The sequence below is a fragment of the Pseudomonas putida genome (assembly GCF_028682175.1).
Taxonomy (GTDB): Bacteria; Pseudomonadota; Gammaproteobacteria; order Pseudomonadales; family Pseudomonadaceae; genus Aquipseudomonas; species Aquipseudomonas putida_AD.
Map to the genome: position 1 here is coordinate 113327 of NZ_JANHKS010000005.1, position 57671 is coordinate 170997.

Annotated in this window: 52 protein-coding genes (2 of these 52 running past the window's edge); 27 read left to right on the forward strand and 25 right to left on the reverse strand. The window is 62.8% G+C overall.

Annotated elements, in window-relative coordinates; all coding sequences use genetic code 11:
- The 9 genes from NPS29_RS05800 to NPS29_RS05840 form a co-directional block, all read right to left on the reverse strand.
- On the reverse strand, positions 1-452 hold the beginning of the coding sequence (locus tag NPS29_RS05800) for an NAD(P)/FAD-dependent oxidoreductase (RefSeq protein WP_274131300.1). 895 nt of this gene lie to the left of the window's left edge; the window shows 452 of its 1347 coding nt (coding positions 1-452); it begins with the start codon at positions 450-452; its stop codon lies beyond the left edge, outside the window.
- Positions 449-1966 (reverse strand): aldehyde dehydrogenase, encoded by a 1518-nt coding sequence (locus NPS29_RS05805; protein ID WP_274131301.1) that lies wholly within the window; start codon positions 1964-1966, stop codon positions 449-451. The genes NPS29_RS05800 and NPS29_RS05805 overlap by 4 nt, the downstream gene beginning before the upstream one ends.
- Entirely contained in the window at positions 1959-2870 is a 912-nt protein-coding gene (locus NPS29_RS05810; RefSeq protein ID WP_274131302.1) for a dihydrodipicolinate synthase family protein, read from the reverse strand. The genes NPS29_RS05805 and NPS29_RS05810 overlap by 8 nt, the downstream gene beginning before the upstream one ends.
- A gap of 541 nt (positions 2871-3411) precedes the next feature.
- On the reverse strand, positions 3412-4401 hold the full coding sequence (locus tag NPS29_RS05815) for a LysR family transcriptional regulator (RefSeq protein WP_274131303.1): 990 nt from the start codon (positions 4399-4401) through the stop codon (positions 3412-3414).
- A gap of 121 nt (positions 4402-4522) precedes the next feature.
- The gene (locus NPS29_RS05820; RefSeq protein ID WP_274131304.1) at positions 4523-5002 is read right to left on the reverse strand and encodes a VOC family protein; all 480 of its coding nucleotides are present in this window, start codon (positions 5000-5002) and stop codon (positions 4523-4525) included.
- A 423-nt stretch (positions 5003-5425) separates the two neighbouring features.
- Positions 5426-6181 (reverse strand): GGDEF domain-containing protein, encoded by a 756-nt coding sequence (locus NPS29_RS05825; protein WP_274131305.1) that lies wholly within the window; start codon positions 6179-6181, stop codon positions 5426-5428.
- Between the two features lie 14 nt (positions 6182-6195).
- Positions 6196-6582 (reverse strand): DUF1987 domain-containing protein, encoded by a 387-nt coding sequence (locus NPS29_RS05830; RefSeq protein ID WP_274131306.1) that lies wholly within the window; start codon positions 6580-6582, stop codon positions 6196-6198.
- Positions 6583-6600: 18 nt separating this feature from the next.
- Complete coding sequence (locus NPS29_RS05835; RefSeq protein ID WP_274131307.1) at positions 6601-7170, reverse strand: SiaB family protein kinase; 570 nt, start codon at positions 7168-7170, stop codon at positions 6601-6603.
- 2 nt (positions 7171-7172) lie between these two features.
- On the reverse strand, positions 7173-8387 hold the full coding sequence (locus NPS29_RS05840) for a SpoIIE family protein phosphatase (protein ID WP_274131424.1): 1215 nt from the start codon (positions 8385-8387) through the stop codon (positions 7173-7175).
- Between the two features lie 228 nt (positions 8388-8615).
- On the opposite strand from NPS29_RS05840, the gene NPS29_RS05845 reads away from it, so the two are divergent.
- Positions 8616-10325, forward strand: a complete 1710-nt coding sequence (locus tag NPS29_RS05845) for an amidase (RefSeq protein WP_274131308.1) — start codon at positions 8616-8618, stop codon at positions 10323-10325.
- 121 nt (positions 10326-10446) lie between these two features.
- The gene (locus tag NPS29_RS05850) at positions 10447-11196 is read left to right on the forward strand and encodes a creatininase family protein (RefSeq protein WP_274131309.1); all 750 of its coding nucleotides are present in this window, start codon (positions 10447-10449) and stop codon (positions 11194-11196) included.
- A gap of 39 nt (positions 11197-11235) precedes the next feature.
- Here the strand turns inward: NPS29_RS05850 and NPS29_RS05855 are convergent, their stop codons facing one another.
- The 4 genes from NPS29_RS05855 to NPS29_RS05870 all read right to left on the reverse strand — a co-directional run bounded on the left by NPS29_RS05855 (position 11236) and on the right by NPS29_RS05870 (position 15672).
- A complete protein-coding gene (locus NPS29_RS05855; protein WP_274131310.1) occupies positions 11236-12000 on the reverse strand; it encodes an IclR family transcriptional regulator in 765 nt (254 codons plus the stop codon).
- Positions 12001-12129: 129 nt separating this feature from the next.
- Positions 12130-13449, reverse strand: a complete 1320-nt coding sequence (locus NPS29_RS05860; RefSeq protein WP_274131311.1) for an MFS transporter — start codon at positions 13447-13449, stop codon at positions 12130-12132.
- An 85-nt stretch (positions 13450-13534) separates the two neighbouring features.
- Positions 13535-14734 carry a CaiB/BaiF CoA transferase family protein gene (locus NPS29_RS05865; RefSeq protein WP_274131312.1) on the reverse strand — a complete coding sequence of 400 codons (1200 nt, stop codon included), beginning with the start codon at positions 14732-14734 and terminating at the stop codon, positions 13535-13537.
- Complete coding sequence (locus NPS29_RS05870; protein ID WP_274131313.1) at positions 14731-15672, reverse strand: hydroxymethylglutaryl-CoA lyase; 942 nt, start codon at positions 15670-15672, stop codon at positions 14731-14733. The genes NPS29_RS05865 and NPS29_RS05870 overlap by 4 nt, the downstream gene beginning before the upstream one ends.
- Before the next feature lie 316 nt (positions 15673-15988).
- On the opposite strand from NPS29_RS05870, the gene NPS29_RS05875 reads away from it, so the two are divergent.
- Both NPS29_RS05875 and NPS29_RS05880 read left to right on the forward strand, forming a co-directional pair.
- Positions 15989-16915 carry an SMP-30/gluconolactonase/LRE family protein gene (locus NPS29_RS05875; RefSeq protein ID WP_274131314.1) on the forward strand — a complete coding sequence of 309 codons (927 nt, stop codon included), beginning with the start codon at positions 15989-15991 and terminating at the stop codon, positions 16913-16915.
- Between the two features lie 107 nt (positions 16916-17022).
- A complete protein-coding gene (locus NPS29_RS05880) occupies positions 17023-18309 on the forward strand; it encodes a CitMHS family transporter (protein ID WP_274131316.1) in 1287 nt (428 codons plus the stop codon).
- A 30-nt stretch (positions 18310-18339) separates the two neighbouring features.
- On the opposite strand, the gene NPS29_RS05885 is transcribed toward NPS29_RS05880, so the two are convergent.
- A complete protein-coding gene (locus NPS29_RS05885; RefSeq protein ID WP_274131317.1) occupies positions 18340-19206 on the reverse strand; it encodes an aldo/keto reductase family oxidoreductase in 867 nt (288 codons plus the stop codon).
- Positions 19207-19317: 111 nt separating this feature from the next.
- Here NPS29_RS05885 and NPS29_RS05890 point away from each other — a divergent pair, with 111 nt between their 5' ends.
- The 4 genes from NPS29_RS05890 (at position 19318) to NPS29_RS05905 (ending at position 22738) form a co-directional block, all read left to right on the forward strand.
- Positions 19318-20223 (forward strand): LysR family transcriptional regulator, encoded by a 906-nt coding sequence (locus NPS29_RS05890; RefSeq protein ID WP_274131318.1) that lies wholly within the window; start codon positions 19318-19320, stop codon positions 20221-20223.
- Positions 20224-20334: 111 nt separating this feature from the next.
- Entirely contained in the window at positions 20335-21045 is a 711-nt protein-coding gene (locus NPS29_RS05895; protein WP_274131319.1) for an ABC transporter ATP-binding protein, read from the forward strand.
- Complete coding sequence (locus tag NPS29_RS05900) at positions 21042-21833, forward strand: ABC transporter permease (RefSeq protein ID WP_274131320.1); 792 nt, start codon at positions 21042-21044, stop codon at positions 21831-21833. Before NPS29_RS05895 ends, NPS29_RS05900 begins: the two co-directional genes overlap by 4 nt.
- Complete coding sequence (locus NPS29_RS05905) at positions 21830-22738, forward strand: LysR family transcriptional regulator (RefSeq protein ID WP_274131321.1); 909 nt, start codon at positions 21830-21832, stop codon at positions 22736-22738. Before NPS29_RS05900 ends, NPS29_RS05905 begins: the two co-directional genes overlap by 4 nt.
- Here NPS29_RS05905 and NPS29_RS05910 read toward each other — a convergent pair.
- Positions 22724-23500 (reverse strand): substrate-binding domain-containing protein, encoded by a 777-nt coding sequence (locus tag NPS29_RS05910; RefSeq protein ID WP_274131322.1) that lies wholly within the window; start codon positions 23498-23500, stop codon positions 22724-22726. The genes NPS29_RS05905 and NPS29_RS05910 overlap by 15 nt on opposite strands.
- Positions 23501-23531: 31 nt before the next feature.
- Positions 23532-24833, reverse strand: a complete 1302-nt coding sequence (locus NPS29_RS05915; RefSeq protein ID WP_274131323.1) for an MFS transporter — start codon at positions 24831-24833, stop codon at positions 23532-23534.
- A gap of 308 nt (positions 24834-25141) precedes the next feature.
- Between NPS29_RS05915 and NPS29_RS05920 the strand changes: the two genes are divergently transcribed.
- A complete protein-coding gene (locus tag NPS29_RS05920) occupies positions 25142-27499 on the forward strand; it encodes a bifunctional diguanylate cyclase/phosphodiesterase (protein WP_274131324.1) in 2358 nt (785 codons plus the stop codon).
- Positions 27487-28377 carry a phosphate/phosphite/phosphonate ABC transporter substrate-binding protein gene (locus tag NPS29_RS05925; protein WP_274131325.1) on the forward strand — a complete coding sequence of 297 codons (891 nt, stop codon included), beginning with the start codon at positions 27487-27489 and terminating at the stop codon, positions 28375-28377. The genes NPS29_RS05920 and NPS29_RS05925 overlap by 13 nt, the downstream gene beginning before the upstream one ends.
- On the opposite strand, the gene mug is transcribed toward NPS29_RS05925, so the two are convergent.
- Together mug and NPS29_RS05935 are read right to left on the reverse strand one after the other, a co-directional pair.
- On the reverse strand, positions 28371-28898 hold the full coding sequence (gene mug, locus NPS29_RS05930; RefSeq protein WP_274131426.1) for a G/U mismatch-specific DNA glycosylase: 528 nt from the start codon (positions 28896-28898) through the stop codon (positions 28371-28373). The two genes, NPS29_RS05925 and mug, sit on opposite strands and share 7 nt — an antisense overlap.
- Positions 28891-29514, reverse strand: coding sequence for a TetR/AcrR family transcriptional regulator (locus NPS29_RS05935; protein WP_274131428.1), 624 nt, complete (start codon positions 29512-29514; stop codon positions 28891-28893). The genes mug and NPS29_RS05935 overlap by 8 nt, the downstream gene beginning before the upstream one ends.
- Before the next feature lie 308 nt (positions 29515-29822).
- On the opposite strand from NPS29_RS05935, the gene NPS29_RS05940 reads away from it, so the two are divergent.
- The 4 genes from NPS29_RS05940 (at position 29823) to NPS29_RS05955 (ending at position 35062) form a co-directional block, all read left to right on the forward strand.
- The gene (locus NPS29_RS05940) at positions 29823-30968 is read left to right on the forward strand and encodes an HlyD family secretion protein (RefSeq protein ID WP_274131326.1); all 1146 of its coding nucleotides are present in this window, start codon (positions 29823-29825) and stop codon (positions 30966-30968) included.
- Positions 30965-32464 (forward strand): DHA2 family efflux MFS transporter permease subunit, encoded by a 1500-nt coding sequence (locus NPS29_RS05945; RefSeq protein ID WP_274131327.1) that lies wholly within the window; start codon positions 30965-30967, stop codon positions 32462-32464. The genes NPS29_RS05940 and NPS29_RS05945 overlap by 4 nt, the downstream gene beginning before the upstream one ends.
- Positions 32465-32483: 19 nt before the next feature.
- A complete protein-coding gene (locus NPS29_RS05950; protein ID WP_274131328.1) occupies positions 32484-33938 on the forward strand; it encodes an efflux transporter outer membrane subunit in 1455 nt (484 codons plus the stop codon).
- A gap of 185 nt (positions 33939-34123) precedes the next feature.
- The gene (locus NPS29_RS05955; protein WP_274131329.1) at positions 34124-35062 is read left to right on the forward strand and encodes a LysR family transcriptional regulator; all 939 of its coding nucleotides are present in this window, start codon (positions 34124-34126) and stop codon (positions 35060-35062) included.
- Positions 35063-35124: 62 nt separating this feature from the next.
- Here the strand turns inward: NPS29_RS05955 and NPS29_RS05960 are convergent, their stop codons facing one another.
- Complete coding sequence (locus NPS29_RS05960; RefSeq protein ID WP_274131330.1) at positions 35125-35400, reverse strand: DUF2790 domain-containing protein; 276 nt, start codon at positions 35398-35400, stop codon at positions 35125-35127.
- Positions 35401-35649: 249 nt separating this feature from the next.
- Between NPS29_RS05960 and NPS29_RS05965 the strand changes: the two genes are divergently transcribed.
- Entirely contained in the window at positions 35650-36420 is a 771-nt protein-coding gene (locus NPS29_RS05965) for a class I SAM-dependent methyltransferase (protein WP_274131331.1), read from the forward strand.
- A 122-nt stretch (positions 36421-36542) separates the two neighbouring features.
- On the opposite strand, the gene NPS29_RS05970 is transcribed toward NPS29_RS05965, so the two are convergent.
- On the reverse strand, positions 36543-37568 hold the full coding sequence (locus NPS29_RS05970; RefSeq protein ID WP_274131332.1) for a GlxA family transcriptional regulator: 1026 nt from the start codon (positions 37566-37568) through the stop codon (positions 36543-36545).
- 115 nt (positions 37569-37683) lie between these two features.
- Here NPS29_RS05970 and NPS29_RS05975 point away from each other — a divergent pair, with 115 nt between their 5' ends.
- Complete coding sequence (locus tag NPS29_RS05975; protein ID WP_274131333.1) at positions 37684-38325, forward strand: HD domain-containing protein; 642 nt, start codon at positions 37684-37686, stop codon at positions 38323-38325.
- Positions 38326-38370: 45 nt separating this feature from the next.
- A complete protein-coding gene (locus NPS29_RS05980) occupies positions 38371-39255 on the forward strand; it encodes an NmrA family NAD(P)-binding protein (RefSeq protein ID WP_274131334.1) in 885 nt (294 codons plus the stop codon).
- A gap of 48 nt (positions 39256-39303) precedes the next feature.
- On the opposite strand, the gene NPS29_RS05985 is transcribed toward NPS29_RS05980, so the two are convergent.
- The gene (locus tag NPS29_RS05985; RefSeq protein ID WP_274131335.1) at positions 39304-41496 is read right to left on the reverse strand and encodes a TonB-dependent receptor; all 2193 of its coding nucleotides are present in this window, start codon (positions 41494-41496) and stop codon (positions 39304-39306) included.
- 184 nt (positions 41497-41680) lie between these two features.
- Positions 41681-42604, reverse strand: a complete 924-nt coding sequence (locus NPS29_RS05990) for a LysR family transcriptional regulator (protein WP_274131336.1) — start codon at positions 42602-42604, stop codon at positions 41681-41683.
- A 148-nt stretch (positions 42605-42752) separates the two neighbouring features.
- Here NPS29_RS05990 and NPS29_RS05995 point away from each other — a divergent pair, with 148 nt between their 5' ends.
- On the forward strand, positions 42753-43157 hold the full coding sequence (locus NPS29_RS05995) for a RidA family protein (protein WP_274131337.1): 405 nt from the start codon (positions 42753-42755) through the stop codon (positions 43155-43157).
- Between the two features lie 242 nt (positions 43158-43399).
- On the opposite strand, the gene NPS29_RS06000 is transcribed toward NPS29_RS05995, so the two are convergent.
- Positions 43400-43912 carry a GNAT family N-acetyltransferase gene (locus tag NPS29_RS06000; RefSeq protein WP_274131338.1) on the reverse strand — a complete coding sequence of 171 codons (513 nt, stop codon included), beginning with the start codon at positions 43910-43912 and terminating at the stop codon, positions 43400-43402.
- Between the two features lie 131 nt (positions 43913-44043).
- On the opposite strand from NPS29_RS06000, the gene NPS29_RS06005 reads away from it, so the two are divergent.
- From NPS29_RS06005 to NPS29_RS06015, 3 genes are all read left to right on the forward strand, one after another.
- Positions 44044-44574 carry a sigma-70 family RNA polymerase sigma factor gene (locus tag NPS29_RS06005; protein WP_274131339.1) on the forward strand — a complete coding sequence of 177 codons (531 nt, stop codon included), beginning with the start codon at positions 44044-44046 and terminating at the stop codon, positions 44572-44574.
- The gene (locus NPS29_RS06010; protein WP_274131340.1) at positions 44571-45545 is read left to right on the forward strand and encodes a FecR domain-containing protein; all 975 of its coding nucleotides are present in this window, start codon (positions 44571-44573) and stop codon (positions 45543-45545) included. Before NPS29_RS06005 ends, NPS29_RS06010 begins: the two co-directional genes overlap by 4 nt.
- 87 nt (positions 45546-45632) lie before the next feature.
- Complete coding sequence (locus tag NPS29_RS06015) at positions 45633-48104, forward strand: TonB-dependent siderophore receptor (RefSeq protein WP_425312450.1); 2472 nt, start codon at positions 45633-45635, stop codon at positions 48102-48104.
- 128 nt (positions 48105-48232) lie between these two features.
- Here the strand turns inward: NPS29_RS06015 and uvrB are convergent, their stop codons facing one another.
- On the reverse strand, positions 48233-50248 hold the full coding sequence (uvrB, locus tag NPS29_RS06020; RefSeq protein ID WP_274131341.1) for an excinuclease ABC subunit UvrB: 2016 nt from the start codon (positions 50246-50248) through the stop codon (positions 48233-48235).
- A gap of 338 nt (positions 50249-50586) precedes the next feature.
- Here uvrB and NPS29_RS06025 point away from each other — a divergent pair, with 338 nt between their 5' ends.
- Positions 50587-51783, forward strand: a complete 1197-nt coding sequence (locus NPS29_RS06025; RefSeq protein ID WP_274131342.1) for an amino acid aminotransferase — start codon at positions 50587-50589, stop codon at positions 51781-51783.
- An 86-nt stretch (positions 51784-51869) separates the two neighbouring features.
- On the opposite strand, the gene NPS29_RS06030 is transcribed toward NPS29_RS06025, so the two are convergent.
- Positions 51870-52835 carry an isopenicillin N synthase family dioxygenase gene (locus NPS29_RS06030; RefSeq protein ID WP_274131343.1) on the reverse strand — a complete coding sequence of 322 codons (966 nt, stop codon included), beginning with the start codon at positions 52833-52835 and terminating at the stop codon, positions 51870-51872.
- A gap of 356 nt (positions 52836-53191) precedes the next feature.
- On the opposite strand from NPS29_RS06030, the gene NPS29_RS06035 reads away from it, so the two are divergent.
- The 5 genes from NPS29_RS06035 to NPS29_RS06055 form a co-directional block, all read left to right on the forward strand.
- Positions 53192-54379, forward strand: coding sequence for an alpha-hydroxy acid oxidase (locus tag NPS29_RS06035; RefSeq protein ID WP_274131344.1), 1188 nt, complete (start codon positions 53192-53194; stop codon positions 54377-54379).
- 4 nt (positions 54380-54383) lie between these two features.
- Entirely contained in the window at positions 54384-55760 is a 1377-nt protein-coding gene (locus NPS29_RS06040; RefSeq protein ID WP_274131345.1) for an FAD-binding oxidoreductase, read from the forward strand.
- A 23-nt stretch (positions 55761-55783) separates the two neighbouring features.
- Positions 55784-56620, forward strand: a complete 837-nt coding sequence (locus NPS29_RS06045; RefSeq protein WP_274131346.1) for a transporter substrate-binding domain-containing protein — start codon at positions 55784-55786, stop codon at positions 56618-56620.
- Positions 56621-56793: 173 nt separating this feature from the next.
- Positions 56794-57453: an amino acid ABC transporter permease gene (locus NPS29_RS06050; RefSeq protein ID WP_274131347.1), complete on the forward strand. Its 660-nt coding sequence runs from the start codon at positions 56794-56796 to the stop codon at positions 57451-57453.
- Positions 57450-57671 carry the 5' portion of an amino acid ABC transporter permease gene (locus tag NPS29_RS06055; RefSeq protein WP_274131348.1) on the forward strand. Its footprint extends 450 nt past the window's final position, so the window shows 222 of its 672 coding nt (coding positions 1-222); the start codon lies at positions 57450-57452; its stop codon lies beyond the right edge, outside the window. The genes NPS29_RS06050 and NPS29_RS06055 overlap by 4 nt, the downstream gene beginning before the upstream one ends.

Here is a 57671-nt window from a genome sequence, read left to right on the forward strand (position 1 = left end):
AGGTTGAGCTTCAACCCACGCTCGGTGGCGGCGGCGTTGATCTTCCCGGACGGATCGAAGGTCTGCGCCGACATCCCGTATTCGGCGGCCGCCTGGGCCGCGAAATCGATGGCGAAACGGTTCTGCTCGATCTCCAGCGCCGTGGCCGACTCCCCGCCCACCGAATATTCGCCGCTGGACAGGCTGTGGGGCACATCGATCATGAAGCCCGAGTTGCGCCCCGCAGGCCCCTTGGCGATTTCATGGGCGTCGACCACCACGATGCGGTCCTGTGGGCGCAGTTGGGACAGCCTGCGGGCAGCCGACAGACCGGCAAAACCTGCGCCGATAATCAGCCAGTCCGCCGACACGCTCCCATCAAGCATGCGCACCGGGACAGAACGCGTGGAGATCGCCTCCCAGCCTGATACGCCGGTGTCTACCGGAAGGCGCTTGATGGAATGGCCGCTCATTTTACGGTCTCGTCTACAGAACGATCGGAGACATCGATCCAGATGGTCTTGATCTCGGTGTACTGGTCGTGGGCGAACACCGACTTGTCACGGCCGCCGAAGCCCGACTCCTTGTAGCCGCCAAACGGGGTGGAAGCGTCGCCTTCGCCGAAGCAGTTGACGGTGACGATCCCGGCCCGGATTTCCCGGGACAGCTTGATCGCACGGCGCAGGTTGCCGGTGTACACCGACGCGGCCAGCCCGTAGGCGGTATCGTTGGCCAGGGCGATGGCTTCGTTGATGGAGTTGAAGGTGGTGACCGACAGCACCGGGCCGAAGATTTCTTCCTGGAACAGGCGGCTGTCGCGGTCCACGCCGTCGATGACGGTGGGCTGGATGAACGCGCCATCCTGGGTGTCGCCGCCGTACACGGCTTCAAGCTTGCCGGCGCTGGCGTAGTCCAGGTACGACTTCACTTTCTGGAAGTGATCGCTGCTGACCAGCGCGCCGACGCGGTTTTGCGGGTCCAGCGGATCGCCCATCTTCCATTCGCGGATGTAGGCGCCCATGCGTTCGAGCAATTCATCCTTTACAGACGCATGCACCAGCAGACGCGAAGTAGCGGAGCAGTTTTCGCCCATGTTCCAGAACGCGCCGTTGACCACTTGCTCGGCGACCAGGTCCAGGTCCTCGGCGTCGTCCATCACCACGGCCGGGTTCTTGCCGCCGCACTCGAGCACCACGCGCTTGAGGTTCGAATCGGCTGCGTAATGCAGGAAGCGACGGCCCGTGGCGGTGGAGCCGGTGAAGCTCACCATGTCCACGTCCTTGTGCAGGCCGATGGGCTCACCCACGTCCTTGCCGGTGCCGGTGACGATGTTCAGCACCCCTGCCGGTACACCGGCTTCAAAGGCCAGCTCCGCAACACGCAGCGTGGTCAGGGTGGTCTGTTCGGCGGGCTTGACGATGACCGAGCAACCGGCAGCCAGCGCCGGGCCGATCTTCCAGGCCAGCATCAGCAGCGGGAAGTTCCACGGCAGCACGCATCCCACGACACCGATGGGCTCGCGCACCACCATGGTCAGCGCACCGTTACCCACCGGGGCGGTGTGGTCGTACAGCTTGTCGATGACTTCGGCGTGCCAGCGCAGGGTGTGAATGGTGTCCGGCACATCGACCAGTTGGCATTCACTGACCGGTTTACCGCTGTCCAGGCTTTCCAGCACGGCCAGCTCGTGGCGATTGCGCTCCAGCAGTTTGGCGAACTTGAGCAACACCGCCTTGCGCTCACCCGGTGGCAGCAGCCGCCAGCGACCGTCGTCGAACGCCGCCTTGGCCTTGCTGACGGCATAGTCCACGTCCTCGCTGTTGCAGGCCGCGATGTCTGTCAGGTGCTCGCCCGTGGCCGGGTTGCTGGTAGCGAAGGTATTGCCGGACATTGCTGGCTTGAATGCGCCGTTGATAAACGCATTGGTCGGATACGAGATGGAAGCGGCGATGGCGGCGTATTCGGCCTTGGTCAGAAGATCACGCATGGCTGGCTCCGGAAGTGATGTGGGCGACGCTGCGTTTCACGTTGGTGATGACGGTCTGCAGGCTGAGTTTGTCGTCGCTGTTGAGCGGGCGAAGTGGCGAGCGCACATCACCGACTTTCAGACCATTGAGTTCGCAACCAAACTTGATGCATTGCACGAACTTGCCACCGTCCAGGGCGTTCATCAGCGGCATCATGGCCGACATGATCTGGCGGCCCTTATCGAAGTTCTTTTCCAGCACACAGGCTTCATATAAGGCCACGTGTTCTTTAGGCAGGAAGTTCGAACCGGCACAGACCCAACTTCTGGCGCCCCAGGCAAAGAACTCAAGTGCCTGATCGTCCCAGCCGCAAGACAACGCAATGTGCGGGAATTCACGGGCCAGTAGATGCACGCGGCCCATATCCCCGGAACTTTCCTTGATGGCTTTGACATTCTTGGACTTGCCGACCCGCGCCAGGTATTCCTCGTTCATCTGTACGCACATCCGGCCTGGATAGTTGTACAACATGATCGGCAAGTTGGCGGCGCGGTCGATGGTCAACGCATGAATGGCGTTTTCCTGATCGGTGGGCAGCGCATAAGGCGGCGTAGTGACCAGAATGGCGTCGGCCTTGATCGCCCTGGCGTCTTCGGCGAACAGCACGGCGTCTTCGGTGCGGATGGCGCCGGTGCCGATGATCAGTTGAACCTGCGAGCCGATAATGTCCTTGGCCCGTGCCGCAAGTCGCAAACGCTCTTGCGCGGTCTGGGCGTAATATTCGCCGGTGGAGCCGCCAATAATGATGCCGTGCACTTTCGCCTCGATCAGAGACTCCAGCACTTGCGAAAATACATCCCAGTCAATTTCACCCTCAGGTGTATGGGGCGTTACTGCCGGTGTATATATGCCTTCGAATTTCAAGACGCTTCTCCGATTATCAATGGCTGTAACTTTCTGTCAGCATCACGCGCACGGCCGGGCCCTGGCGCAGCAATAAAGTGGCTCTGGCTGCACGGAAAACATGTCCGTCAAATAACAAATCGGGCAATACGCAGGTGCGACGGCGCCCCGGACGCAACCTCAAGTTGCATCAATCGTTCACTCGGTCAGCGGTGCGTATTACATTGTTCTTCCAGACGAATCCTGGTATCAGGTACGTGCTGGAAAAATCCGGATCTTCAGAATAAACAGCATCGGCGCGACGCCTGAATGAAGCTCAGGGACGAATCGATACAGGGCAGAGGTGTAGCAGCAGTTTTTTGCATAGTCAGACCGTATCTATCCCAATTGGCAGTGACGACGGTTTCTTGTTTTAAAGTCATCCGGGGAGGCCCCGCCGACTTTTTTACCGCTTCTCAAGCCCCGGTGTGTGCCGGGGTTCATGTGCGGCTTGTGTGAAGATTACGTGTCGTTGGAACCTTGGGACAATCAACTTTTACGCTGGGCAATGCATAAAAAAATGTTATCGATGCAGCTGCGTCGCGGCGGGGAACGGGTAGCCGTCGAACTGACCCAGCAGCCAGTCACGCACCCGACAACAGGCCTCGTCGGCCTCGCGATCCTCGCGGATGGTCAGGTAATGCAGGCTCTCGGTGAGGACCATCTCTTCCGCCATCGGGCGCACCAGCCGCCCCTGCTCGATCAGCGCGGTCACCAGATGATTCCAGCCCAGGGCCACGCCCTGATCGTTAAGCGCCATGCTGACCACCAGGTTGTAGTCGTTGGCGTTGAGCACGTGGGGGCTGTCGTGGGCGCGCTCGCCGATATCGATATTGTGATACGCCAGCCACACGCCCCAGTCCACGTGCTCGGCGACCTGGGAGCGGCCATAGGGGCTCAGGTTCAACAGCCCGCCGTCACGCAATCCCTTGAGGGTCGCAAGCTCTGGGTGAGCCTCTTGGTAGGCCAGCGTGCACACCGGGTAGATCACGTCGTGAAACAGTGGGAAGCTGCGATAGCCATCCTGAATCTTCGCCATCTTGGTGATGTAGATGTCCGGGCGCACGCCAGGCTCCATCGACAGGAAGTTCTGGGTGGTGATCAGGTTCAGGTCGATGTCGGGGTTCTGGCTGAACAGCGCCGGCAACCGGGCTGACAGCCACAGCGCGGAAAACGCATGGGAGCAGCACAGCGTCAGCATGCGTTTGCCGGCGTTGCGACTGCGGATTCGCTCGGCGGCCTGGGAGATATTGACGAAGGACATCTGCGCGGCGTCGAAGAAAATCGCCCCGGCCTCGGTCAGCTCTACCGCGCGCCCTACCCGCTTGAACAGCGCGACACCGAGGTAGGTCTCCAGCTCGCGAATCTGTCGGCTGATGGCCGCCTGGGTGACGCACAACGCCTCCGCCGCGCGGGTGAAACTCTGATATTTGGCCGCTGCCACGAATGACTTCACCGCTTTGAGCGAAGGCATTTTCAGCAAGGTCATGTCCGGATCGGTGTGCTTGACCATCGTAGGGTTCTGATTTCCGTTTCCAAGCCTGTTGCAGGGGAGCGGGAAAGCTGGCTGCACAGCCCCTTCCCGGCGCACGCCGCAGAGTATCCGAAACTTGCCAGCGGCGACAGCGACCGGCTCAGCCCTTGACGGCGGCCTCGATGGCGGCGATGTCGATTTTGGTCATGCCCATCATCGCGGCGAACGCGCGCTTGGCCACGGCCTTGTCCGGGTGGGCGACTGCCGAGGTGAGCGCCCGGGGCGAAATCTGCCAGTTCAGCCCCCATTTGTCCTTGCACCAGCCACAGGCACTTTCCTGACCACCGTTGCCGACGATGGCGTTCCACAGCCGGTCGGTTTCTTCCTGGTCGTCGGTTGCGACCTGAAACGAGAAAGCCTCGGTGTGGGGGAAGATCGGCCCGCCGTTCAGGCCGATGCAGGGAATGCCCATGACCGTGAACTCGACCGTCAGCACGTCGTCTTCCTTGCCCATGGGGTAATCGCTGGGGGCGCGGTGAATGGCGGTTACCTTGCTGTCGGGAAAGGTCGCGGCGTAGAACTCGGCGGCTTGCTGGGCATCGCCGTCGAACCAGAGGCAAATCGTGTTTTTCGCGAGCATGGCGGCTCTCCTCGGTTTGGGGAATGGAAAGGAGAGTCTAGTCGCCGCACGGCTTGGTGGCGTTTGCGCCCTCGAAATCGCCCCCGCGGGCAAGCCCGGCTGCTACGGTTCGGGGTTGAACAGGATGTCGCGTACACCCGCAACCCCGTAGCAGCACGGCTTGCCGGCGGGGGCGGCCTTGAGATCGCTGACGCCGGCAAGCCGGACTGCTACGGTTCGGGGTTGAATCGGGATGTCGCGTACACCAGTAATCACGTAGCAGTCCGGCTTGCCGGCGAGGCGGCCTCACGGGCCTGCGCGCAGCCTTCGCGGGTGAGCCCGCTCCCACAGGGTCGGCGGGGGTGGTTCGCGGTACGTCTCACGACACACAACCTGTGGGAGTGGGCTTGCCCACGAAGACGTCCGGACGGCTACGGGAGAATGTCAGATCGGCTCGTCCGCCACTTCCACCCGATCCCGCCCCGTGCGTTTGGCGTGGTACAAGGCGGTGTCGGCCAGGCCGTAGGCGGTGTCGAAGCGGGTGCCTACGGGGTTGGCGCTGACACCGAAGCTCGCGGTGATGCTGCGGTTCACCGGATGAGGGAACACATGCCCGGCAATCGCCTGGCGCATGGCTTCGGCCATCTGCACGCCCTCCTCCAGTTGCCCGCCCGGAATCAGCACCGTGAACTCTTCACCGCCCACCCGGCCGACCGCCGCCTTGTCGCCAACGATCTTGCGCAGGCAGCCGACGATCCCCTGAATCACCGCATCGCCCGCCGGGTGGCCGAACTCATCGTTCACCTGCTTGAAGTGGTCGATGTCGAGCACGATCATCACCGCCCCCGTGCTCAACAGCGCCTGGGTGGTCATCTCGATGATCGCCCCCCGGTTCAACACACCGGTCAGCGCGTCATGGGTGGCGCGGTACTCAAGTTGGCGGGCCAGGGTCTGCAACTGCATGTTGAGGGCGTTCATTTCGCGCTCGGCCCGGTCGCTGCGACCGATCAGCCGACGAGTCTCGCGCATCAAACGCTCATAATGCGTTGCCAGCTCCGACAGCGACTGCCGGTAGGTCGCGGCATCGGCGTCAGGCTGCGCCAGAACCGAGCGCACATGCTCAAGGGCCTGGGCTTCGCTGGTGAACAGGTCCGGTGCCGGTTCGCTGGATACACCGCGCGATGCGACTGAAGCGGCCATGTGTCTCTCCCTGCTCAAGTGGCGATAGGGCAATCGTTGAAGACAATGGAGGTGAAGTCGGCCTTGAGCTCTTCACCGAATTCGAAAATCGTCTCGTCTTCTTCTTCGTGGTACCAGTTCACCTCGATGGTGTTGCCGGCTTCGGCGGCCTGGTCCAGCGCATCGAAAATGCTGAACAGCATCTTGGTGCTGGAGCTGTTGAAGTACGCCAGTGCGATGTTCGCCGTGATGGTCTGCCCGTCGCGGCTACCCAGGTAATCACGCAACTGCTGCACGACCGGCGAATAGAAAGCCGCGGCATTCTCAGGGTACGACTCGCCTTTCATCGACAGCAGATTCTGGTCGAAACGGAAGTCGATTTCCGGAGAGGTGGCCGTTGCTTCGATGTAGAAGTTGTCCATGGCTAAGCGTCGCTCGTTTCAAATAGTGGCTTTAAGGCAAAAAAGAGTGGTGTCGGGATCGTCTGCGCGAGGGTGGAAATCGAATTCCAGCGGCGCAGAGGCGTCCCGTGCCATCGTCAGGAAACCAAGGCCGGCGCCCTTGCTGTCTTCCGGGGTTTCGGCGCGCAGGCTGGTCTTGTAGGCCTGCTTGATCTCTTCGATCGACATGTTGCGCAGCGGCTCAAGCTTGGCGCGCAGGCGTTCAGTGTCGGCGGTGGCGATCGGGTTGGCACACAGCATCAGGTGGCGTTCGCCATCGGTGCTGATGCACACAGCGCCCTGGCGCAGGCCGGACTCCTCGGTAACCGATGCACTGAGGGCGTCGGACGAGTAATGGATGATGTTCTGCGACAGCTCCACGAACGACGAAAACAGCTTGCGTCGCGTCGGGCCGCTGACCCCGGAAATCTCCAGTTGCAGCTTCACCACCTCAGCCATCGCCGAGATGATGTGATGGGAGAAATAGCCCATGTGATAGAAAATCACGTTGCGCTGTTGGGCCAGATCGAAAAAGGTGCAGTCCTGCTGAGCAGCCGGTGAGTTGAACATCATCATTCCTGAATACGGGCACAGAATAGGGTCAAATCGTCACGGCGGCTCTGTTCGGCCTGCCAGTCTGCCAGCGCGCGTTGCAAGGCCTCGCAGATCGCGGCGGATGGCTGGTGACGGTGTTGCAACAGGGTGTCGAACGCCTTGCGCTTGCCAAAGGCGATACGTTTCGGGCCGCCGATCTGGTCGGTCAGGCCGTCGGTGGTGATGAACATCAGGCTGCCATGTTGCATCGGCACCGGGGTCACACCCCATTGATAATCGAATTCGCTGGCCACGTAGCCCACGCCCATGCGCTGGCCGGCGATGGTCAGCAGTTGATCGGCGTCAGGGTGCAGCACATGCAGGGCCATGCGCGCGCCGGCGAAGTGCAGAATGCGGGTCGAGTTGTCGAACCAGAAGAACGAGGCGTCCAGCCCGTCGTCGGACTCCGGCGTGCCGTCCAGGCCGTTGACCTGCCCCAACTGTTCCTTGACGCTGCGGTTGACTGCCGACAGCAACTGGCCGGGGTCACGGGGCCCCAGTTGAGCCAGCGCCTGAGTCAGGGACGACGATGCGATCAGGGTCATGAAGGCGCCCGGCACACCATGGCCGGTGCAGTCCGCGATGGCGCCAAACCAGCCATCGGGGTAGGCGCAGAAGTGATAAAAGTCGCCACCCACTACATCACGGGGCTCCCACAACAGCGAGGCGTCGCCCAGGGTCGAGCTCAAGGCATCGCGGGACGCACGCAGCATGGCGCGCTGGATGACGCTGGCGTACTCGATGCTCTGCATCATCTGGCGATTTTTCTCGGCCTGCATCGCCGCCACCACCGCCATTAGCTCAAGCCCACTGCCAAGCCCGGCAAAGCGCCCGTTGCGGGTGACGATGAAACCGTCTGCCAGGGCCTTCTCGCCGGACTCGACGGTCTTGAACGTCAGCTCCTCGATGCTCATCTGCGCATCGACGACCAAAGGTTCCTTGTCCATGAAGGCGATGCAGCTTTTCTTGTCGTACAGTTCGCGATGAAACGGCTTACTCATCTGCGACAGGAAAATGTTGCGATTGATCAGGCCGATGGGGCGGTCGCCCTCGATTACCGCAAGGCACGCCATGTCACGCTGGGCGCTGAAGATTTCCATGACCCGGGTGTTGGTGCTGTCGGAGTCGATAGCCGGCACCTCGTTGCACAAATCGCCGGCACAACGATGATCCCTCGGCAACTTGGGCCGCATGAATGTGAAATGTTCTGCCTGCATGCTCGTACTACCGCGCCAGACGAAAGCGAGCACGTTAACAGGGTGATATTAAAGTGATGTTACAGAACAAAGCTGATAAACCCGATAAAAATCGAACTTCTAGCCTCCATCAGGCACTTGGTGTTAAATACGGCATCCGGGTCGACAGCGCTGACCCTTCACACATTCGCGACATCCTCAAGACCAGCAAATGGCGGTGGCCCCATGATTGAAGTGACCGAAGTTTCCATAGCCCGACTGCGCGAAGCGCTGGAGTCCGGCCAGACCACGGCGGTTGAACTGGTGCAGGCCTACCTCGCCCGGATCGACGCCTACGACGGCCCCCAGACCGCCACCGCCCTCAACGCCGTGGTGGTGCGCAACCCAGAGGCGCTCGAGGAAGCCCGGGCCTCGGACGCACGCCGCGCCAGGGGCCAGTTGCTCAGCCCGCTCGACGGCATTCCCTACACCGCCAAGGACAGCTATCTGGTCAAGGGCCTGACCGCCGCTTCCGGCAGCCCGGCCTTCGCCGATCTGGTTGCCCACCGCGACGCCTTCACCATCGAGCGCCTGCGCGCCGCCGGGGCGATCTGCCTGGGCAAGACCAACATGCCGCCCATGGCTAACGGCGGCATGCAGCGCGGTGTCTATGGCCGGGCGGAAAGCCCTTACAACGGCGAGTTTCTCACCGCACCCTTTGCCTCCGGCTCCTCCAATGGCGCTGGCACGGCAACGGCTGCAAGCTTTGCCGCGTTCGGCCTGGCCGAGGAAACCTGGTCGAGCGGCCGTGGCCCGGCGTCCAACAACGGCCTGTGCGCCTATACCCCGTCGCGCGGCGTGATCTCCGTGCGCGGCAACTGGCCGCTGACGCCGACCATGGACGTGGTCGTGCCGTTCGCGCGGACCATGGCCGACCTGCTGGAAGTGCTCGACGTGATCGTCGCCGAAGACCCGGACACCCGCGGCGACCTCTGGCGCCTGCAACCCTGGGTGCCGATTCCACCGGTTTCACAGGTGCGCCCCGCTTCCTACGCCGAACTGGCTGCGCAACCTGGCGCCCTCACAGGCAAACGCCTGGGCGTGCCGCGCATGTACATCAATGCCGACCTTGAAGCGGGCACCAGCGAAGCACCGGGCATTGGCGGCCCGACCGGGCAACGCATCAACACCCGCCCGAGCGTGATCGGCTTGTGGGAACAGGCCCGCAAGGCCCTGCAAGCCTCTGGCGCAGAAGTGGTCGAGGTGGATTTCCCGCTGGTGTCCAATTGCGAAGGCGATCGCCCCGGCGCCCCGACCGTGTTCAACCGCGGCATCGTCTCCAAGGAATTCCTGCACCATGAGCTGTGGGACCTGACCGCCTGGGCGTTCGACGATTTCCTGCAGGCCAACGGCGACCCGAAACTCTACCGCCTGGTGGACGTCGACGGCCCGAAAATCTTCCCCCACGACCCCGGTACCCTGCCCAATCGCGAGGGCGACCTGGCCGCCGGCATGGACGAATACGTGCGCATGGCCGAACGCGGCATCACCCCCTGGAACGAGATCGATACCCTGGCCGACGGCCTGCGCGGCCTTGAAAAAACCCGGCGCATGGACCTGGAAGAATGGATGGACCGGCTGGGACTCGACGCCGTGCTGTTCCCCACCGTGGCTGACGTAGCCCCCGCCAATGCCGATATTGATCCGCAATCCGCCGATATCGCCTGGAGCAACGGTGTTTGGGTGGCCAACGGCAACCTCGCCATTCGTCACCTGGGTGTGCCCACGGTCACCGTGCCGATGGGCGTGATGCCTGACATCGGCATGCCAGTGGGCCTGACGTTCGCTGGCCGCGCCTATGACGACTCCAGCCTGCTGCGCCTGGCGTCGGCATTCGAAGCCACCGGCAGCAAGCGCCAGGTGCCGCCGCTCACTCCGCCGCTGTCCGCGAAGTAACTGTCCAATCTGAAAGCGGGCATGCACCTAGGTGCTATTGCCCGCTGCCTCTGCACATGTGACATTCCCCGCACTTCCCCACCGTCATCAAGAACGGACCTGCCTGAAAGAGGACCTGCATATGCTTCTGCACCTGTCGACCTGGCGCGAGATCGAGCAATACCTGACCCGCAGCCGCACCATCGTCGTGCCCATCGGCTCGAACGAGCAACATGGCCCCACCGGCCTGCTCGGCACCGACTGGATGTGCCCGCAGATCATCGCTGAAGAAGCAGCAAAAAACGCCGACATCCTGGTTGCGCCGACCTTCAACATCGGCATGGCCCAGCACCACCTGGGTTTCCCTGGCACCATCTCCCTGCGCCCCTCGACCTTCATCGCCGCCATCGGTGACTGGGTACGCTCCCTGGCCGGACATGGCTTCGAAAAGATCCTGTTCCTCAACGGCCACGGCGGCAACATTGCCTCGATTGAAGCGGCATTCTCGGAACTGTACGCCGAAGCCAGCTTCGCCCGTCGTCCCGCAGGTTTCGCCCTGAAGCTCTGCAACTGGTGGGACCTGGAAGGCGTGACCCGCCTGGCCAACGAGCAATTCCCCACCGGCCACGGCAGTCACGCCACGCCATCGGAAATCGCCGTGACCCAGTGGGCGTATCCGGAGTCGATCAAGTCGGCGCCCTACTCCCCACAAATCGCCCCCACAGGCCCGATCCGCGAAGCGAAGGATTTCCGCGCACGCTTCCCTGACGGCCGCATGGGCTCGGACCCGGCTCTGGCGACCCCGGAAAAAGGTGGTGAACTGGTAAGCCTTGCCGCCCAAGGCCTGGTCAAGGCGCTGGATGCGTTCAGCCGGGAAGAAATGCCGGGCTAGTGTGCATGTCTGCCACTGACGGCCGGGAACGTCCGACCGTCAGGGGTTGAGGCGCTTGAGTGCGTCACGCAGTTCCGAATCGTTGCCACCCAGCGCGCTGGTGGCAATGGCCGCGTTGCGCAGCAGGATCGAGGCGGCGTGTTCGATATGCTCTTTGAGCAATCGATCGGATGGCCCGGACAAGGTCAACGCCCCTTTCAATTCAAAGCCCATCGCGAATACCGGCACAGACACCGCGCTGGTTTCCGGATCACGCTCGCCGAACGAGCAGGCCCAGAAACGCTCGCGAACTTCGGCCAGGGCCGGGTCGGCGTTGCGCGAGAACGCCCGAAGAATCTTGCCCGATGCTCCGGCCTGCAACGGAAAACGCGCGCCTTCAAGCACCGACACCCGCACCGCACGTTTGGGCTCGACGCGAAACAGCACCACGCGGCTGCCATTTTCCTGCACATAGAACGAAGAGGTTTCGCCGCTTTCCTCGGCGATGGATTCCAGCAACGGATGAATGACGTCACGCAAGCGAAATGACGTCTGGTACAGCTGCGACAGGCGCAACGGCTCGGGCCCCACCGAATAGCGACCGTCGCTGAGTCGGCGAACGAAACCGGCCTTTTCCAGTGAAGCGATGAGCCTGAGGATGGTGCTTTTATACAGCCCGGTGCGCCTGGAAATTTCCGCCAGGGTCAGGCAATCCTGCTCGATGTTGAAGGCCGCCAGGATGGCGAATGCACGGTCGACGGCCGCCACACCGCCTTCTGCTTGAGCGGCCTGCTCGGAAGGGTTTTTCTCGGATTCGGTATTCATAGACACTCATTGTCGATTCATCGCTCGCCGGCGACAGCTGCCTTGGGCCTTGCTGTCGCCTGCAAGACAATATCAGAGGCGCAGGATACCTTCCGCAAAAAGTACAGGTGCAAAAAACGCGACCCGCCCTCACGCCTCTTTCAGGAAGAACCGCAGCGAGAGCACCATCGCCGCCGCCACGAACATGATGCAGCCCATTGCCATCAGGCCCGCGGTGAAAGAGCCGGTGTAGTCCTTGAGGAAGCCCATCAGGTACGGCCCGACAAATCCGCCAAAGGCGCCAATCGAGTTGATCAGCGCGATCCCGCCTGCGGCGGCCTGGCCACGCAGGAACTTGCCCGGCAATGTGTAGAAAATGGTTTTACCGGCAATGGTGCCGACCAGCGCCATCGTGATACCGGCCAGCGCCGGAACCAGCGCGTTCATCTGCAGCGCCAGAATCAACGCCACGCCTGCCAGCAGCATGGCCAGGGTCAGGTTCAAAATGCCTTTGCCGGTACGGTCCACATGTTTGGCCCAGACCAGCAACGCCACCGTGGCGAAGAAATAAGGAATCGCCGCCACCCAGCCGATCATGCTGACTTCGACGCCATGGGCCTTGAGCATCTGCGGCAACCAGATGCCGATGCCGTAGGAGCCCAAGGTAAAGCTGAAGGTGATCGAACTGAGAATCCACACCCGTGGATCTTTCAAGGCCGCCTTGAAGCCATGACTGTGCTGCCCTTTGCTCTGTTCATCCGCCAGCATGCCGGTCAACACCTGACGTTCGTCGGCGGTGAGCCACTTGGCCTCTGCCGGATGGTTGGTCAGCACCTTCAGGGTAATCAACCCGAGAATACAGGCTGGCACACCCTCGATCAGAAACATCCATTGCCAGCCGGCCAGGCCCAGCATGCCGTGCATCTGCAGCAGCCAGATGGACAGCGGCCCGCCTACCAGAAACGAAATGGGCGTCGCCACGGTGAACCAGGCCAGTACTCGGGTACGGTACTGCGCCGGAAACCACAGGGTCAGGAAGAAGATCACCCCGGGGAAAAAGCCGGCCTCGGCGATGCCCAGAATCAACCTCACTGCATAAAAGCTGTAAGGCCCGACGATCATCGCCGTCGCCGCTGCAGCCAGGCCCCAGGTAATCATGATCCGCGCCATCCACAGCCGCGCGCCGAAGCGATACATCGCAAGGTTGCTCGGCACCTCGCACAGGCAATAGCCGAAGAACATGATGCCCGCACCAAGGCCGAACTGGGTGGCGGTCAAACCAAGCTGCTCGGTCATCTGCAGGGCGGCGTAGCCAACGCTGGTACGGTCCAGATAGTTGAAAAAGTAAGCCAGTGCCAACAACGGAATCAGTCGCCAGGCAGCCTTGTGCAGTACGCGGGTCTGCTCGCTGTCGAGTGGTCGCACAGCGCTGGCGTCGTTGCCGTGCGGGGTAGTCGTGACAATCGCCATGACCGCTTTCCTCTGTATTTATTGTTGTAGGACTGACGGCACATGGCCGTCAGCGAATGGAATCTGGCGTCCGTTCCGGGGTGGCTCAGCGAACGATGCCTCGCTCGCGCAACGCGTCGATATCCCCCGACGCATAGCCCATCTGTTCAAGCAACTCGGCAGAGTGGCTGCCCAGCTGTGGCACATTCAGGCGCGTGTCGAACCTGCGGCCATTCATTTCGAACGGCAACATAGGCACCTTGACCGCTTCGCCGTTTTCCAGCTTCAGATGCGCCAGCCCACCGGACTCATTCAGGTGTCGGTCATCGAACAGATCCTGGGGGCGCTGGATCGGAGAAAACGGCAGCCCGGCCTGTTCACACATCGCCATGACTTCCTGTTTGCCCAGCGTCGCAAGGCGCGCCCGGACCTGCGGCAGAATCTTGCTTCGGGCCTGCACCCGCTGGGTGTTCTTGGCCAATTGCGGATCGCTCCCCAACTCCTGGAAGCCGAAGCTCTGGCAGAAACTCAACCATTGGCTGTCGCTGACCACCCCCATGAATACCTGCTCGTCGCCCAGGGTGTCGAACACGTCATAGATGGCCCATGCCGACAAGCGACTGGGCATCGGCGCTGCGGGTTTGCCTGTGGTCGCCATCTGCATCATGTGCTGGCCGACCAGGAACGCGGAGTTCTCGAACAATCCGGTCTGCACGAACTGTCCTTGCGCCGTATCCTTGCGTTGCAGCAGTGCGGCCAGGATGGAGATGGCACTGAACATCCCGCCCATCACATCGTTGACCGAGGCGCCGGCCCGCAGCGGACGCCCTTCGGGCCCGGTCATGTAGGCCAGGCCAGTCATCATCTGCACCACTTCGTCCAGTGCCGTGCGTTGCTCATAGGGCCCCGGCAGGAAGCCCTTCATCGAGCTGTAGATGATGTCGGGCTTGATGGCCTTGACTTGCTCGTACCCCAGGCCGAGTTTCTCCATGGCACCCGGACGGAAATTCTCGGTTACCACGTCGGCGCTTTCGATGAGTTTGCGCACCGCCGCCATGCCTTCTTCGGTCTTGATGTCGACGGCGAAGCTTTTCTTGTTGCGGTTATAGGTCATCCAGTAGCCCGCTCCGGAGCCAGTCAGGCGCCGGGTGTTGTCGCCTTCGGGCACCGGCTCGACCTTGATCACTTCCGCGCCCAGGTCCGCGAGAACCAGGCCACAGGTGGGGCCCATGACCATGTGCACGAACTCCACGACACGCACGCCGGCCAGCGGCAGTGCCTGGAGCTGTTCATTGAGCAGGGTCATTGCGCACCTCCTGCGTAGTGAAAGTTCTTGCCCACCCCGGCGTCGGGAATGAAGCCGTACAACGGCTCGCCAGGCAGCCCCTCGATCAGCCACTGGCGGGCGGCGACCAGCCGGTCGATATCAACGCCCGTGCGCAGGCCCATGGATTCGAGCAGGTACACCAGATCCTCGGTCACGATATTGCCCGACGCCCCCGGCGCGTAAGGACAACCCCCGATCCCACCCTGGGAGGCATCGATGGTGGTGACGCCGACATCCAGGGCCGCCACCACGTTCGCGAGGCCCTGCCCGCGGGTGTTGTGAAAATGCGCACTGCCGGCCTTGGCGCCGATTTCGTTGCGCAGCCGGGTGAACACGCGGCGCACCTGAGCCGGATTGGCGTAGCCGACGGTGTCAGCCAGCCCTACCTCATCAACCCCCAACTCGACCATGGTCAGGGCCATGCGCAGCACATCATCTTCCGGCACTTCGCCCTGGATGGTGCAGCCGAACACCGTGGACAGGCCGGACTCGACTTCAACGCGGGGAAAGCGCTCGTTGCGCAGCGCCAGCACCGCGCGCACTTCGTCATACACCTGTTGGTGAGTCTTGCGAATGTTCGCCAGCGAATGCGGCTCACTGACGGAAATGGGCATGGTGATCTTCTGCACGCCCGCATTGAAGGCGGCTTCGGCGCCCTTCAGGTTCGGCACCAGGGCCGTGACGAATACGTCAGGCCGCTGGCGCAGGTGGGCGACCAGCTCGGCGGCATCGGCCATTTGCGGCAGCAGCTTGGGCGATACGAAGGAGCCGACCTCGATTTCCCGCAGGCCGGCATCTGCCAGCGCGGTCAGCCACTTGAGCTTGAGGGCCGTGGGCATCGTTGCACTGACGCTCTGCAATCCGTCTCGGGGACCCACCTCGCTGATGAGGATGTCCAGGTTGTTTTTATGGTTCATCGCCGGTCTCCGGGTGTAGAAATACAGTCGTTCTATCTGACAGAACATCGTTCTAAATAAAGAATGGACCGGTCTTTTGCTGATGTCAACGACACTGATCGGAAGCCCGGAGGTTAGCGCGGGGCGTGCCCTTATGAATTCTCTCCGGGGAACATTACTCAGATGCGGACGGGTTGACAGTCCGAGAAAATCAGTCGACATTTGTTCTATCAGTAAACACAACGTTCTATTAGACAGAACAATAACAACATAGCGAAAAGGCTTCTTCCGCTCCAAGATGGGGAGATTGCCTGTTCGTCCTGTAGGAGCTGATCCTGTGAGTTTGTATGCCCCGCCTCGTGATTTGCCGACGCGCGTGTTCACCACGCTCCCGGACCATCTTTGCAAAGACGGCGACTCGGACTGGGTTCGAGCCAACAAGCCCGGGCAAAAGGTCAAAAGCTTTCTGGAGGGCCCGTCCTTCGATCGGCAGGGCAATCTCTACGTCACCGACATTCCCTACGGCCGCATCCTGCGTATCGATCCCCAGGGCAACTGGACGCTGGTGGCGCAGTACGATGGCTGGCCCAATGGCCTGAAGATCCATCGCGACGGTCGCATCTTCATCGCCGACTACAAGCTGGGCATCCTCATCCTGGACCCTGACACAGGCCAGGTTTCGCCGTTTCTGACCCATAGCCGCAGCGAAGGCTTCAAAGGCGTCAACGATCTGTTCTTCGACGCCGCAGGCAAGCTCTACTTCACCGATCAGGGCCAGACCGGCCAGCAGGATCCGACTGGCCGTGTGTACGCCTATGACCTTGAAAGGCAAATCCTCACCCGCCTTATCGACAACGGTCCAAGCCCCAACGGCCTGGTGATGGACCTGGCGCAGAATGCGCTGTTCGTGGCGATGACCCGTGGCAATGCAGTCTGGCGCCTGCCGATTCAGTCCGACGGCGGCACCAGCAAGGTAGGCATTTTTACCGCCATGGCCGGTGGTGTCAGCGGTGCCGACGGCATGGCCCTGGACTCTCAGGGCAACCTCTATGTCTGCGACGCCGGCAACGGCTGCGTGTGGGTGTTCGACCCACATGCCGTGCCTCTGTATCGCATTCGCTCCTGCACCCAGGGCCGCACCCTGACCAACCTGGCCTTCGGTGGCGAGGGCAATCGACAATTGTTCATCACCGACTCCTCGACCGGCTCGATCCTGGTCGCCGACCTTGAACACAGCGGCCAGCCGATGTTCTCCCACAGCTAGCGACCTGATCTGCCGAACCCTGTGTGCGCCGCGCACGGGCTTCGCTCGCCTTTGACAAAGCGGGCCACCAGCGCCCGCCCCTTACAAAATCAATAAAAGGGACACCCATGTTGATCTTTCTGAGCTACGCCATGATCGCCTGCTTCATGTACCTGATCATGAGCAAACGCCTTTCGCCGCTGGTCGCGCTGCTCCTGGTGCCCATCGTCTTCGGTTGTCTGGGCGGTTTCGCCACGCAACTGGGCGCGATGATGTACGACGGCGTGAAGATGCTCGCTCCCACGGGCATCATGCTGACGTTCGCGATCCTGTACTTCTGCATGATGACCGACGCGGGCCTGTTCAACCCGTTGATCAAAGTGCTGCTGCGGCTGGTCAAGGGCGATCCACGCAAGATTGTCACAGGCACCGCCGTGCTCGGCCTGTGCGTAGGCCTGGACGGTGACGGCGCGACCACCTACATCATCGCCACCGCAGCTTTCCTGCCCCTCTACCGCCTGACAGGCATCCGGTTGCAGGTCATGGCTACAGTGTTGCTGCTGTCGATCGGGGTGATGAATATCCTGCCCTGGGCCGGACCGTTTTCCCGGGCCGCCAGCGCCATGCACGTCGACATCACCGAGCTGTTTCTGCAGATGGTCCCTATCATGATCGCCGGTGGCGTCTGGGTGATTTTTGCCGCGTGGTGGCTGGGTCGCATGGAATATCGACGCCTGGGCATCGTCAGCGTCAGCGAGCAACAGCTGCTGGAAGGTTATGCACACATTCGCCTGAGCGACCCGAAATTCCTGTTCAACGTCGTGCTGACCCTCGCGCTCATCACCAGCATGATGCTCAACCTGATGCCGCTGCCGATTCTGTTCATGGTCGCATTCGGCCTGGCGTGCCTGATCAATTACCCGACGCTCAAACAACAGAAGGAAGTCATCGGTCGCCATGCCGACAACGTCATGGCCGTGACGTTACTGATCTTCGCCGCAGGCATTTTCGTCGGCATCATGGGCGGCACCGGGATGACCAAGGCGATCTCCGACAACCTCATCACCCTGCTGCCGCAGCAGGCAGGGCACTGCATGTCGGTGATTACCGCATTGCTGAGCATGCCCTTCACCTACGTGCTGACCAACGATGCCTTCTACTTCGGCGTGCTGCCGATCCTGGCGCAGACCGCCGCGCATTACGGCATCGGCCCCAATGAAATGGCCATCGCCTCGCTGATCGGCCAGCCGGTGCACCTGCTCAGCCCACTGGTGGCCTCGACTTATCTTCTGTGTGGCCTGCTGGACATCGACTACGGCGACAACCAGCGGGTGTCACTGAAATGGACCTTCGGCACGGTGCTGGTGATGCTGGCTGCAGCGATCGGCGTCGGCGCAATTACCGTGTTCAATTGAATCGGGGCCGGGGCTATGACAGCGGTCCCGTCACCCGGCCACGCCGTCCAGCTCCGCCAGCAGCCCGGGCGGAATCTCCAACCCGGCAGCGCTTGAGTTCTCACGCAGGTGCGCCACCGATGACGTGCCCGGAATCAGCAGGATGTTGGGTGAGCGTTGCAGCAGCCAGGCCAGTGCCACGCACAGCTGCGACGCGCCCATGCGGCTTGCGACGCTGGCCAGCACCTGGGATTGCAGCGGGGTGAAGCCACCCAGCGGAAAGAACGGCACGTAGGCGATGCCCTGCCTGGCCAGTTCGGCAATCAATGACTCGTCGTCGCGATGGGACAGGTTGTAGTGGTTCTGCACGCAGACGACCCTGGCGATACCCTGAGCCTCTTTCAACTGCGCAGATGTCACGTTACTCAACCCCAGATGGCGGATCAGCCCCTGATGTTGCAACTCGGCCAGCGCAGTGAACGACTCCTCGATGGACTCCTCTCCCGGCGAATGCATGTTGCCCCATGCCCGCAGATTGACCACGTCCAGTACATCCAGCCCCAGGTTGCGCAGGTTGTCATGCACCGCTTGCGTCAATTCGGCCGGGCTGTGGGCCGGATTCCATGAAGCGTCGTCGCCGCGCCGGGCGCCGACCTTGGTGACCAGGGTCAGGTCGTCGGCATAGGGGTGCAGGGCCTGGCGAATCAGGCGATTGGTGACGTGGGGGCCATAGAAATCCGAGGTGTCGATGTGGTTCACGCCCAGGGCCACGGCTTCACGCAGCACCGCGACGGCGGCATCGGGGTCCTTGGGCGGGCCGAACACGCCGGGGCCAGCCAGTTGCATCGCGCCGTAACCCAGACGATTGACGATCCGGTCGCCAATGGAAAACGTACCTGCCTTGCTGGCTTCGCTCATGTCGGTTGCCTCCTGAAAGTGAGTTCGATCACTTTAGACGTTGACCACTGCATTGATAATCAGGTGCAATCGGCACAGGCTGTACGAAAATTCGAACAATGGCATCGGACAATGGCAGCAGACATTCAGGATTTGTTGGCCTTCGTGGCCGTGGTCAAAGCGGGCGGCTTTCGCGAAGGTGCCCGCGCCAGCGGCAAATCGGCTTCCAGCCTGAGTGACGCGCTGCGCCGGCTGGAAGCGAGCCTGGGCGTGCGCCTGCTCAACCGCACCACCCGCAGCGTGGTGCCGACCGAAGCGGGCACGCGCTTGATGGAGCGTATCGTTCCGGCGCTGGGCGAAGTGGAGTCGGCGCTGGACGTGGTCAACGACTTTCGCGACCGCCCCTCCGGCACACTCAAACTCAACGTTCCGGCCAGCGCGGCGCGGCTGGTATTGCCGGGCATCATCACGCCCTTCCTCAAGGCTCATCCCGATATCCGTCTGGAAATCACCGTCGAGGAAAGCTTCGTCGATATGCTCGCCGCAGGCTGCGACGCGGGCATCCGCTACGACGAGCGCCTGGAACAGGACATGATCGCCGTGCCCATCGGGCCGCGGTGGCAGCGCTTCGCCACCGCGGCCGCACCGGGCTACCTTGACGCCCGGGGCCGGCCCGCCCATCCGGTCGAGCTGCTCGAACACGCGTGCCTGCGTGGCAAGTTCGCCAGCGGCAACATGCCGGTCTGGGAATACGAGCGTGACGGCCAGGTGATCCGCGTCGATCCTGCCGGGCCGCTGCTGGTCAACATCGCAGGCGGCGTCGATCTGGCGGTGCAGGCGGCGGTGGACGGACTGGGCGTGGTCCATCTGTTCGAAGACTGGCTGCGCCCGCATCTGGAGAGCGGCGCGCTGGAGCCGATCCTGGAGCCCTGGTGGCAGAATTTCAGCGGGCCGTTTCTGTATTACCCGGGGCGGCGCTATTTGCCATCGCCGCTGCGGGCGTTCGTGGAGTTCATCAAGGCGACAAGCCACCCGTAGGTTCGGCTCGCGTGTGCAGCAGCTCTGCCGAAACATGGGGCTTGTGGTGAACCGACATCCGCTGGGCAATAATGCAGGGCGTTTTCGCCTGTTCGTCCATAAGGAATCACCGTGTCGTCGAGTGCCTCCCCCACTCCCCCGTCCACCGGGCCTTTGCTGGAAACCCGGCGCCTGGGCCGCCTTGATCCGGGCGGCGTGGTCGAACTGCTCAAGCCCACGGACTTTGTCCTGACGCCCGGCGCACAAATCGCGATCACCGGCGCATCCGGCTCGGGCAAGAGCGTTTTCCTGCGAGCCCTGGCACTGCTCGACGCACCCGCCACCGGCCAGATGCTGTGGCACGGCAAGCCGATTCCCAGTGAGATGATTCCCCATTACCGCACCTGCGTGTCGTACCTCGCGCAACGCCCGGCGCTGGTCGAGGGATCGGTACTGGACAACCTGCAATTTCCCTACACCCTCAAGAGCCTGCGCCAGCGCCGCTTCAATCTGCCGAAAGCCACTGAACTGCTGGCCCAGGCGGGCAAGGAACCTGCGTTTCTGCAAAAGAGCGCGCAGGACCTGTCAGGCGGCGAGTCGCAGATCGTCGCGCTGGTCCGCACCCTGCAACTGGAACCGCAGGTGATGCTGTTCGATGAACCGACCTCGGCGCTGGACCCGCAATCGGCATCCGCCGTCGAGCATCTGGTGCGTCACTGGTTCGATGCGGACACATCACGGGCCTATATCTGGGTGTCTCACGACCCCGCGCAGGCGCGGCGCATGAGCACCCGCCACCTGACGATGGACAAGGGTGTGCTGCAACTGGAGCCGCAGCGATGAACTATCAGAACCTCTCCGCTTTCGATCTGTGCATCGCCGCCTCGCTGATCCTCATCAACGGCGCACTGTCAGTGCTGCTCAAGCTCGATCTGGAACGCAAGCTGCTCTGGGCCTCGGTGCGCACGGTGGTGCAATTGCTGGCCGTCGGTTACCTGCTGGGCTGGGTGTTCGCCAATGCCCGCTGGTACGTGGTGCTGCCACTGATGTGCCTGATGACGCTGATCGCCGGTGTCTCAGCCGCAGGCCGGGGCAAGCGCACCTACGCCGGGCAACTGGTCGACAGCGTGATGGCGGTGTGGAGCAGTTCGTGGCTGGTCAGCGCCATCGGGCTGTTCGTGATTATCCGCATCCGCCCCTGGTACGAACCGCAATACGCGATTCCGATCCTGGGGATGATCCTGGGCAACACCCTGACGGCGGTGTCGCTGGGCATCGAGCGCATGACCTCGGAACTCACCTCGGGGCGCAACACCATCGAGATGATCCTGGCCCTGGGCGGCACCCGCTGGGAGGCGGCGCAATCGGCGGCCCGGCAGGCGGTGCGGGCCGGGATGATGCCGACGCTGAACCAGATGACTGTGGTCGGTATCGTCAGCCTGCCAGGCATGATGACCGGTCAGGTGCTGGCCGGGGAAAACCCGGTGGACGCCGTGCGCTACCAGATCGTGATCATGTTCCTGATTGCCGCAGGCTCGGCCCTGGGCACCGTGGGCGCGGTCATGCTGACCTTTCGCCGGCTGTTCTCGGCCGATCACCGGTTCATGATCCACAAGCTGGTGGCCCGATGAGCATCAACTTCGACCTCAATGACCTGCAGGCCTTTCGCGCGGTGGTGGAGAACGGCAGCTTCCGCAAGGCAGCCGACGCGATCCGCATCACCCAGCCGGCGCTCAGCCGTCGTATCGAAAAACTCGAATCGGCGCTCAACGTGAAACTGTTCGAGCGCACCACGCGCAAGGTCAGCCTGACCAGCGTGGGCCTTGCATTTCTGCCTCAGGTCGAACGCATGCTCGACGATCTGGACATCGCCCTGATGAGCATCAGCGAAGTGGCGTCCACCCGCCTGGGCAACGTGACCATCGCCTGCGTGCCGTCGGCAGCGTACTACTTCATGCCCCAAGTCATCAGCGCGTTTCACCGTCTGTATCCGAAGATCAGGGTCAGGGTGCTCGACGCCAGCGCCAACGAGGTCAACAGCGCCGTGGCGTCGGGCGATGCGGATTTTGGCGTGAGTTTCAGTGGCACCCTGGCCGCCGAAGTGGATTTCGAACTGTTGCTGCAGGAACGCTACGTCGTCGCCTGCCGCCGGGATCATCCACTGGCGAGCCGCGAACAGGTCAGTTGGGAGGAGATGTACGAGCACGACTACATCAGCCTCGACAAGACCTCGGGCAACCGCCTGGTGCTGGATCAGGCCTTGATGCGCCTGCATCCGAAGAGGCCGAGCATCTGCGAGACACGTCATGTCACGACAATGATCGGCCTGGTGGAAGCGGGTCTGGGGGTGGCGGCGGTGCCGTCGATTGCAATGCCGGCGGCGCCTCACCCGATCCTGGTGAGCGTGCCGCTGATCGAACCCGAAGTGCTGCGCAACGTCGGGCTGATCAAGCGCCGCGGACGTACCCTGACGCCCGCGGCTATCGAACTGGAAAGACTGGTCAGGGACATGCCGATCCGATCAGCGGGGCACTGAGTCCAGCCCCGTGGCCTGAACCACCGGCTGCGCCTTGGGTGATGCCAGGTATTCTAGCAACGCCCTGGCCTGCTGCGGGTGCTCGGCATTGCTCGGAATGCCGGCGGCGAAGCGGGTCACGGACTGGACGTTTTCCGGAAGCTTGCCGACGTAGGTCACGCCCGGCACCGGCAGCAATTCGGAAACCTGCTGCAAGCCCACTTCGTATTCGCCATTGGCAACGACCGAGGCCACTGGAATGCGCTCGATCATCTTGCCCTTGGGTCCGGCCTGATCCTGGATGCCCAGTTTCCTGAACAGCTCTTTCTCGACGTACACCCCGCTGGCGCTGTCGGAATAGGCGACGGACCGGGCCTTGAGCAGCACCTCCTTGAGCTGGGCATCGGTGCCAATGGCAGGCTTGGCTGCGCCCTGCCTGACCACCAGGCCGATCCGCGAGTCGGCCAGCTCCACCCGGGAGGCCGGATCGACCTTGCCTTGCTTGATCAATTCATCCAGCGCATAACCGACCATGATCACCACATCGGCGTGCTCGCCCCGGGCCAGTCGGTTGGGAATCGCTTCAGGGGCCTTGCCCATCGACGGGCCGAGGATGGTTTGCAAGGTGTCGCCGCTTTCGGCCGCGTATTGCGGGCCGAGTTGTTTATAGGCAGCGGTGAAGCCGCCAGAGGTCATCACCTTGAGTTCCTCGGCCTGAGCGAACGGGCTCAACGCCAGGCAGCCCAGACTCCACGCAGCCAGGTGTTTGAACAGTGCATTCATGACAAATCCTTATTGTTGTGGGTGTTGCGGATCAGACCGCCAATTGCGCGCGGGCCGAAAGATTGCGGTACAGCACCAGGGTTGCGCACAGCGCACAGATGGCAGCGAAGGTCATCCAGTAGGCAGGCGCGGCCTTGTCGCCGGTTAGGTGGATCAGCCAGGTCGAGACTGCCGGGGTGAAACCGCCGAACACTGCAGTTGCCAGGCTATAGGCCAGGGAAAAACCGGCGACACGCACCTCGACCGGCATGATCTCGGTCAGTGCCGGAATCATCGCGCCGTTGTACAGGCCATAGAGGCACGAGAACCACAGCAGCACTTCGAGCATATGGCTGAAGCTCGGCGCCTGGGCCAGGAACGACAGGGCCGGATAAGCGGTGAAAATCGTCAACACGGTCATCGCCACCAGCAGCGGCTTGCGGCCGAAGCGGTCACTCAAAGCGCCGCCAATCGGCAGCCAGATGAAGTTGGACACCCCCACCAGCAGCGTCACCAGCAAGGCATCGGCGGTGCTCAGGTTGAGCACGGTCTTGCCGAAGGTCGGTGCGTACACCGTAATCAGATAGAACGCGGTGGTGGTCATCGCCACCATGAGCATCCCGGCGAGTACCACCCCCCAGTTCTGCAGCAAGGTGGCAAAGACCTGCTTCATGGTCGGACGATGGGCGCGGGCGGCAAATTCTTCAGTCTCCTGTAGGTTGCGGCGCAGCACGAAGATAAAGGGCACGATCAGGCACCCGACAGCGAACGGAATACGCCATCCCCAATCGGCTACGGCGGCAGGCGCCATCCACTGGTTGAGCGCGTAGCCCAGGGCCGCAGCGACCACGATTGCCACTTGCTGGCTGCCCGATTGCCAACTGGTGTAGAAGCCCTTGCGACCGGGCGTCGCCATTTCCGCCAGATACACCGACACACCGCCCAGCTCGGCGCCCGCCGAGAAGCCTTGCAGCAGGCGGCCCAGCAATACCAGCGCCGGTGCCCAGAGGCCGATGCTGGCGTAACCAGGCACCAGCACGATCAGCAAGGTGCCGCTGGCCATGATCGACAAGGTGACGATCAAGCCCTTGCGCCGCCCCACGTCGTCGATGTACGCCCCCAGGATCACCGCGCCCAGCGGACGCATCAGAAAGCCTGCGCCGAACACGGCGAAGGTCATCATCAGCGAGGCAAATTCGCTCGATGCAGGAAAGAAGACGGCTGCGATCTGGGTGGCGTAGAAGCCAAAGAGGAAGAAATCGAATTGTTCGAGAAAGTTGCCCGACGTGACGCGAAAAACGGCACCGGCTTTGGATGAGGCGGACGAAGGCCGCGAATGGGGTGAACCATGCATGAGTGTTCTCCAGCGATCTTGTTGACGTGCCTTGCGGCGCTTTTTATGGGCTGGAGTTTGCTGGACACAATTTGAAACGATAAGTGCTATGTTTTCATCGATTGATGCATGACGCTTATCAATGCACGTAGGAGCGCGCTTGCCCGTGATTGCGATCTGCCTGTGATGAATCTGGTTGCTGACCCACCGCGGTCGCGGGCAAGCGCGCTTCTACAAACAGTGGTGATGCGGGCGAGACATCGACCGGTCATGAATCAGTCACAAAGCAGTATTATTCTGCCATCACTTTGCGGCAGGAAATTCCAGCAGTGATCCGCCGATCTTTCTCCTCCTTAAGCTTTCTTCAAGTGTTGCTCATGACGCTCTGCGCCGCGACGCTGGTGTTTCTCTGGGCGCTGTATTTCCAGCAGAAAGCCACCTCGCGCCATGAAGCGCTGGCCGCCAAGGCCGCCGAGCACCTGAATCTTGCGACCATCGCCGCAGAAAACCTGCGTCAACTGGTGGACCGTGCCCAGGCCATCGGCCGGGTCACGCGCGGTGACATGGAGGACCTGGGCCAGCGCCATCGCGGGCTGGTGCGCATGCTCGCCGAGGATCCGGTGTTCAAACGCATGAGCCTGTACGAGAACGACGGCAGCCTGGTGTCCGCCAGCCATCTGGATGAGCCCCATCAACTGCCGGCGCAGTGGCTCGATCAGTTGCAGGCCCACGAGCAGCGCTACGGTTTCAAGGCGCTGCTGCCGGGCCTGTCGCCTGGGCAAAACAACACGCTGATGCCTAACTGGCGGCTGCCGTTTCTGCTGCCGCTGGTGGATTCCGCCACCGGCAGTCGCAACAGTGTGCTGGTGGTGCAACTGGACGTGGGTTACATCGCAGCCTTGTTCGAGCACATCGACCTGGGCCAGAGCGGCATGATGCGCCTGCTCGACGGCGAGGGGCATGAACGCCTGCGCATCAACAACAGCGGCGTGGTGGTGTCTGGCACCCCGCTTGCGCCGGAGCTTGCAAGCGATGGTGAAAACAACGGCGCGCTCACCCAGCAGGCTGGCGATGCCCTGTTCCAGAGCATGTACCTGCGCGTGCCGCAGCGTGGCTTCAGTGTGGTGGTGAGCCAGTCCTTGGATGAAATCCTCGCCTCCTCGCGCCTGACCTATCAGCGCCAGCTGTGGCTGAACCTGTGCATGACGCTGCTGATTCTCGGCAGCCTGGTCTGGACCCTGCGCGTGTTGCGCAAGCGTCAGGAAGCCTTCAACGCATTGGAGCAGGCCCAGCAACTCAACCAAGGGCTGATCGGCCGGCTGGAAGAAGAGCACCGCCGCAGCAGTCACGCCGCCGCCACCGATCATCTGAGCGGCCTGCACAATCGTCGGCAGTTTCTGGAAGTCGCTGCGCGCACGCTGTCGTCCCAGCGCGGCAAACGCCGGCTGATGGCGATTCTGTTCATCGACATGGACCGTTTCAAATCGATCAACGATTCCCTCGGCCACAAGGTCGGCGACATGCTCCTGCAAGCGGTCGCGGGCCGGATCAAACGGATGCTGGAGCCGGACGACGAGGCCGCACGCTTTGGCGGCGACGAATTCGTGGTGCTGCTGGCCGGTGAACGTACCGAGGAGCAGATCGATGCCTGGGTTCGCGCGCTGGTGCAGAAACTCTCGGCGATCTACTCGCTCAACGAGCACGAACTGACCACCAGCCCCAGCGTGGGCGTGAGCATCTGCCCGCGGGACGGCCAGGATGTCGAAGACCTGATCCGCAGCGCCGACGCCGCCATGTATTCGGCCAAACGCGCAGGCCGTGGGCAGTATCGTTTCTTCGACCCGTCGCTGAACGTTGCCGACGTCGAGGAATTCATTCTTGAACAGGCCTTCGGCAGCGCGTTGCGCGAGCGTCAGTTCGTCCTGCATTACCAGCCGCAGGTCCGCCTGGACACCATGCTGGTGGACGGTTACGAGGCGCTGGTGCGCTGGGAGCACCCCGAATTCGGCCTGCTGTACCCGGATCGTTTCATCTCCCTGGCCGAGCGCAGCGGCTTCATCATCGCCCTGGGCTGGGAAGTGCTGCGCTTGGCCTGCGAAACCCTGGCCCTGTGGCGCTCCGAAGGGCGGACGCTGCGTCTGGCGGTGAACGTCTCGGCGCTGCAACTGCACCAGGCTGATTTCAGCGACCGGGTGCTGGCCAAGCTGACGCACCATGGCCTGGCCCCCCATGACATGGAACTGGAAATCACCGAGACCACCCTTCTGGATCAGGAAGGCCGGGCCATCGAGCACCTGCGTCGGCTGCGCGAGGCCGGCATGAACATCAGCCTGGACGACTTCGGCAAGGGTTACGCCGGCTTCGCCCACCTGCAATCGCTGCCGCTGACCAAGCTGAAAATCGACCGCACGCTGATCGCGCCGCTGTCCAACAGCCCGGATGACAGCCCCATCGTCTCCTCCACCATCATCCTGGCCAAGCGCCTGGGGCTGGAAGTGGTGGCCGAGGGCGTGGAAACCCGGGAGCAGGTGGTGTGCCTGAAGCTGGCTGGTTGCGATGTTGCGCAGGGGTACCACTTCAGCCGGCCGCTGTCGGCGGCGCAACTGACCGAATATCCGCCCTTCGCCAACGCGGCGGCGTCCCCTACGACCTACACGGATGTGGCCCAGAAAGTATGCGTGCCGTAAAACGTTTATTCCTGCTGCTGGCAGTCTTGATGTTCAACGCGGTGGTGGCGGCAGAAGGCGTTGACGCCGCCTGCACCCAGCACAGCCTGCGCATCGCCGTGATCCCGAAAAAGAGCATGGAAGAACTGCTCAAGGAGCATCGGTCGCTGACCGAACGGCTGACCCGCGCCACCGGCATTCCGGTGGAAATCGTGCCCTCCTCGTCCTATGAAAGCGTGGTCGATGCCATCGTTTCCGGCGGCGTCGATATCGCCTGGCTGGGGCCTGCGTCCTATGTCATCGCCCACCAGCGTGACCCGCGCATCGAACCCTTCGCCAGCCTGACCATCAGCCACGGCTTCTTCACCCCCGCCGGGCATCACTATCAGGCGCTGTTACTGGTGCGCAGCGAAACCGCCAAGGCCATCCCCGACCTGCGCGGCAAGCGCGTGGCCCTGACCGATCCGGCCAGCACTTCCGGCAGCGTGGTGCCCAACGCCGAGTTCTCGGCACTGCTGGGCGAGCCGCTGGGGCAGTTTTTCGGCTCGATCGTCTATGCGGGCTCCCATGACAAATCCCTGGACGCGCTGTTGGCGCGCAAGGTGGACGCCGCCTTCGTGTCCAGCGTCAGGGCCGACGAGTACCTGACCAACGGCCTGATCTCGCGCGACACCTTCAAGGTGCTGTGGCGCTCGGAGCCGATCTACTACGACCCGTTCGTGTTCAGCGGCACCCTGTGCCCGGCGATCAAGGAACAGGTGCGCAACGCCATGCTCAACGATCAGGCGGGCCTGGCGCAGTTCCTCAAGTCACAGGAAGCGTCCGGGATCGTGCCGGTGGATCACGCCGCCTACGCGCCGCTGCTGGGCAAGATGCAGGCAGCGCCTGCGGCTCAGTGAGCGGCGTCACCTTCACCGAGGGTCGCCAGGTACAACTGGCGATACGCACTGACCAGTTGCTCCTGGGAAAACGCCAGGTTGCGCCCGCTCGGGCTGGGCAGGATCCACACCCGTGGATGGCCGAATGTCGCCGCCTGGCGCCCCCAGGCCAGGTCCTTGCGACCGGTTAATCCGGCGTACGCCGCCTTGCCCAGAAACGCCACGAAGCGCGGGGCGTAGCGTTCGATCTTGCGCTCGAATCCAGCAGCCGCCAGTTTGAATTCTTGCTGCGACAGTTGGTCGGCACGTGCGGTCGGGCGATCCACCACGGCGGTCAAGCCACAGCGGTATTGCAGGATCCGGTGATCGTCCTCCGGGCGCAGCTCATCGGGGGTGAATCCGGCAAGGTGCAGGGTGCGCCAGAAGCGGTTGCCCCGGCCTGCAAAATGGTGCCCTTGCGCCGCCGCTGTCATGCCGGGATTGATACCGCAGAACAGCACATCGAGCTGCCCGGCGATGATGTCTTGCAGACCTTCAGCCACAGATGACATTGACCGCACTGCGCGCAAGTTCGGTCAGCTCCTCACGGGGCTTGCCAGCCCGGGCGCGGATGGAAATGCTGTGCAGCATGGCCGAAGCCAGCACCGCCAGCGCCGCAGGATCGGCGTCTGCGTTCAGTTCACCAGCCTGGACCGCCGTGCGCAGGCGTGCTTCCAGATCCCGATCGAGCCTGCTCAACCGATCCGCCAGCAACTCGCGAATCTCGGCGTGCTCCACCGCCTCGGCCGTCGCGGTGCCGATGGCGAAGCAACCCCGCGGCTGGCCTTCGCCGGAATAGTAGATCGACAATTGTCCCTCGTAGAAACGCATCAGCGCCTGTTGCAAGGTGAGGTCAGGGCTGGTCAGGGCCAGGTGCATGTCGGCGGCTGCCTGATCCCAGTATTGCTCCAGTGCCTTGAGGTACAGCGCGTGCTTGTCGCCGAACGCCGCATACAGGCTCGGGCGATTCATCCCCGCCGCTGCGGCGATGCTGTCCAGTGACGAGCCCGAGAACCCGGTGCTCCAGAACACCCCGAGGGCCTGGTTCAGCGCGGTTTCAGGGTCGTAGGCGCGAGGTCGGCCGCGGCCTTTGGCACCCTCGATCTTTTTTTGTGCCATGTCGTATAAAAACCCTTGCAGCGGAATGGAAGTGGTCATATTCTTACACCATCGCACAAAAATCAGAAACCAGAAATTTCTGATTCTGCAAAAGAAGCCGCCGGGCTCGATCCGAGTGTCACGGCAGCGAAACAGGTGAGCTGGAGCCACCCTCCACACCCAGGTCTGTTTTCAGTGAGAGAGGCTTGACTGGCCGCAGAACCTGGCCAGTCAGACCCGGCTCAAGTCCTCACAACCCTCAATGACATCAGGGCCTCCAGCCTCGGCTGGAACGTACCCGGCTACCCGGCTAACAGGTGAATTGGATCATGACCAGACAGTTCGACACGACAGCAACCCCCGCCACCGCGCAACCGGGCGCTGCCTCGCCGGCGATGACCCCGGCTGCCCCGGCGCAGAAACCGTTGAAGGCAAAACTGCGCCCCTGGCTGATGATCGGCGTGCCGCTGATGGCGGCGGTCGTCGGCATTGCCCACTACAGTGCCACGGCGACCATCGTTTCCACCGACAACGCCTACGCCCGGATCGCCAAGACCGCGATCAACGCCCGGGTGTCCGGCCAGGTGGTGGAGATCTCGGTTGAAGACAATCAGTGGGTGCGCAAGGGCCAGATGCTGTACCGCATCAATCCCGAGCCGTTCCAGATCGCGGTGAACCGCGCCGACGCCCAGTTGAGCGTGGCGCGCCTGCGCATCGACAGCCTCAAGGCCAGCTATCGCCAGCAGCAGGCCGAATTGCAGTCGGCGCGGGAACAGGCGGATTTCGACCAGAAAGAGTTCAGCCGCAAGAAAGCCCTGGTCGCTACCGATTTCGTGTCCCGAGCCGTCTTCGAGCGCGCCGAAACCGACCTCAAGGTGTCCCGCCAGCGCATCGTCTCCATCGAGCAACAGATCGCCAACACCGTCGTGGCCCTGAACGGCGACGCCAACGTCGAGGTCGACAGCCACCCCAGTGTTCGCGAAGCCCGCGCCCAACTCGATGAAGCGAAGCTGTGGCTGTCCTACGCCACCGTCTATGCGCCGGAAGACGGCATCGTGGCCAAGGTCGACGACCTGCAGGTCGGCAACTTCGTCAACAACGGTGCGCCGACCTTCGCCCTGCTATCGGACAGGCACATCTGGGTGGAAGCCAACTTCCGCGAAACCGAAGTCACCCACATGCGCGTCGGCCAGTCCGCCGACATCAGCATCGATACCTACCCAGGGCAGGTGTTCAAGGCCCACGTGGTCAGCATGAGCCCTGGCGCCGGCTCGGACTTCTCCCTGCTGCCTCCGGAAAACGCCACCGGCAACTGGGTCAAGGTGGTGCAGCGTGTACCGGTGCGGCTGGAGCTGGATGCGATTGACGCCGAACACCCGCTGTACTCGGGCATCAGCGCCACGGTCAGGGTCGATACCGGGGTCAGCACCGCCTGGTGGACGCCGTTCAAGACCTTCATGAGTGCCAGTCGATGAACGCCGCCACTGCGGCCTGGCCGGCGCTGTCCGGGGCGCGCCCGTTGCGCTACGCGGCGCTGCTCGCCACTTACATCCAGTCGATGAACGTCTCGCTGCCCAACGCCGCGCTGCGATTCATCCAGGCTGGCACCTCGATGACCGACGATCAGGCAGGCTGGATCTTCACCTCCTACCTGGCCGCCACGGCCATCAGCATGCCGGTTGCCGGCTGGCTGGCGGCCCGCTTTGGCTTGAAGCAGGTTTATCAGGCCTCACTGCTGCTGTTCGTCCTCGGCCTGTGGCTGGCGACCTGCGCCATCACCCCCGAGCAGTACATGGGCGCGCGGATCGTGCAGGGCATCGCCGCCGGGATCATCGCCCCGCTGTCGATGGGCATTGCCCTGGAAACCTTGCCTGCGGCGGTCCGGCCCAAGTTCGGCGTGACCTACGGCGCCATGGTCTTGCTGGGCATCGTGACCGGCCCTGCCATTGGCGGGCTGGTGGTCGAGTATCACGGCTGGCATGCGCTGTCGTACCTGAGCATGCCGCTGGCCGCGCTGATCGCCCTGGTGGTTGCCTGCTGCCTTGAGAAAAAACCGGCAGGCGCGACGCCCGCGTTCGACTTCTTTGGCTACGCGACCTTCACCACCGCAGTGATCGCCCTGCAAATCCTGCTCGACCGGGGTGAGCGCATGGAGTGGTTCGAATCGAGGGAAATCTGCATCGAAGCGCTGGTGTCGGCACTGGCCTTCTACCTGTTCCTGACCCACATCTTTACGGCCAAGACGCACTTTCTCGGCAAGCATCTGTTTCGCGATCGCAACTTCGTGCTCTCGACCATCATGTTCTTCGCCTTCGGTTTCGTGTTGTTGCCGACCCTGGCGCTGACCTCACCGATGCTCGACGAGATTCTCGGCTACCCGCCGATCCTGACCGGCTACATGACCATTCCTCGCGGGGTGGGCCTGGTCGGCGCGTTTCTGTTGGCCAGCCGTATTCCGGCGTCCATTGATAACCGCCTGGTGATCGTGGTCGGCATGCTGGTCGTGATCTACGCCAATAGCTCGATGCTCGGCTATTCGCCGCTCATGGACTGGACGCCCGTGGCCCTGGCCGGGTTCATCCAGGGCGTGGGCATGGGCATCCTGATGCCGGCCATCAGCAAGATGGCATTCAGCACCCTTGACCCGAAATTTCGCCCGGAAGGCACAGGGTTTTTCAACCTGTCGCGGGTGTACGGCAGCACGCTGGGCATCGCCATCGTGCAGACGTATTTCTACAACAACACCCAAGCGATGCATGTGGCGCTGGCCAGTCATCTGCGGCCTTCCAACGCCACCCTGCATTCGCTGACGGCGTCGACGCCGCTGCAAGGCATCGCGCACCTGAATGAAATGCTCACCGGCCAGGCGGCCTTCATCGCCGTGGTTGACCAGTTCAAGATCCTGATGCTGGCCATGGTGGTGGTACTTCCGCTGGTTGTCTTTCTTCGCAAACCCGGTTCGACCAACTGATTCGCCTGGAGTGTGCCCCATGAACTTCACTACCTTTTTCGCCAACAGACCACCCTTCCACACCCGCTTCGGCGCCCTGTCGCTGTTCATGCTTCTCTCGGCCTGCACCGTCGGCCCCGACTTCGTGCAGCCTGAGCCGAGCACCTCGCAGCACTACGACCAACAGGCCGAAAACAGCCTTGCAAGCAATGCCACCCAGCGCATCGAGCCAGGCAAGGCCGTGACCGGCGACTGGTGGTCGAGCTTCAAGTCGCCAAAACTCGACCAGGTGGTGCGCCGCGCGATAGACGGCAACCTTGAACTGGTGGCGGCCGATGCGACGATTCGCCAGGCTGCCTCGTCGGTGGCCGCCGCAGAAGGCGTGTTGTATCCACAAGTGGATGTTGCCGCCCAGGGTGGCAGGCAGAAGACCCATAACGGGCCGCAGACCTCGGTCGATAATTTCTATGCCATCGGGCCGCGGGTGAGCTTCGATCTGGACGTGTCTGGCGGCAACAAGCGTCAGGTCGAAAAGCAGGCTGCGTTCGCCGAGTTGCAGAAGCATCGCTTCGAGGCCGCCTACCTGACCTTGACCGGCAATGTCGCCAGCCAGGCGATCCTGATCGCGTCCGCCAACGCGCAGATGGCCGCCGTCACCGACCTGCTGGCCAATGACGAAAAGAACCTCAAGCTGGTGCGCATGGCCCAGGCCAGTGGCACCACCACGCAAATCGACGTGTCGCTGGCCGAAACCCGCCTGGCCCAGGACCGTACCCTGCTGCCGCCGCTGGCCCAACAGCGTGATGCGGCGCGCCATGCCATGGCGATTCTGACCGGCAAAGGCCCGGGCGACTGGAGCGCGCCGGAGTTCGCGTTCAGCGGGCTGACCCTGCCGGACAGCGTGCCTGTCAGCCTGCCGTCGGAAACCGCACACAATCGCCCGGACATTCGGCAGGCCGAAGCGCAACTGCACATGGCCAGCGCCGACATCGGTATCGCGACGGCCAACCTGTATCCCCACGTCGAACTGTCGGCGGCGCTGCTGCAGTCGGCCTCAGGCAACGGCGGTGCCGCGCTGTGGGGGTTGGCCGCCGGGCTGACTGCGCCGATCTTCAGCGGCGGCACCCTTGAGGCAGAGCGTCAGGCAGCGGTCGACGGCTACAAGGCCACCCTCGCCGGTTACCAGCAAACGGTCATTACCTCGTTCGGCCAGGTCGCCGACACGCTGCAGGCCATCAACCATGACGCCGAGCAGTTCCAGGCTCAGGACGACGCCCTGCGCTCGGCCCAGACCAGCCTGCGCCTGAATCAACAGGCCTACGCCCAGGGCGAGAGCAGCGTCTTGCAAGTGCTGGAAGCCGAACGCGCCTATGAACAGGCGTTGCTGGGGCAGATCCGCGTGAAAACGGCCCAGTACCTGGACACCGTACGCCTGTTCGTGGCACTGGGCGGCAACTCGGTCGGTGTGTTCGACAAGCGCAACGCCAGCCGTTGAGTCAATCCCAACAACGCCACGCCGGCAGGCGCACCATCAATCCCGTAGCAGCACGGCTTGCCGGCGGGGGCGGCCTTGAGATCGCCCCCGCCAGCAAGCCGTGCTGCTACGGGTTCGGGGCAGGCTAAGATTTACCGGCATCCCAGACTTCCACGTATCGCCCCTCACCTTCCAAGGCCAGAACGATGGACACTTTCCAGACCATGCGTTGCTTCATCGCCGTCGCCCAGAGCGGCAGCTTCACAGCGGCAGCGGCGCTGCTCGACACCACCACGACCAACGTTTCCAAAGCCGTCTCAAGCCTTGAAGCGCGTCTGCAAACCCGCTTGATCAACCGCACCACCCGCCGCCTGGCCCTCACTGAAGCAGGCATCCGATACCTGCAACGCTGCGAGCAGATCATCGATCAGTTGCGCGAAGCCGATGAAGAAGCCGGCACCGCCCACGTCAAACCCTCGGGGCGGCTGAAGATCCACAGCATGTCAGCCATCGGCAACCATTACGTGATCAACGCGATTGCCGCCTACCGGGAAATCCACCCGACGGTGATGTTCGACCTGACGCTGACCAACCGCGTCCCCGACTTGCTCGAAGAAGGCTACGACATGTCCATCGTACTGGCCCGGGACCTGCCCGACTCAGGCTTCGTGGCCCAACGCCTGGGCATCACCTACAGCATCCTGTGTGCCTCGCCGGCTTACCTGAGCAAGCGCGGCGTGCCGGGTACGCCCGATGAACTGGCCACCCATGACTGCCTGCGCATCGTCAACACGGTGATGCCGGCTGAATGCTGGTCATTCGATGGGCCGCAGGGCGTGCAGAACGTCAACGTGCCGGTGTCGCCACTGCACCTGAATACCGCAGACGGCATGACCATCGCGATAAAGAACGGAATGGGAATAGGCGTACAACCGATTGCATCGGCCGTGGAGGGATTGAAGGCGGGGACTTTGCTCAGGGTATTGCCGGATTACCATCTGGAAGAGTTGAATCTTTATGCGATCTACCCGTCGAGAAAGTTCGTCGATGCCAAGATAAAGACCTGGGTCGAGTTTCTGAAAAGTTCTATTCCCGATCGGCTGGCAGCCGATGAAAAAGTGGCGGGGTCTGGCAGAAAGCGTTGAGTGAACTGTTTAGTGAGTCGTGGCCGGTATGGAGTGTCGACCCTCCATCGTGCCCACCTGGATCAACCGTTCGAGCAACCGGTACCCATGACCTGATATTCAACGGTGTGACGCTGCCCCTGGGAGTCCTCGTAGGTCATCCGCACCGGCAGCGGGCCGCCGCAGGCATCGGAGATATCGGTCATCTCGATGACTTTCTTGATGTCCAGCCTGGTCTGGTACGTGTAGGTTTCAGCCGCAGGTTTTTCGGCAGTTTCAGCGGTGTGCGCGGCGTCGGCAAATGCCGGTGCGAACATGCCGCCCATGACCAGGAACAGTGCAATTTTCGAGAAGCTCATTTCATTCACCTTATCGCTGGAAAGTTGAGACTTAAGTGTCGGTGCTTGCGGAGCGCCACTTCGAACTTGATGTGTTTGCAGCGCCGTTGAGAGCGATACTAGGCACTTGTGCTTGCCTCAAATAGCCAGCAACCCGACAAAGACTGTTGACGAATTCGCCATAAATCCCATGCAGGATCGCGTGCTCGACTCAGGGGAATCTGGCGCATAATCCCTTGGCCATTTTTTCCGCACGGAGGATCGCCGACGATGACGCTCGTTCACAAAGCCGCTCAAGTGGGGTTTTCGACCCAGGCCGGGACTTACACCCAGGGCCGCCCGGACTATCCGCAGGAAATCAGCAACTGGCTGGCCGACACCCTGGGCATCGACGGGCAATCGGTGGTGGCCGATCTGGGAGCGGGCACCGGCAAGTTCAGCCGCCTGCTGGTGCCACTGGCCCAGGAAGTGATCGGCATCGAGCCTGTGGAGGCGATGCGCCTGGAATTTGCCCAGGCGCTGCCCGGCGTCAAGGTTCTGGAAGGCACCGCACAGGACATTCCCCTGGCCGATGGCACGGTGGACGCGGTGCTCTGCGCCCAGGCCTTTCACTGGTTCGCCAACAGCGCAGCACTGGCGCAGATTCATCGAGTACTCAAACCCGGTGGACGGCTGGGGCTGGTGTGGAACGTGCGCGATGAATCGGTGGACTGGGTCGCCGAGATCACGCGCATCATCACCCCGTATGAAGGCGACACCCCGCGCTTTCACACTGGCGAGTGGCGACGTCCGTTCGATGGAAAACTGTTCTCGCAGCCACAAGTGACCTGCCTGCCGTACAGCCATACGGGGCCTGCCGAGACGGTCATCATGAACCGCTTCCTGTCAGTGAGTTTCATCGCCGCCTTGCCGGACGCCGACAAGGCACGGGTGACCGAGCAACTGCACGAGCTGATCCACACCCACCCGGCCCTGCGAGGCCGCGACAGCATCGACTTCCCGTACCAGACCCAGGCGTATGTGTGCCGAAGAGCGGGTTAACCGATACCTGTGGGAGCGGGCTTGCCCGCGAAGGCAGTGGGTCAGAGATCATCAATGTCAGGACCGACGCCTTCGCGGGCTAGCCCGCTCCCACAGGGATATGGGGCTGCCGATAGCAGCCGCTAAGCCCAGGCCTGAGACCTGACCGGCGCGAAGCGCATCGCGTATTCCCGAGGTGTCACGCCCAGCCGCCGGACGAACACCTTGCGCAACACATCGACGCTGCCATATCCACAGCGCCGTGCCACCTCCTCCACCGAGCGTTCCCCCAGCTCGAACGCACGGCGCGCCGCCCCAAGCCGCACGTCCTCGACATACTTGGCTGGCGTGGTATTCAGGTCCCGCTGGAACATGCGGATCAAGGTCCTGACACTGGTGGACATGCGGTCGGCCAGCAGCTCGACGGTGATGTCCGCCTGCAGATGCTCACCAATCCACAAGCACAATGCCAGGAGCGCCGAATCGGTGGCGTGCTGGGATTGCAGGGTGGCGCTGAACTGCGCCTGGCCGCCCGGACGACGCAGGAACAGCACCAGATGCCTGGCGATTTGCAGCGCGATGCGGTCGCCCAGGTCCTCGCTCACCAGTGCCAGCGCCAGATCGACACCCGCCGAGATCCCCGCCGAGGTATAGACGTTGCCATCCTTGATCCAGATCGGATCGGCATCCACCAGCACCTTGGGGAAGCGCTCGGCCAGCGCCTGCGCGACGCCCCAGTGGGTGGTTGCGCGGCGCCCGTCCAGCAACCCTGCCCCGGCCAGCGCGAAGGCCGCCACGCAGATCGAACACACACGGCGGATCTGGCCTGCGCGCTGCCCGATCCAGGCCAGCACCTCGGGGTCCAGCACCCTGTCCGGGTCCCAGCCGGTGGCGACGATCAGGGTATCGATGGGCAGGTCATCCAGCCGCTCCTGGGCGAGGGTCTTGTGGGCCATCAGCGCAATGCCGGTGGCGCTTTGCAACTGGACTTCGGCCGAGGCAGAGATGAGCTCAAGGCGATAGGGCTCAGCACCGTCACTTGACCGGTTGGCGACGGCGAACACCTCTGCCGGGCCGATCACATCCAGTGCGTCCACTGGTGGCAGGCCCAGGATCACCACCCTTCTTTGCGGATGGCTCGCGCGGCGCGTGCGGGTTGGCGTGTTCATGGTCGGCTCCGGGGAGGATGGAAAACGCATCTTGTCACTAATCGACTGAAAATAGTCAATTATGACAACGGCAAATCCTTAGATTGGAGACATCTCCTCTCACCGGAACCTTGCCATGAGCACTCTCATCACCCTCGGCGGCCTCAAGGCCCCGGATTCGGAACTGACCCGCAAGGCTGCGTCACTGGTCCAGCGCGTTCACTCACCTGCGTTGCTCAATCACGTTCATCGCACCTGGTGGTTCGCAGATTTTCTCGGCCAGAAACGCGGCTTCAAATACGACCGCGAAGTGGTCTACCTCGCCGCGCTGATGCACGACCTGGGGCTGACCGAGGCGTTTGCCGCCGACCAGCGCTTCGAAGTCGATGGCGCCGACGCCGCCAGCCGCTTCCTGCTCGACAACGGCTATGCCGACGCCAAGGCGCAACTGGTCTGGGACGCCATCGCCCTGCACTCAAGTGCCGGCATTGCCGACCGCAAGCAGGCGGAAATCGCCCTGATTTTCATGGGCGCACACGTTGATGTCATGGGCCTGTTCATCGACGAAATCACCCCCTCGCTGATCGACGACACCCTGGCGTTGTACCCACGCCTGGGCATGAAGGCAGCGTTCACCCAGGCCGTGGCCGAGGTGGCGCGCAAGAAGCCGCACACGGCCATCGGTACCGGCCTTGGCGACGTCGCTCGCCGGCACATCCACGGCTTCGACTGCCCTAATGTCTGCGACCTGATCGACAACGCCCCCTTCGACAGCTGACCGATTACTCACGGCTCTTCTCGCCCGCTTACTGGAGATTCACTCATGCAGCGCAAATACCTCATCACCGCCGCCACCGGCAAAACCGGTGTCCACACCGTTCGCCACCTGCTCGACGCCGGGCATGCCGTGCGCGCCTTCGTCCATAAGGAAGACGCGCGCAGCGCGGCACTGCGCGAACTGGGTGCGGAAATCTTCGTCGGTGACCTGCTCGAACACGACGATGTCATCCAGGCCATGCAGGGCGTAAACGGCGCCTACCTGTGTTTCCCGGTGAGCCCCGGTTACATCCAGGCCACCGCCTATTTTGCCGACGCTGCACGCCGCGCCGGTGTGGAAGTGGTGATCGAAATGTCGCAAATCTCCGCCCGCGAAGACTCGAAAAGCCATGCCGCCCGCGACCACTGGATCGCCGAGCGGGTGCTGGACTGGTCCGGCGTGCCGACCGTGCACATTCGCCCGACCTTCTTCAGCGAGTGGCTGACCTTCCCGTGGGTGAGCGATCACATCGTCAAGGACAACCGCATCACCCTGCCCTACGGCGCCGGCCGCCACGCGCCGATTGCCGCTGAAGACCAGGCCCGGCTGATTGCCGCCGTGCTGAGCGATCCGCAACCGCACATCGGCAAGACTTACCCGCTGTTCGGGCCGGTGGAAATGGATTACAAGCAGATCGCCGAGGAACTCAGCGCAGTGCTGGGCCGCACCATCACCTATACCCCGTCGACACTTGAGCAGTATCGCGAAAACCTTGAGTCCTATGGCCTGCCGGCGTTCCTGATCCAGCATTTTCTGGAGGTGGCGGTGGATTACCAGAACGGTATCTTTGTCGGGGCCGATGGTGAAGAAAGCCCCATCGAGCGCATCACAGGCAAGGCGCCGCAAACGGTACGAGCATTCGTCGAGGCTAACCGCGAAGTATTCGGGTAACACAGCAAGACACCCGCAGGCCAGCGGCCTGCAGGTGGTGGGGCGGGATCAGAAATCGATGGTGCCGGAGAACTTCACCAGGCGCGGGTCGCCCTGGCTCAGGTAGCCGCCGTTGGCCGAGGCCCAGTAGTTCTTGTCGGTGATGTTTTCCACGTTCACCCGCAGGGTCAGGTCCTTCTGGTCGACCTTGAACTTGTACCGGGCGCCTGCATCGAAGCGGTTCCACGTCGGCAGGCTGAGGTTGTTGGCCTGATCGGCGTACTGGCCGCCGGTGCGCAGCATGCGTGCGCTGAGTGCTGCGCCTTCAAGCCCCGGAATGTCCCAGTCGACACTGGCGTTGAGCTGGAAGGTCGGCACGCCGATGGCATGGTTGCCGTCGTTGGTGCCGCCCGCGGTCTTTTTCAGTTCCGACGTCATGCGGGTGCCGCCCGCCATCAGGCGCAGGCCTTCGACAGGCTCGCCGAACACGCTCAGCTCGATGCCCTTGTTGACCTGCTCGCCGTCCCGCACGTACAGGGCGCGGGTGGCGTCGACGTAACCATCGGTAGGTTTTTCGATGCGGAACACGCCCAGGTTGGCGCCGAAGGTCTGCATGTCCAGCTTGATCCCGGCTTCCAGCTGCTTGGTGCGGCCCGGCGGGAAGGCTTCGCCCAGGTTGGTGATGTTGGTACCGGACGCCACCGGCCCCTGGGCCAGGCCCTCGATGCGGTTGGCGTAGAGCGAGACAGTGTCGGTCGGCTTGTAGACGATGCCGTACACCGGCGTGGTGATGGATTCGTCGTACAGCGAGGTGCGGCTGCCGTCGTTGTTGCCGTATGGCCTGCCTGCGTTGGTGGTGCCCTCGTAGGAATAGTTTTCGACGCGCAACTGCTGGCGGCGCACGCCGTACGTCAACAACAGGCTGTCGTCGAACAGCCCCACAGTGTCGGAAATCGCCAGGCTGCGGTTGCGGGTCTTGCCGGTGACGCCAGGATCACCCATGTCGCCGCCGGTCAACGACACCGCCGTCGGCTTGGGCAAGTTCGGGGTGTTGTAGATGTTGGTGTTCCCCGTGGTCGAGCGATAGAAGGTGTAGGCGTTTTCCTGCTGGGTCCAGATGGTCGAGGCGCCGATCGCGATCTGATGACTGACCGGGCCGGTTTGCAGGCGACCGTTCAGGCCTGCGGCGAAGGTGGTGTTGTCTTCGTTGTGCGGAATCTCGGAGCCACCGACAGTCGCCAGGCCGCTGTTGCCCACCAGCGTCGGCGTGCCGTACACGCCGGTTTCCCGAGTGTGCTTGGCGCCACCGGCCAGGTAGGCCGTCCAGCTATCGGAGAGGTCCCAGTCACCGCGCATCATGCCGAAGGTGTCTTCGGTCTCGGTGTAAGTCCAGTCCTGACCGTAGTTGTGGCCGGCATGGGGCGCGGTCGGGATCTCTGTAGCCGTGCCCAGTTGCACGGTGTTGCGCAGGCCGTTGATGCGCTGCTTCTGGTAGCCGAAGTCGGTGGACACGCGGAAGTTGTCGCCACGGTAATCCAGACCCGCGACGAACAGCTTGGTGCGCTGGTCTTCGTCATGGATGGCCGTCTCGCCTTCGCGCTGGCTGAGGTTGAGCCGCGCGCCGAAGCGATTGTCCTCACCGAAGCGCTGCCCCAGGTCCAGGTGTTCGCCAATGCGGCCATCGGTCGTGATGTCCTGGGTGTACCGCCGAATCGGCGTATCGCCCGCGCGCTTGGGCTGCAGGTTGACGCCGCCGCCCAGACCGCTGCCGGTGGGGCTGACGCCGTTGATGAAAGCGTTCGGTCCCTTGAACACTTCCACGCGCTCCACGGCATCGGTGGAGAGGATCTGGCGCGGCAACACGCCGTACAGGCCGTTGTAGGAAATGTCGTCGCCGCTGAGCGGCAGGCCGCGAATCACGAATACCTGGGACTGGTTGCCGAAGCCGTAGGACTGGCGCACCGATGGGTCGTTGAGCAGTACGTCGCCCACGTCTTCGGCCTGCTGGTCCTCGATCAGCCTGGAGGTGTAGCTGGTCATGGTGAACGGTACGTTCATGTTGTCCTGGTTGCCCAGCACGCCCATCTGCCCGCCACGGGCCACCTGACCGCCGGCGAAGGCTTCGGGCAGCGTGTTGGAGTTGGTCTTGATGGCGTCTGCGTTGACGTCAGTGGCGCCGAGTTCGAGGGTATCGGCGGCGTGAGCGGCAACGCTCAGGGAACAGCAGATTGCGAGCAACGTAGGACGTGACGGGAACATCATGGAGCGAATCACCTGCGCGAACTTAAGGAGGATGATGGCTGCCTCCCTGGCAATGCGACTCATTATCAGGCGCGGACATTACCAGATGTAATTGCAAATTGTTATCACCTGTTTACAATTTTTTCACATTTTCCGACATTCGCGAGGGATGCCTGCAACGCTTGATCCAGAGGCTTCTGACAGCTCACGAAGGCTTGGTGATGACTGACTCATGGCGTTCCATCAACTCAACCACCCAATCAATGAACACCCGCAACTTGAGGCTGATGTGGCGGTTGGGCGGGTACGCCAGGAACATCGGCATCACATCCAGTTGCCAGTCCTCGAAGAGCCGCACCAGTTCGCCGCGCTCAAGGGCCTCTGTCGCCATGTACCTGGGCAGCCAGAGCACGCCCATGCCGGCTATGCCCGCAGTGATGTAGGCATTGCCGTCGTCGACCGTCAGCACCGGGCGGCCCTGCACCTGCAGGGTTTCGTCGTCGCGCTGCATGGCCATCGGGAACAGCTTGCCGGTGCGTGCCCAGCGGTAGCCGACGATGCGGTGATGGGAGTTTTCCAGATCACGGGGATGCGCTGGCGTTCCAGCCCTTTGCAGGTAATCCGGCGAGGCGTAGACACCCAGTTGCAGGTCGCCGATGCGGCGGGCCATCAGCGATTGATCGGTCAGTTCGCCACCGCGCACCACGCAATCGACGTTCTCCCCGATCAGGTCGACCCGGCGATCGCTCACGCCCAGATCGATCTGGATATCGGGGTAGCGGGCGTGAAAATCCGGGAGGCCAGGGATCAGTATGGTTCGCGCAAACGGACTGGGCACGTCCACCCGCAGGCGCCCACGCGGCACGACGGAGGCGCTGGAGAGGCTGGTTTCGGCGTCGTCGACATCTGCCAGCACCCGCACTGCACGCTCGTAATAGGCCGCGCCGTCGGCGGTGACGTTGACCTTGCGCGTGGTGCGGTTGAGCAGCCTGACCCGCAGGCGCGCTTCCAGTTGCTGGATCAACTGGGTGACGCTGGTCTTGCTCATGTGCAGCGTGGTCGCGGCCTTGGTGAAGCTGCCGGTTTCAACCACCCGGACGAAGGCCTGCATCGCGTCGAAACGGTCCATGACGACTCCGAAATTGAAGGGGATTGTTTGCCAATGATTGTTTGGAAAACGCAAACAGTGCTGAACACAGTTGCTCGTTTATCCGCCCGGCGCAAGCCCTTTAGAGTGGCTCCATCGTCTTTATTCGATCCCTTGATGGAGGCTTCACATGACTGTTCGCGACGTTGTTTTCCCGCCTGGCCGCCAGGCGCTTTACGAACGCAATCGCTATTCGCCGGCGATCAGATCCAATGGGCTGTTGTTCGTTTCCGGGCAGGTCGGCAGCCGTGAAGATGGCTCGCCGGAGCCCGAACTCAAGGCTCAGGTACGCCGGGCGTTCAGCAATCTGAATGCGATTTTGCACGAGGCGGGTTGTACCTTTGACGATGTGATTGATGTGACGGTGTTTATGGTCGATCCGCAGGTGCGGTTCGAGGAGATCTGGGGGGTGCTGCAGGAGTTCTGGGGCCAGGCGCCCTACCCGACGGTGACGGCTGTGGGGGTGACCTGGTTGTATGGGTATGATTTCGAGATCAAGGTGATTGCGAAATTGCCGGAAAGAGCCGCAGCCTGACCGCGACATGCGGGAGGTAAGAAGACACAAACCCCGTAGCAGCACGGCTTGCCGGCGGGGGCGTCCTTAAGATCGCCGACGCCGGCAAGCCGGACTGCTACGGGTGGGGGGTGCATCTGTAGGAGCGCGCTTGCCCGCGACCGCGGTGTGTCAGACACAAATAGTGGGCAGACACACCGCAGTCGCGGGCAAGCGCGCTCCTACGGTTTTGTGAACGCCGAAAAACATGGAACCCTGCATGCCTATGGTCTTGCGCGATACACCAGGCTCGGCGCCTGCCCCGGTACGTCGTCCAGGGTGTCGATGCGTTGCATGCCGACTTTCTCCAGCACGCGGATCGAGGCTTGGTGGGCGGGTCGGACCACGGCATAGATCTCGGGCACTTGAAGTTCGATGAAGCCGTATTCAAGCGCCGCCTGGCTCAGTTCGGTTGCAAAGCCCTGCCCCCAGGCCTGCACCGCGAAGCGGTAACCCAGGTTCAGCCGCTCGACCTTCAGGTACTTGCGCGCGTCGATGCCGCCAAAACCGATCAACTCAAGGGGCGACTCGCGGGTGGCGATTGCCCATTGCCCATATCCTTTGCTCTGCCAGTGCGCCAGCCAGCCATCGAGCAGCGACTGCGCCTGTTCGATGCGCGTCAGCGGTCCTGATGGGTTGAAGCGGTTGGTCTGCGGATCGCCGTAGATCGCGAACAGGCTGGCGAGATCGTCCTGAGTCGGCGCTCGCAGGGTCAATCGCTCGGTGGTTCTGGGCATTGCTGTCTCCCTCAGGCGTGCATGCCTCGCACTGTATAGCGGGTGCGGTCGGGTCGTCAGCATTTGCCGTGACGAAAGCAACTCGCATATGATATCGAATCTCATTTACCGTCATCTGTGTACCCGCCTCCATGGCCTCGCCCAATTCCGCACAACTCACCGCCCTCTACGAGCAGCAGCATCGCTGGCTGCGCAGTTGGCTGTTCCGTCAGTTGGACTGCTCGCAGCGCGCTGCCGACCTGATGCAGGACACGTTCATGCGTCTGCTGCTGACAGAGGACGTGCTGGAAGTCCGCGAGCCTCGGCCGTTCCTGGCCAAGGTCGCGCGCAGTGTGCTGTCCAATCACTACCGTCGGGCACGGCTGGAGAAGGCGTATCTGCAAGCCCTGCAAGACGACCCGCAAGCGCTGGTGCCGGACCTGGCCACGCAACTGATCCTGTTCGAAACCCTGGTGCAACTGGACGAAGCCCTCTCGCAGCTGGACGTTCCAGTTCGCCAGGCGTTTCTCTGGTCGCAACTGGACGGCCTGAGCCATGGTGAAATCGCCGAGCGTCTGGGCATCTCGATTGCCACGGTCAAGCGGCACATCGTCAAGGCCGGGGCGCGTTGCCTGATGATTGCCTCGCCTGCATCGGCCTGCTCAGAGCCAGCCTGGTCATGACCCAGGAAACGCTGCCCCTGGAGGTGTGCGAAAAAGCCATGGAGTGGTGGCTGGAGATTCATTCCCTTGACGTCGATCCACGAACATTGGCGGCGTTCCACCGTTGGCGCAATGAAACCCGTCTTCACGACATCGCCTGGCAACGGGCTGAGGCGTTGGCCGGGCAGATGCAGGCGTTCCGTCAGGCCGGCGATTCCGGGCTGGCCAAGCGCGCATTGCTGGCGCCCAGCCACTCAGGCATCAGCCGACGTCGGGCGATCAAGAGTCTGGGGCTGCTACTGGCCGCCGGCGCCACGGCCTGGACGGCGCGAGACACAGCCCTGGCCCAGCGCTTTACTGCGGACTACAGCACCGGTGTCGGCGAACAGCGCAAAGTGGCCTTAAGCAGTGAAATCGAGCTTGCCCTCAACACGCGCACCGCCATCGACGTGCAGCAGCGCAACAACCAGTGGCAGATAGACCTGCTGCGCGGCGAAGTACTGATCGACACCCGTGCCACCGCCGGGCTGCTGATGCGCGCAGCCGGCATTGAGGCGAAAGCGGCATCCGCGCAGTTCAGCACCCGGCTGTTCGACAACGGCAGCACATTGCTGTCGGTCTACAAAGGGTCGCTGCAGGTCAGCACAGGCCTGGGCCGGGACACCACCCTGCTCGATCAGGGCCAGCAGGCACGCTTCTCCCCCCATGCACTGCTTGAGCGCCACCCGCTTGAACAAGCTTCGGCGCCATGGACCGAGGGCATGATCGTCGCCCACGGCCAGCCGCTGGAAGCGTTTCTGCAAGACCTGGCGCGTTATCGCTACGGCCACCTGAGTTGCGACCCGACCCTGGCCCGATTGCGCGTCTGGGGTACCTACCCATTGGCCGACAGCGATCAGGTCATCGACGCGGTGGCCGACACCCTCAAGCTTGAGGTACAGCGATTTACCCGGCTGTGGGTGAAGCTGCGCCGCCCCGAACGCACCGCCTAGAAAATAAAGTGCGCCCGCGATGAGCCGTTTCGAAATCTGGCGAGACTCATAGGCCAGACATCAGCATTCGAAAGGAAACGGCAACCCATGCACTCGCGCCACACTTCATCGCTTCTGGCTCCCTCCTCCCTCTCGGCAATCAGCGGCATCGCTCAGGTCTGTGCGGCGATGGCCACCATTACCCTGCCGGGCTGGGCGCTGGCCGAAGACAGCAGCATCAGCCACTACGACATTCCGGCAGCGCCGCTGGCCAGCGCGCTCAATCAGTTCGGCCAGCAGGCGCGGCTGTTGCTGTCGTTCCCGGAGGACGTGGTCGCAGGCCGCATGAGCCACCCGGTCAAGGGTGACTACAGCGCCGAAAGCGCCCTGCAGTTACTGCTGCAAGGCAGCCAGATCGTCGCCGTGCGTTTGCCCGATGGACGCTACAGCTTCCAGCGCGCTGCCGACTCTTCGGCCATGCAACTGCAAGCCACGTCCATCTCCGGCATGGCGCTGGGGCTGACAACCGAAGGCACGGGCTCCTACACCACCGGGGCGACGACCACCGCGACCAAACTGCCGCTGACCCTGCGCGAAACGCCGCAATCGGTGACCGTCGTGACTCGCCAGCAACTCGATGACCACGGCGCCCAGGACATCGGCGACGTATTGCGCAACACCCCCGGTATCTCTCGCCAGGCCTACGACAGCGAGCGAATGGAATATTCGGCGCGGGGGTTTGCCATCACCAACTACCAGTACGACGGCGTCAACACCATCTATGACGGGGTGTACGACGAAGGCACCACCCACGTGGACATGGCGACCATCGACCGCGTGGAGGTCATCAAGGGTGCCACGGGGTTGATGACCGGTTCGGGCGATCCCTCGGCCACGGTCAACCTGGTGCGCAAGAAACCCACCCGCGACTTCAAGGCCTCGGTCAGCGGCAGCGTCGGTTCCTGGGATGCCTACCGCACCGAGGCCGATGTATCCGGATCGCTCAACGACAGCGGCAGCGTGCGCGGCCGAGTCGTCGGTGCCTACCAGGACCGCCACTCCTACCAGGACCACTACTCGCAGAAGAAAGACCTGTTCTACGGCGTACTCGAAGCCGATCTGACGCCCGACACCACTGTCACCTTTGGCATCGATCAACAAAGCGTGACGCCGCGTGGCTCGACCTGGACCGGCAACCCGGTGTACTACGCCGACGGCACACGCACAAATTTCTCCCGCAGCTTCAACCCCGGCGCCGACTGGAGCCGTCGCGACTTCGACTCGCTGGCCTACTTCGCCAACCTTGAACAGACGCTGGCCAACGACTGGAAACTCAAGCTCAGCCTGGACCAGAAAACCACCGACCACGACACCCGCCTGGCCTCGGCCAGCGGCGGCAACCCGGACCCGCTCACCGGCGAGGGGATGTTCCTGTACTGGGGGCGCTGGGAAGGTCACCGGGTGCAGAACACCGCCGACATCAACGTCTCGGGCCCTTTCACCCTGGGCGGTCGCGAGCATGAACTGGTTGCCGGGGTCATGGCCTCGCACTCTCGCCAGACCGGCGCCACCTTCGACACCTCGGCCTTCAGCGAAGTCCCAGGCAGCATCTTCAACTGGGACGGCCACCTGGCCGAACAGGACTTCCCCAAGAACGGCAAGTACGAACGCACCCAGAGCCAGAACGGTGTGTACCTGGCCACGCGCCTGCGCCCGACCGACGATCTGTCGCTGATCCTGGGCGGACGCCTGAGCACCTTCAAATACAACGAGGACTACCGCTACAACCCCGGCAGCGGCATCGATGACACCCACGCCAGTTACAAGGAACACGGGGTGTTCACACCCTACGCCGGGGTGGTGTATGACCTGGACGACACCTACTCGGTGTACGCCAGCTACACCTCGATCTACCAGCCGCAGGTCTACAAGGATGCCAACGGCTCGACCCTGGCGCCGATGGAAGGCAACGCCTATGAAACCGGGATCAAGGCGGCGTACCTGGATGGCCGGGTCAACGCCAGCCTTGCGCTGTTCCGCATCGAACAGGACAACGTCGCCGAATCCATCGGCACCAACCCCGTGACCAACGAAGGCATCTACAAGGCCATCGACGGCGCGACCACCAAGGGCGTGGAACTGGAGCTGGCCGGGGAAATCCTCGAGGGCTGGAATATGTCGGCGGGCTACACCTACGCCCGCACCCGCGACGCCGACGATCAGCGCATCTTCGGCTACCCGCTGACTACCACCAAGCCGGAACACGTGGCACGGGTCTTCACCAGCTATCGCCTGCCCGGCGCGCTGGACAAGGTCACGGTCGGCGGCGGGATCAGCTGGCAGAGCGGCTTCTACGGTCAGATCTACAGCAACGCCGCAGGCGACTACACCCGCATCAGGCAAGGCGGCTACAGCCTGGTCGATCTGATGAGCCGCTACCAGTACAACGAGCACCTGAGCTTTACGGTCAACGCCAACAACGTGCTGGACAAGCGCTACCTCAGCGGCCTGGGGAATTTCGACACCAGCTACTACGGCGAGCCGCGCAACCTGATGCTTACCAGCCGCTGGGATTTCTGATCCGGCAACAATTCACTCTGTAGCAGTCCGGCCGGGCGGCGTTCCGATGCCGGCGACGGCGTCATGGAGAGCGCTGTCGCCGGCAAGCCGGACTGCTACGGAACGCGTTGATCATTGAGCTCTTCGCTTCAAACCGCCAGCAACCGCTCACGCAGCTTGGCGATTTCGTCGCGGGTCTGCGCGGCGGCTTCGAACTCCAGATCGCGGGCCAGTTGGTACATCTTCTCTTCCATCTGACGGATGCGCTTGTTGATCTCGCTCGGCGAGCGCAGTTCGGCCTCGTACTTGGCGCTTTCCTCGGCGGCCTTGGCCATGCCCTTGCGCTTCTTGCTGCGCGAGCCGGGCACGGTGGCGCCTTCCATGATGTCGGTGATGTCCTTGACCACGCCCTTGGGGGTGATGCCATTGGCCAGGTTGAAGGCAATCTGTTTGTCGCGACGGCGCTCGGTCTCGCCAATCGCCCGCTCCATGGAGCCGGTCATGTTGTCGGCGTAGAGAATCGCCCGGCCATTGAGGTTACGCGCGGCGCGGCCGATGGTCTGGATCAGCGAGCGCTCGGAACGCAGGAAGCCTTCCTTGTCGGCGTCCAGAATCGCCACCAGCGACACTTCCGGCATGTCCAGGCCTTCGCGCAGCAGGTTGATCCCCACCAGCACATCGAAGGTGCCCAGGCGCAGGTCGCGGATGATCTCGACCCGCTCCACGGTGTCGATGTCCGAGTGCAGGTAACGCACGCGCACGCCGTGGTCGGCCAGGTAGTCGGTGAGGTCTTCGGACATGCGCTTGGTCAGGGTGGTGACCAGCACCCGCTCTTCCAGATCGACACGTTTCTTGATCTCCGAGAGCAAGTCATCGACCTGGGTCAGCGCGGGGCGGATTTCGATCTGCGGGTCCACCAGGCCGGTCGGGCGCACCACCTGCTCCACCACCCTGCCCGCGTGCTCGCCTTCATAGGGGCCGGGCGTAGCGGAGACGAAAATGGTCTGCGGGCTGACGCTTTCCCATTCATCGAAACGCATCGGCCGGTTGTCCAGCGCCGAGGGCAGGCGGAAGCCATATTCGACCAGGGTTTCCTTGCGCGAGCGGTCGCCTTTGTACATGGCGCCGACCTGCGGCACGCTGACGTGGGATTCGTCGATCACCAGCAGCGCGTCCGGCGGCAGGTAGTCGTAGAGGGTCGGTGGCGGCGCGCCGGCCGGGCGACCGGACAGGTAGCGCGAGTAGTTCTCGATGCCGTTGCAGTAGCCCAGCTCCAGAATCATCTCCAGGTCGAACCGGGTGCGCTGCTCAAGGCGCTGGGCTTCCACCAGCTTGTTCGCGCCGCGCAGGTATTCCAGACGCTCTTGCAGCTCGACCTTGATCCCTTCCATGGCATCGAGCAGCGTTTCCCGGGGGGTCACGTAGTGGCTCTTGGGGTAGAAGGTGAAGCGCGGCAGCTTGCGGATGACCTCGCCGGTGAGCGGGTCGAACGCCGACAGGCTTTCCACTTCATCGTCGAACAGCTCGATGCGAATGGCTTCCAGGTCCGATTCGGCCGGAAAGATGTCGATCACATCGCCCCGCACGCGGAAGGTGGCGCGGGCGAAGTCCATGTCGTTGCGGGTGTACTGCAAGTCAGCCAGGCGGCGCAGCAAGGCGCGCTGGTCGAGTTTGTCGCCCCGGTCCACGTGCAGGACCATGCGCAGATAGGTTTCCGGGCTGCCCAGACCGTAGATGCACGACACCGTGGTGACGATGATCGCGTCCTTGCGCTCCAGCAGCGCCTTGGTCGCCGACAGGCGCATCTGTTCGATGTGGTCGTTGATCGAGGCATCCTTCTCGATGAAGGTGTCCGAAGACGGCACATAGGCTTCGGGCTGGTAGTAGTCGTAGTAGGAGACGAAGTATTCGACCGCGTTGTTGGGGAAGAACGCCTTGAACTCGCCATACAACTGCGCGGCCAGGGTCTTGTTCGGCGCCAGCACCAGGGTCGGGCGCTGCACCTGCTGGATCACGTTGGCGATGCTGAAGGTCTTGCCCGAGCCGGTCACGCCGAGCAGGGTCTGGTGCGACAGACCGGCCTCGATCCCTTCGACCATCTGCCGGATCGCTTCGGGCTGGTCGCCAGCCGGCGCAAAACGGGTAACGAGCTGAAACTCGGACATAGCAGACCCCTGTGTTCGCCTGTGCCGGGTGAAATGCCCGGCGGGCGCGAAATGAGCGCGGACGACTGATCCCGTCAAAGGAAAAGACGCACGTATAGAGAAGTAATGGGACTACAAATGGAGTCCATAACGCCAGCTTTCAAGCCGCTCTTGAGTGATTAGTCCCCAAGACATGACTAATGGTCGAAATAAATCGGAAAAACCCGGAAAAAACCTGCCCGCGCCTGTCGCCCCCGCCCACGATGCTCTCTATACTGACTCCCCGTTTGTGCACCGCTCTAGTGCATTCGGCCGGAGCGATGCAACCCATTCACTCCCTATTCAGAGCCGCCGCAAAAATGAGCCTGTTTTCCGCTGTCGAAATGGCACCACGCGATCCTATCCTGGGCCTCAACGAAGCATTCAACGCCGATACCCGTACCACCAAGGTCAACCTGGGTGTAGGCGTTTACAGCAACGAAGAAGGGAAAATCCCGCTGCTGCGTGCCGTTGCCGAAGCAGAGGAAATTCGTGTCGCTCAACACGTGCCCCGTGGCTACCTGCCTATCGACGGCATCGCCGCCTATGACAAGGCCGTGCAAACCCTGCTGTTCGGTGCCGAGTCGCCACTGCTGGCGTCGGGCCGCGTGATGACCGTGCAGGCCGTCGGTGGCACTGGTGCCCTGAAGATCGGCGCTGACTTCCTCAAGCAACTGTCGCCCAACGCCGTCGTGGCCATCAGCGACCCGAGCTGGGAAAACCACCGCGCCCTGTTCGAAACCGCGGGCTTCCCGGTGCAGAACTACCGCTACTACGACGCCGCCACCCATGACGTGAACCGCGTCGGCATGCTCGAAGACCTGCAGAACCTGCCGTCCGGCTCCATCGTCGTGCTACACGCCTGCTGCCACAACCCGACCGGCGTGGACCTGACGATCGAAGACTGGAAAAAAGTCCTCGAAGTCCTGAAAGCCAAAGGTCACGTGCCGTTCCTGGACATGGCCTACCAGGGCTTTGGCGACGGCATCGACGAAGACGCCGCCGCCGTTCGCCTGTTCGCCGATTCGGGCCTGACCTTCTTCGCCTCCAGCTCCTTCTCCAAGTCGTTCTCGCTGTACGGCGAGCGTGTCGGTGCGCTGTCCATCGTCACCGACTCGAAAGAAGAAACCGCGCGTGTGCTGTCCCAGGTCAAGCGCGTGATCCGCACCAACTACTCCAACCCGCCGACCCACGGTGCAACCATCGTCGCCGCCGTGCTGAACAGCCCGCAGTTGCGTCAGAAGTGGGAAGACGAACTGGCCGAAATGCGTGTGCGGATCAAGGGTATGCGTGAAGAGATGACCAACCGCCTGGCCAACAACGCAGCCGGTCAGGACTTCAGCTTCGTCGCTCGCCAGCGCGGCATGTTCTCCTACTCGGGCCTGACCACCGAACAGGTCCACCGCCTGCGCGACGAGTTCGGCATCTACGCACTGGACACCGGCCGCATCTGCGTGGCTGCGTTGAACAAGAGCAACATCGACGCAGTGACCAAGGCGATCCTGGCGGTTATCTAAGCACCCGCCGTTTATGATCGTTTGATGATCGTTCCCACGCAGAGCGTGGGAACGATCATCATGGCCGTAGCGATCATCGGGATGATTCACTGCGCCTTCTTGCGATACGCCATCGAATCATCGATCCGCTTGAGAATGTAGTCCCCCGCCGCCACCGCCGGGTAAAGACTGCTGGCCGGTTCGATCCCCAGATCGCAAGGGTCGACAACGGCGCTATAGGTCGGATCGTAGAACGTCGCGATGGAATAGCGCTCATGCCCTGACTTGTTGATGACCCGGTGCAAGGTCGAACGGAAACGATCGTTGGACCAGCGCGCCAACAGGTCACCCACGTTCACCACCAGGCTGCCCTCGATGGGCGTGGCGTCGATCCAACTGTTGTTGCCCAGTTCGCGCACCTGCAAACCGCCGCTGTTGTCCTGATACAGCAAGGTGATGCAGCCGTAGTCGGTGTGCGGCGCAACGCCGAACTGGTCGGCCTCGGCCATCGGTGGATGCGGCGGGTAATAGACCATCTGCGTGCGTTGCAGGCGCTTGCCGTATTTGGGCGCGAAGAAATCCGGCGCGATCCCCAACCCCACCGCCACCGCCTTCAACAGATCGGCCCCCGCCAGCCCGATTTCCTCGTAGTAGGCATCCAGCGCCATGCGCAATTCGGGCATGAAATCCGGCCACTGGTTCGGCCCCCGCAGCGCTTCCCCGGCGAGCACGCAGGGGTCATCTTCGGGCAATTCCAGCCCCATGCTGAAGAATTCCTTGAAGTCCGGCTTGGTGGCCTCGTACATCAGCGCCCCGCCCAGCGCATGCCAGCCGCGATGACGCTTGTTGACTGCGACCTTGCGCTTGGTTTCGGCCGGGTAGGCAAAGAAGGTCTTGGCCGCCGCCATGGCGTTGTCGATCACCGACTGCGGCACGCCGTGATTGATGATGTAGAAAAAACCGATTTCGCTGCAGGCCTTGCGAATGGCCTCCCCGGCGCGCGCGATGGCAGCCTGGTCGCCCTGGCGGACACCCGCCATGTCGATCAGCGGAAGGTTGGCGGTGGCAGTCATACGGGCTCCTCATGGGGTGGATGGCGGCAGCTGTATAGACAGGGGCAAGCATTTAGTGTGCCGCCCTATCATCTCGGCCCTGTAGGAGTGAGCTTGCTCGCGATGACGATATGGCATGCAATGGATATCCGACCGCAAAAACGCCATCGCGAGCAAGCTCACTCCTACAGGTACGAGGCGAGTCCGGTTTCCACACGCCCCAGCAGCGGGCACAGGGACCCCATTCGGTGCAACTTTTGGTGACATCACAGCAGACCGCCGCGCAAGTCCTGCGCGGCAGAGCGCCATCTACCCCTGTGCCATGAACTGGCCTGCATCTTGCCTTGGCTGTCTATACAGCTTGCCCAGGGATTTTCATGCGCCGCTATCATTCAGGTACCGACTTCGCTCGCGCCCACAGCATCGCCGAACTGGCCCACATGGCCCGCCGACGCCTGCCGCATTTCGCCTGGGAATACCTGGAAGGCGGCGCCGAAGAAGAACTGACCTTGAAGCGAAATCGCCAGGCCTTTGCCGAGGTCAGCCTGCTGCCCAGAACATTGGTGCCTTGGCAGACACCCGACACCCGCCGCAGCCTGCTGGGCCGTGCCCAGGCGCTGCCGATCGCCATCGCCCCCACCGGCTACAACGGCATGCTGCACCGCGACGCCGACATTCACCTGGCCCGGGCCGCCACTGAGCGCGGCCTGCCCTTCACTCTGAGCACCGTGGCCACCAGCTCGCTGGAACAGATCGCCGCAGCCGTGCCTGACGTCAACCTGTGGTTCCAGCTCTACAGCATGAGCGACCCCGAGGTGCAGGAAGACCTGATCCAGCGTGCCGAAAACGTCGGCTGCCAGACCTTGCTGCTGACCAGCGATGCCGTGTTGCTGGGCAATCGTGAGTGGGACAAGCGCAACTTCGCCCGCCCCCGGCAATTGAGCCTGCGCAACAAGCTCGACGTGCTGCGCCATCCGCGCTGGATCAAACAGGCGCTGTGGCCCCAGGGCATGCCGAGCATGGCCAATCTGGATCGCTACCTGCCCGCCGACCAGCGCAATGCCGCAGGCGCCGCGCACTTCATTGGCGAGAAGATGGAAAAGCAACTGAACTGGGAATTCCTCGCGCGCTTGCGTGACCGCTGGCCGCATCGCCTGCTGCTCAAGGGTGTGATGCACCCCGACGACGCCGAGCAGGCCGTGAACCTGGGGCTGGACGGCATCGTCGTCACAAATCACGGCGGCCGCCAACTGGACGGCGTGCCTGCCAGTCTCGATTGCCTGCCCGCCATCGCCGCTGTGGTCAAAGGCCGCCTGAGCATCCTGCTCGACAGCGGCATCCGGCGTGGCACCGACATTCTCAAGGCATGCGCCCTGGGCGCGGACGCCGTGCTGCTGGGCCGGGCGACGCTGTACGGGGTGGCGGTCGGCGGACAGGCCGGCGCGGGCCATGCGCTGGACCTGCTCGCCCACGAACTGCGCCTGGCCCTGACCCTGCTCGGCCAGCCGGACCTGAATCAACTGCGCGCCAGGCCCAAGGCCGACGCCACCTTTATCGTGAGTTGAACCCATGAGCGACGTGCAACAGACCATCGACCAGTTACGCGAAGCCCTCGGCGAGGCCCAGGTGCTGACTGGCGAGGCGATCAGCCCGCGCCACTTCAGCGACTGGACGCGCCACGCCCCGGCCTGCCCTGCGGCGCTGATCCTGCCCAAGGACACCGGGCAAGTCTCCACCGCGCTGCGCATCTGCAACGCGGCCGGGCAAGCCGTGGTGCCACAAGGCGGCATGACGGGGCTGGCGGGCGGCGCCGTTCCACGGGCCACTGACTTTGCCCTGTCGCTGGAGCGCCTGCGCGGCATCGAGGAAATCGACCCGGCCGCTGCCACTGTCACGGTCAAGGCCGGCACCACGCTGCAGGACATCCAGCAGGCCGTGGCCGACGCCGGCTACCTGTTCGCGCTGGACCTGGGCGCCCGCGGTTCCTGTCAGATCGGCGGCAATATCGCGACCAACGCAGGCGGCAACGCGGTGATCCGCTACGGCATGACCCGCGACCTGGTGCTCGGCCTTGAGGTGGTGCTGGCCGACGGACGCGTGCTGAACCTGATGAACAAGATGATCAAGAACAACTGCGGGTATGACCTCAAACAGAACTTCATCGGCAGCGAAGGCACCCTGGGCGTCATCACCCGCGCGGTACTGAAAATCGCCCCGCAGCCTGGCCAGACCACCACCCTGCTCTGCGCCCTGCCCGACTACACAAGCGCCGTCGCCCTGTTGCGGCGCATCCAGCGCAGCGCCGGGACGCCCCAGGCCTACGAGTTGATGTGGCAGGACTTCTTTCGCATGGGTGTGTCGTGGCTGGAAAACCCGGTCGCGCCGATGCCCGATCACCATCCGCTGTATGTGCTGCTCGAATCCTCGGCGACCAGCAACGTGCTGGAGCAGACACTTGAGGCGGCCATCGAGGCTGGCGAAGTGGTCGACGCGATACTCGCCACTTCCCACACCCAGGCGCGCAGCCTGTGGAAGATCCGCGAGGCCACCGGCGAATTCCCGGTGCGCATCGCCCCGCTGAACTTCGACATCAGCCTGCCCATCGGCCAGATCGGCGAGTTTGCCGACCTCTGTCGCCAGCGCCTGGACCTGCGCTGGCCGGGCAACCACAGCGTGTATTTCGGCCACATCGGGGACAGTAACCTGCACCTGACCGTGGACTGCAACAGCCTGCCGCAGCCTGCGCCGGTCCTTGAAATCGAGGAGCTGGTGTACCGAGCGGTGGGTGAACTGGGCGGCGCGGTGTCCGCCGAACATGGTATCGGCCTGCTCAAGCGCGAGTTCCTGCACCACTCGGTCAGTGACGAAGCGCTGGATGCGATGGCCGAGCTCAAACGCTGTTTCGACCCCAACAACATCCTCAACCCCGGAAAAATATTCGGCTGAATGCCGAAGAAGGAGCGCGCACCATGCAACTCGATTTTCCATTCAGCAGTACGTTGAAAAGCCTGAGCATCGCGGTCGCACTGGCCTGGTTGCCCATGGCGGCGCACGCCGACCAACTGGCCGATGTGAAGAAGGCCGGTGAGCTGGTGGTCGGCACCGAAATGCAGTTCGCCCCCTTCGATTACCTCGAAGCGGGCAAGCAGCAGGGCCTGAACTCGGAGCTGTTCGCCGAGCTTGGCAAGGAGCTGGGGGTCAAGATCAAGTTCCTCGACCTGCCATGGCCGAGCGTATTGCCGGGCCTTGAGGCGAAGAAATTCGACGTGGTGGCAGGCCCCATCATCGTCACCAAGGCGCGCAAGGAGCGTTACCACTTCGTTTCGCCGATTGCCGAAGCCACCGTCGCGTTGATGGTCGGTGCCAAGGACGACAGCATCAAGAAACCCGAAGACATCGCTGGCAAGACCGTGGGCGCAGGCAAGGGCTCGGCGCAACTCGAAGAGCTGAAGACCTTCGCCGCGACCTTGCCGCAGAAGGTGACCATTCGCGAATACGTCGACAACAACCAGGCCTACGCGGACCTCGCGGCCAAGCGCATCGTCGCGGTGGCCAACTCGCTGCCGAACATCTCCTTCGTCGCGTCGCAGAAGGCCAATCTGTACAAGGTGGTGCAACCGCCGTTCGGCAAGAAATCCTACTTCGCCTACCTGGGCCGCAAGGATGCCGACGCCGACAGCCTGATCGCCGCCCTCGACGCCGCCATGACGAAGATGCACGACGACGGCCGCCTGGCCGCCCTGCAGAAAAAATGGCTGGGCGCAGAGATGGACGTGCCCAAGGGTGATTTCGAACCGACGTGGTGAGTCTTGGCGTCGTTCCTTCAACTCTGGAACGACGCAAACCTTGTAGGAGTGAGCTTGCTCGCGATGACGGTGTGTCAGATAACTTTTCGTCAACAGACACTCCGCCATCGCGAGCAAGCTCACTCCTACAGGGAGGTGTACTGACAGATGTTTAAGCTCGCTGGAGTCACACCGTGTTCGATTGGCCCTTGCTACAGCAAAATGCCCCGCTCCTGCTCGACGCCCTGTGGGTGACGTTGCAGGTTTCCATCGCAGCCCTGGCAATCGGCTTTGTCATCGGCGTGATCGTCGGCAGCCTGCGCCTGTCACCGGTGCCATTGCTGCGCCGGCTGGGTGGCGCCTACATTTTCGTGTTCCGCGGCATTCCGCTGCTGGTGCAGTTGCTGTTCATCTATTACTTCCTGCCGCGCATCGGCCTGCCCAATGTCTCGCCCACCGTGGCGGCGGTCATCGGCCTGTCGCTGGCGGCCGGTGCCTACATTGCCGAGATCATGCGTGGCGGCTTCATGGCCATCCCTGGCGGGCAACTGGAAGCAGCGGGCCTGCTGGGCCTGAGCGCCAGGCAGATGCTCTTGCGCATCCGCGTGCCCCAGGCCGTGCGCCTGACCCTGCCCTCGCTGGTCAATGAAATGATCCTGCTGATCAAGGCCTCCTCGCTGGTCTCGGTGGTCGGCCTGGCTGACCTGACCCGCACCGCACAGAACCTCGCCGCCAGCGACTACATGTTCGTCCAGGACTACCTGATGCTGGCCGGCTTCTACTGCCTCATCAACATCCCGCTGGCGTACTGCGGCAGCCTGCTTGAACGTCGATTGAAGGAGCGCGGCGCATGATCTTCGATCCGAGCATCATCACCGATCACCTGGGCGACATCGGCTCGGGATTCCTCGTCACCCTCGGCACCTGGAGCAGCGGCGTGGTGTTGGGCATGGCCCTGGGGATGCTGATCGCCGTCGCCCAGGTGTTCGGCAACAGCCTGGTGCGCGCACCGTTGCGGGTGTTCATCGAACTGATCCGCAGCACGCCGTTTCTGGTCCAACTGTTCCTGATC

Coding starts and splice junctions, on each gene's coding strand:
- NPS29_RS05805 (WP_274131301.1), bottom strand. CDS start 1,966: ATGCGTGATCTTCTGACCAAGGCCGAATACGCCGCCATCGCCGCTTCC.
- NPS29_RS05815 (WP_274131303.1), bottom strand. CDS start 4,401: ATGGTCAAGCACACCGATCCGGACATGACCTTGCTGAAAATGCCTTCG.
- NPS29_RS05820 (WP_274131304.1), bottom strand. CDS start 5,002: ATGCTCGCGAAAAACACGATTTGCCTCTGGTTCGACGGCGATGCCCAG.
- NPS29_RS05825 (WP_274131305.1), bottom strand. CDS start 6,181: ATGGCCGCTTCAGTCGCATCGCGCGGTGTATCCAGCGAACCGGCACCG.
- NPS29_RS05830 (WP_274131306.1), bottom strand. CDS start 6,582: ATGGACAACTTCTACATCGAAGCAACGGCCACCTCTCCGGAAATCGAC.
- NPS29_RS05835 (WP_274131307.1), bottom strand. CDS start 7,170: ATGTTCAACTCACCGGCTGCTCAGCAGGACTGCACCTTTTTCGATCTG.
- NPS29_RS05840 (WP_274131424.1), bottom strand. CDS start 8,387: ATGCGGCCCAAGTTGCCGAGGGATCATCGTTGTGCCGGCGATTTGTGC.
- NPS29_RS05845 (WP_274131308.1), top strand. CDS start 8,616: ATGATTGAAGTGACCGAAGTTTCCATAGCCCGACTGCGCGAAGCGCTG.
- NPS29_RS05850 (WP_274131309.1), top strand. CDS start 10,447: ATGCTTCTGCACCTGTCGACCTGGCGCGAGATCGAGCAATACCTGACC.
- NPS29_RS05855 (WP_274131310.1), bottom strand. CDS start 12,000: ATGAATACCGAATCCGAGAAAAACCCTTCCGAGCAGGCCGCTCAAGCA.
- NPS29_RS05860 (WP_274131311.1), bottom strand. CDS start 13,449: ATGGCGATTGTCACGACTACCCCGCACGGCAACGACGCCAGCGCTGTG.
- NPS29_RS05865 (WP_274131312.1), bottom strand. CDS start 14,734: ATGACCCTGCTCAATGAACAGCTCCAGGCACTGCCGCTGGCCGGCGTG.
- NPS29_RS05870 (WP_274131313.1), bottom strand. CDS start 15,672: ATGAACCATAAAAACAACCTGGACATCCTCATCAGCGAGGTGGGTCCC.
- NPS29_RS05880 (WP_274131316.1), top strand. CDS start 17,023: ATGTTGATCTTTCTGAGCTACGCCATGATCGCCTGCTTCATGTACCTG.
- NPS29_RS05885 (WP_274131317.1), bottom strand. CDS start 19,206: ATGAGCGAAGCCAGCAAGGCAGGTACGTTTTCCATTGGCGACCGGATC.
- NPS29_RS05890 (WP_274131318.1), top strand. CDS start 19,318: ATGGCAGCAGACATTCAGGATTTGTTGGCCTTCGTGGCCGTGGTCAAA.
- NPS29_RS05900 (WP_274131320.1), top strand. CDS start 21,042: ATGAACTATCAGAACCTCTCCGCTTTCGATCTGTGCATCGCCGCCTCG.
- NPS29_RS05905 (WP_274131321.1), top strand. CDS start 21,830: ATGAGCATCAACTTCGACCTCAATGACCTGCAGGCCTTTCGCGCGGTG.
- NPS29_RS05910 (WP_274131322.1), bottom strand. CDS start 23,500: ATGAATGCACTGTTCAAACACCTGGCTGCGTGGAGTCTGGGCTGCCTG.
- NPS29_RS05915 (WP_274131323.1), bottom strand. CDS start 24,833: ATGCATGGTTCACCCCATTCGCGGCCTTCGTCCGCCTCATCCAAAGCC.
- NPS29_RS05925 (WP_274131325.1), top strand. CDS start 27,487: ATGCGTGCCGTAAAACGTTTATTCCTGCTGCTGGCAGTCTTGATGTTC.
- NPS29_RS05935 (WP_274131428.1), bottom strand. CDS start 29,514: ATGGCACAAAAAAAGATCGAGGGTGCCAAAGGCCGCGGCCGACCTCGC.
- NPS29_RS05940 (WP_274131326.1), top strand. CDS start 29,823: ATGACCAGACAGTTCGACACGACAGCAACCCCCGCCACCGCGCAACCG.
- NPS29_RS05945 (WP_274131327.1), top strand. CDS start 30,965: ATGAACGCCGCCACTGCGGCCTGGCCGGCGCTGTCCGGGGCGCGCCCG.
- NPS29_RS05950 (WP_274131328.1), top strand. CDS start 32,484: ATGAACTTCACTACCTTTTTCGCCAACAGACCACCCTTCCACACCCGC.
- NPS29_RS05955 (WP_274131329.1), top strand. CDS start 34,124: ATGGACACTTTCCAGACCATGCGTTGCTTCATCGCCGTCGCCCAGAGC.
- NPS29_RS05960 (WP_274131330.1), bottom strand. CDS start 35,400: ATGAGCTTCTCGAAAATTGCACTGTTCCTGGTCATGGGCGGCATGTTC.
- NPS29_RS05965 (WP_274131331.1), top strand. CDS start 35,650: ATGACGCTCGTTCACAAAGCCGCTCAAGTGGGGTTTTCGACCCAGGCC.
- NPS29_RS05970 (WP_274131332.1), bottom strand. CDS start 37,568: ATGAACACGCCAACCCGCACGCGCCGCGCGAGCCATCCGCAAAGAAGG.
- NPS29_RS05975 (WP_274131333.1), top strand. CDS start 37,684: ATGAGCACTCTCATCACCCTCGGCGGCCTCAAGGCCCCGGATTCGGAA.
- NPS29_RS05980 (WP_274131334.1), top strand. CDS start 38,371: ATGCAGCGCAAATACCTCATCACCGCCGCCACCGGCAAAACCGGTGTC.
- NPS29_RS05985 (WP_274131335.1), bottom strand. CDS start 41,496: ATGATGTTCCCGTCACGTCCTACGTTGCTCGCAATCTGCTGTTCCCTG.
- NPS29_RS05990 (WP_274131336.1), bottom strand. CDS start 42,604: ATGGACCGTTTCGACGCGATGCAGGCCTTCGTCCGGGTGGTTGAAACC.
- NPS29_RS05995 (WP_274131337.1), top strand. CDS start 42,753: ATGACTGTTCGCGACGTTGTTTTCCCGCCTGGCCGCCAGGCGCTTTAC.
- NPS29_RS06000 (WP_274131338.1), bottom strand. CDS start 43,912: ATGCCCAGAACCACCGAGCGATTGACCCTGCGAGCGCCGACTCAGGAC.
- NPS29_RS06005 (WP_274131339.1), top strand. CDS start 44,044: ATGGCCTCGCCCAATTCCGCACAACTCACCGCCCTCTACGAGCAGCAG.
- NPS29_RS06010 (WP_274131340.1), top strand. CDS start 44,571: ATGACCCAGGAAACGCTGCCCCTGGAGGTGTGCGAAAAAGCCATGGAG.
- NPS29_RS06015 (WP_425312450.1), top strand. CDS start 45,633: ATGCACTCGCGCCACACTTCATCGCTTCTGGCTCCCTCCTCCCTCTCG.
- uvrB (WP_274131341.1), bottom strand. CDS start 50,248: ATGTCCGAGTTTCAGCTCGTTACCCGTTTTGCGCCGGCTGGCGACCAG.
- NPS29_RS06025 (WP_274131342.1), top strand. CDS start 50,587: ATGAGCCTGTTTTCCGCTGTCGAAATGGCACCACGCGATCCTATCCTG.
- NPS29_RS06030 (WP_274131343.1), bottom strand. CDS start 52,835: ATGACTGCCACCGCCAACCTTCCGCTGATCGACATGGCGGGTGTCCGC.
- NPS29_RS06035 (WP_274131344.1), top strand. CDS start 53,192: ATGCGCCGCTATCATTCAGGTACCGACTTCGCTCGCGCCCACAGCATC.
- NPS29_RS06040 (WP_274131345.1), top strand. CDS start 54,384: ATGAGCGACGTGCAACAGACCATCGACCAGTTACGCGAAGCCCTCGGC.
- NPS29_RS06045 (WP_274131346.1), top strand. CDS start 55,784: ATGCAACTCGATTTTCCATTCAGCAGTACGTTGAAAAGCCTGAGCATC.